The 57671-nt window shown below is 41.2% G+C and carries 54 protein-coding genes and 1 other annotated feature (1 of these 55 running past the window's edge); of the genes, 31 read left to right on the top strand and 23 right to left on the bottom strand.

The window, feature by feature from the left end; translation table 11 throughout:
- The first annotated feature begins 88 nt into the window (after nt 1-88).
- From JZO70_RS21155 to JZO70_RS21200, 10 genes are all read left to right on the top strand, one after another.
- On the top strand, nt 89-1045 hold the full coding sequence (locus JZO70_RS21155) for a glycosyltransferase family 2 protein (protein ID WP_207675687.1): 957 nt from the start codon (nt 89-91) through the stop codon (nt 1043-1045).
- A gap of 91 nt (nt 1046-1136) precedes the next feature.
- Nucleotides 1137-2600, top strand: coding sequence for an endolytic transglycosylase MltG (mltG, locus tag JZO70_RS21160; RefSeq protein WP_242704067.1), 1464 nt, complete (start codon nt 1137-1139; stop codon nt 2598-2600).
- A gap of 104 nt (nt 2601-2704) precedes the next feature.
- Complete coding sequence (gene greA / locus JZO70_RS21165; RefSeq protein WP_207675688.1) at nt 2705-3178, top strand: transcription elongation factor GreA; 474 nt, start codon at nt 2705-2707, stop codon at nt 3176-3178.
- 142 nt (nt 3179-3320) lie between these two features.
- The gene (liaF, locus tag JZO70_RS21170) at nt 3321-4043 is read left to right on the top strand and encodes a cell wall-active antibiotics response protein LiaF (protein ID WP_207675689.1); all 723 of its coding nucleotides are present in this window, start codon (nt 3321-3323) and stop codon (nt 4041-4043) included.
- Complete coding sequence (locus JZO70_RS21175) at nt 4040-5125, top strand: sensor histidine kinase (RefSeq protein WP_207675690.1); 1086 nt, start codon at nt 4040-4042, stop codon at nt 5123-5125. Before liaF ends, JZO70_RS21175 begins: the two co-directional genes overlap by 4 nt.
- Complete coding sequence (locus JZO70_RS21180) at nt 5100-5732, top strand: response regulator transcription factor (RefSeq protein WP_207675691.1); 633 nt, start codon at nt 5100-5102, stop codon at nt 5730-5732. The genes JZO70_RS21175 and JZO70_RS21180 overlap by 26 nt, the downstream gene beginning before the upstream one ends.
- Nucleotides 5733-5835: 103 nt before the next feature.
- A complete protein-coding gene (locus JZO70_RS21185; RefSeq protein WP_207675692.1) occupies nt 5836-6501 on the top strand; it encodes a potassium channel family protein in 666 nt (221 codons plus the stop codon).
- Nucleotides 6502-6512: 11 nt separating this feature from the next.
- Nucleotides 6513-6806 (top strand): HesB/YadR/YfhF family protein, encoded by a 294-nt coding sequence (locus JZO70_RS21190; RefSeq protein ID WP_207675693.1) that lies wholly within the window; start codon nt 6513-6515, stop codon nt 6804-6806.
- 11 nt (nt 6807-6817) lie between these two features.
- Complete coding sequence (locus tag JZO70_RS21195) at nt 6818-7747, top strand: glycosyltransferase family 2 protein (RefSeq protein WP_207675694.1); 930 nt, start codon at nt 6818-6820, stop codon at nt 7745-7747.
- An 11-nt stretch (nt 7748-7758) separates the two neighbouring features.
- Nucleotides 7759-9300, top strand: coding sequence for a glycosyltransferase family protein (locus JZO70_RS21200; RefSeq protein ID WP_207675695.1), 1542 nt, complete (start codon nt 7759-7761; stop codon nt 9298-9300).
- Between the two features lie 331 nt (nt 9301-9631).
- On the opposite strand, the gene JZO70_RS21205 is transcribed toward JZO70_RS21200, so the two are convergent.
- Together JZO70_RS21205 and JZO70_RS21210 are read right to left on the bottom strand one after the other, a co-directional pair.
- Nucleotides 9632-10579 carry a phosphoglycerate dehydrogenase gene (locus tag JZO70_RS21205; RefSeq protein WP_207675696.1) on the bottom strand — a complete coding sequence of 316 codons (948 nt, stop codon included), beginning with the start codon at nt 10577-10579 and terminating at the stop codon, nt 9632-9634.
- A gap of 67 nt (nt 10580-10646) precedes the next feature.
- Nucleotides 10647-11462 (bottom strand): DUF1189 domain-containing protein, encoded by an 816-nt coding sequence (locus JZO70_RS21210; protein WP_207675697.1) that lies wholly within the window; start codon nt 11460-11462, stop codon nt 10647-10649.
- Nucleotides 11463-11615: 153 nt separating this feature from the next.
- Here JZO70_RS21210 and JZO70_RS21215 point away from each other — a divergent pair, with 153 nt between their 5' ends.
- The 4 genes from JZO70_RS21215 (at nt 11616) to JZO70_RS22500 (ending at nt 14941) form a co-directional block, all read left to right on the top strand.
- A complete protein-coding gene (locus tag JZO70_RS21215; RefSeq protein ID WP_207675698.1) occupies nt 11616-12083 on the top strand; it encodes a GtrA family protein in 468 nt (155 codons plus the stop codon).
- A 73-nt stretch (nt 12084-12156) separates the two neighbouring features.
- Entirely contained in the window at nt 12157-12765 is a 609-nt protein-coding gene (locus JZO70_RS21220) for a superoxide dismutase (RefSeq protein WP_207675699.1), read from the top strand.
- Between the two features lie 176 nt (nt 12766-12941).
- Nucleotides 12942-14165 (top strand): LCP family glycopolymer transferase, encoded by a 1224-nt coding sequence (locus JZO70_RS21225; protein WP_207675700.1) that lies wholly within the window; start codon nt 12942-12944, stop codon nt 14163-14165.
- 185 nt (nt 14166-14350) lie between these two features.
- Nucleotides 14351-14941, top strand: coding sequence for a hypothetical protein (locus tag JZO70_RS22500; RefSeq protein ID WP_242704068.1), 591 nt, complete (start codon nt 14351-14353; stop codon nt 14939-14941).
- Between the two features lie 71 nt (nt 14942-15012).
- On the opposite strand, the gene rlmD is transcribed toward JZO70_RS22500, so the two are convergent.
- Nucleotides 15013-16386 (bottom strand): 23S rRNA (uracil(1939)-C(5))-methyltransferase RlmD, encoded by a 1374-nt coding sequence (rlmD, locus tag JZO70_RS21240; protein ID WP_207675701.1) that lies wholly within the window; start codon nt 16384-16386, stop codon nt 15013-15015.
- A gap of 91 nt (nt 16387-16477) precedes the next feature.
- Here rlmD and recX point away from each other — a divergent pair, with 91 nt between their 5' ends.
- The 3 genes from recX (at nt 16478) to ntdP (ending at nt 19052) form a co-directional block, all read left to right on the top strand.
- Entirely contained in the window at nt 16478-17278 is an 801-nt protein-coding gene (gene recX / locus JZO70_RS21245) for a recombination regulator RecX (protein WP_207675702.1), read from the top strand.
- Nucleotides 17271-18422: an A/G-specific adenine glycosylase gene (mutY, locus tag JZO70_RS21250; RefSeq protein ID WP_207675703.1), complete on the top strand. Its 1152-nt coding sequence runs from the start codon at nt 17271-17273 to the stop codon at nt 18420-18422. The genes recX and mutY overlap by 8 nt, the downstream gene beginning before the upstream one ends.
- 96 nt (nt 18423-18518) lie before the next feature.
- A complete protein-coding gene (gene ntdP / locus JZO70_RS21255; protein WP_207675704.1) occupies nt 18519-19052 on the top strand; it encodes a nucleoside tri-diphosphate phosphatase in 534 nt (177 codons plus the stop codon).
- A 31-nt stretch (nt 19053-19083) separates the two neighbouring features.
- On the opposite strand, the gene JZO70_RS21260 is transcribed toward ntdP, so the two are convergent.
- Nucleotides 19084-19518, bottom strand: a complete 435-nt coding sequence (locus JZO70_RS21260) for a GNAT family N-acetyltransferase (protein ID WP_207675705.1) — start codon at nt 19516-19518, stop codon at nt 19084-19086.
- Nucleotides 19519-19605: 87 nt separating this feature from the next.
- On the opposite strand from JZO70_RS21260, the gene JZO70_RS21265 reads away from it, so the two are divergent.
- Together JZO70_RS21265 and JZO70_RS21270 are read left to right on the top strand one after the other, a co-directional pair.
- Complete coding sequence (locus JZO70_RS21265) at nt 19606-20730, top strand: AI-2E family transporter (protein ID WP_207675706.1); 1125 nt, start codon at nt 19606-19608, stop codon at nt 20728-20730.
- A 105-nt stretch (nt 20731-20835) separates the two neighbouring features.
- Nucleotides 20836-22212, top strand: coding sequence for a hemolysin family protein (locus tag JZO70_RS21270; protein ID WP_207675707.1), 1377 nt, complete (start codon nt 20836-20838; stop codon nt 22210-22212).
- 53 nt (nt 22213-22265) lie between these two features.
- On the opposite strand, the gene JZO70_RS21275 is transcribed toward JZO70_RS21270, so the two are convergent.
- The 9 genes from JZO70_RS21275 to JZO70_RS21315 all read right to left on the bottom strand — a co-directional run bounded on the left by JZO70_RS21275 (nt 22266) and on the right by JZO70_RS21315 (nt 30221).
- Nucleotides 22266-24056, bottom strand: a complete 1791-nt coding sequence (locus JZO70_RS21275) for an ISL3 family transposase (protein ID WP_207675708.1) — start codon at nt 24054-24056, stop codon at nt 22266-22268.
- Between the two features lie 223 nt (nt 24057-24279).
- Nucleotides 24280-25092 carry a MerR family transcriptional regulator gene (locus JZO70_RS21280; RefSeq protein ID WP_207675709.1) on the bottom strand — a complete coding sequence of 271 codons (813 nt, stop codon included), beginning with the start codon at nt 25090-25092 and terminating at the stop codon, nt 24280-24282.
- Nucleotides 25093-25244: 152 nt separating this feature from the next.
- A complete protein-coding gene (locus JZO70_RS21285; RefSeq protein ID WP_207675710.1) occupies nt 25245-25817 on the bottom strand; it encodes a TetR/AcrR family transcriptional regulator in 573 nt (190 codons plus the stop codon).
- A 14-nt stretch (nt 25818-25831) separates the two neighbouring features.
- A complete protein-coding gene (gene ilvN / locus JZO70_RS21290; protein WP_347565223.1) occupies nt 25832-26323 on the bottom strand; it encodes an acetolactate synthase small subunit in 492 nt (163 codons plus the stop codon).
- Nucleotide 26324: 1 nt separating this feature from the next.
- Nucleotides 26325-28010 (bottom strand): biosynthetic-type acetolactate synthase large subunit, encoded by a 1686-nt coding sequence (gene ilvB / locus JZO70_RS21295; RefSeq protein WP_207675712.1) that lies wholly within the window; start codon nt 28008-28010, stop codon nt 26325-26327.
- Between the two features lie 151 nt (nt 28011-28161).
- The gene (locus JZO70_RS21300; protein WP_207675713.1) at nt 28162-28893 is read right to left on the bottom strand and encodes a TraX family protein; all 732 of its coding nucleotides are present in this window, start codon (nt 28891-28893) and stop codon (nt 28162-28164) included.
- Nucleotides 28894-28974: 81 nt separating this feature from the next.
- Nucleotides 28975-29424, bottom strand: a complete 450-nt coding sequence (locus tag JZO70_RS21305) for a hypothetical protein (protein ID WP_207675714.1) — start codon at nt 29422-29424, stop codon at nt 28975-28977.
- A 72-nt stretch (nt 29425-29496) separates the two neighbouring features.
- The gene (locus JZO70_RS21310; RefSeq protein ID WP_207675715.1) at nt 29497-30012 is read right to left on the bottom strand and encodes a hypothetical protein; all 516 of its coding nucleotides are present in this window, start codon (nt 30010-30012) and stop codon (nt 29497-29499) included.
- On the bottom strand, nt 30012-30221 hold the full coding sequence (locus JZO70_RS21315; protein ID WP_207675716.1) for a helix-turn-helix transcriptional regulator: 210 nt from the start codon (nt 30219-30221) through the stop codon (nt 30012-30014). The genes JZO70_RS21310 and JZO70_RS21315 overlap by 1 nt, the downstream gene beginning before the upstream one ends.
- 195 nt (nt 30222-30416) lie before the next feature.
- On the opposite strand from JZO70_RS21315, the gene aguA reads away from it, so the two are divergent.
- A complete protein-coding gene (gene aguA, locus JZO70_RS21320) occupies nt 30417-31520 on the top strand; it encodes an agmatine deiminase (protein WP_207675717.1) in 1104 nt (367 codons plus the stop codon).
- 198 nt (nt 31521-31718) lie between these two features.
- Here the strand turns inward: aguA and JZO70_RS21325 are convergent, their stop codons facing one another.
- Nucleotides 31719-32492 carry a helix-turn-helix transcriptional regulator gene (locus JZO70_RS21325; RefSeq protein ID WP_207675718.1) on the bottom strand — a complete coding sequence of 258 codons (774 nt, stop codon included), beginning with the start codon at nt 32490-32492 and terminating at the stop codon, nt 31719-31721.
- Nucleotides 32493-32494: 2 nt separating this feature from the next.
- Here JZO70_RS21325 and JZO70_RS21330 point away from each other — a divergent pair, with 2 nt between their 5' ends.
- From JZO70_RS21330 to JZO70_RS21345, 4 genes are all read left to right on the top strand, one after another.
- Nucleotides 32495-34024, top strand: coding sequence for an APC family permease (locus JZO70_RS21330; RefSeq protein ID WP_242704069.1), 1530 nt, complete (start codon nt 32495-32497; stop codon nt 34022-34024).
- A gap of 681 nt (nt 34025-34705) precedes the next feature.
- Nucleotides 34706-36982: a formate C-acetyltransferase gene (gene pflB, locus JZO70_RS21335; protein WP_207675719.1), complete on the top strand. Its 2277-nt coding sequence runs from the start codon at nt 34706-34708 to the stop codon at nt 36980-36982.
- A gap of 282 nt (nt 36983-37264) precedes the next feature.
- Nucleotides 37265-38140, top strand: coding sequence for a DMT family transporter (locus JZO70_RS21340; RefSeq protein WP_207675720.1), 876 nt, complete (start codon nt 37265-37267; stop codon nt 38138-38140).
- Nucleotides 38141-38229: 89 nt separating this feature from the next.
- Nucleotides 38230-39096, top strand: a complete 867-nt coding sequence (locus JZO70_RS21345) for an aldo/keto reductase (protein WP_207675721.1) — start codon at nt 38230-38232, stop codon at nt 39094-39096.
- A gap of 137 nt (nt 39097-39233) precedes the next feature.
- Here JZO70_RS21345 and JZO70_RS21350 read toward each other — a convergent pair whose 3' ends face one another.
- The 3 genes from JZO70_RS21350 to JZO70_RS21360 all read right to left on the bottom strand — a co-directional run bounded on the left by JZO70_RS21350 (nt 39234) and on the right by JZO70_RS21360 (nt 42677).
- Entirely contained in the window at nt 39234-39965 is a 732-nt protein-coding gene (locus JZO70_RS21350) for an HIRAN domain-containing protein (RefSeq protein WP_207675722.1), read from the bottom strand.
- A gap of 115 nt (nt 39966-40080) precedes the next feature.
- Nucleotides 40081-40422, bottom strand: a complete 342-nt coding sequence (locus tag JZO70_RS21355; RefSeq protein WP_207675723.1) for a YlbF/YmcA family competence regulator — start codon at nt 40420-40422, stop codon at nt 40081-40083.
- Nucleotides 40423-40490: 68 nt separating this feature from the next.
- Nucleotides 40491-42677 carry a PBP1A family penicillin-binding protein gene (locus JZO70_RS21360; protein WP_207675724.1) on the bottom strand — a complete coding sequence of 729 codons (2187 nt, stop codon included), beginning with the start codon at nt 42675-42677 and terminating at the stop codon, nt 40491-40493.
- A 271-nt stretch (nt 42678-42948) separates the two neighbouring features.
- Here JZO70_RS21360 and JZO70_RS21365 point away from each other — a divergent pair, with 271 nt between their 5' ends.
- The 3 genes from JZO70_RS21365 (at nt 42949) to JZO70_RS21375 (ending at nt 44830) form a co-directional block, all read left to right on the top strand.
- On the top strand, nt 42949-43800 hold the full coding sequence (locus JZO70_RS21365; protein WP_207675725.1) for an RluA family pseudouridine synthase: 852 nt from the start codon (nt 42949-42951) through the stop codon (nt 43798-43800).
- Between the two features lie 93 nt (nt 43801-43893).
- Nucleotides 43894-44505 (top strand): helix-turn-helix domain-containing protein, encoded by a 612-nt coding sequence (locus JZO70_RS21370; protein WP_207675726.1) that lies wholly within the window; start codon nt 43894-43896, stop codon nt 44503-44505.
- Between the two features lie 16 nt (nt 44506-44521).
- Nucleotides 44522-44830: a hypothetical protein gene (locus tag JZO70_RS21375; RefSeq protein ID WP_207675727.1), complete on the top strand. Its 309-nt coding sequence runs from the start codon at nt 44522-44524 to the stop codon at nt 44828-44830.
- A 501-nt stretch (nt 44831-45331) separates the two neighbouring features.
- On the opposite strand, the gene apf is transcribed toward JZO70_RS21375, so the two are convergent.
- Both apf and JZO70_RS21385 read right to left on the bottom strand, forming a co-directional pair.
- The gene (gene apf, locus JZO70_RS21380) at nt 45332-45982 is read right to left on the bottom strand and encodes an aggregation-promoting factor (RefSeq protein ID WP_207675728.1); all 651 of its coding nucleotides are present in this window, start codon (nt 45980-45982) and stop codon (nt 45332-45334) included.
- 471 nt (nt 45983-46453) lie between these two features.
- Nucleotides 46454-48100, bottom strand: coding sequence for an oligosaccharide flippase family protein (locus JZO70_RS21385; RefSeq protein WP_207675729.1), 1647 nt, complete (start codon nt 48098-48100; stop codon nt 46454-46456).
- Between the two features lie 311 nt (nt 48101-48411).
- Here JZO70_RS21385 and JZO70_RS21390 point away from each other — a divergent pair, with 311 nt between their 5' ends.
- A complete protein-coding gene (locus JZO70_RS21390; protein ID WP_207675730.1) occupies nt 48412-49908 on the top strand; it encodes a UDP-N-acetylmuramoyl-L-alanyl-D-glutamate--L-lysine ligase in 1497 nt (498 codons plus the stop codon).
- Between the two features lie 74 nt (nt 49909-49982).
- Here the strand turns inward: JZO70_RS21390 and JZO70_RS21395 are convergent, their stop codons facing one another.
- The 3 genes from JZO70_RS21395 to JZO70_RS21405 are packed head-to-tail and all read right to left on the bottom strand — an operon-like array spanning nt 49983 to nt 52484.
- Nucleotides 49983-50921: a metal ABC transporter substrate-binding protein gene (locus JZO70_RS21395; protein WP_207675731.1), complete on the bottom strand. Its 939-nt coding sequence runs from the start codon at nt 50919-50921 to the stop codon at nt 49983-49985.
- Nucleotides 50918-51760, bottom strand: a complete 843-nt coding sequence (locus JZO70_RS21400; protein ID WP_207675732.1) for a metal ABC transporter permease — start codon at nt 51758-51760, stop codon at nt 50918-50920. Before JZO70_RS21400 ends, JZO70_RS21395 begins: the two co-directional genes overlap by 4 nt.
- Nucleotides 51750-52484, bottom strand: coding sequence for a metal ABC transporter ATP-binding protein (locus tag JZO70_RS21405; protein WP_207675733.1), 735 nt, complete (start codon nt 52482-52484; stop codon nt 51750-51752). The genes JZO70_RS21400 and JZO70_RS21405 overlap by 11 nt, the downstream gene beginning before the upstream one ends.
- Before the next feature lie 226 nt (nt 52485-52710).
- Between JZO70_RS21405 and JZO70_RS21410 the strand changes: the two genes are divergently transcribed.
- Complete coding sequence (locus JZO70_RS21410; protein WP_207675734.1) at nt 52711-53814, top strand: glycerol dehydrogenase; 1104 nt, start codon at nt 52711-52713, stop codon at nt 53812-53814.
- A 179-nt stretch (nt 53815-53993) separates the two neighbouring features.
- Here JZO70_RS21410 and leuS read toward each other — a convergent pair whose 3' ends face one another.
- A complete protein-coding gene (gene leuS / locus JZO70_RS21415) occupies nt 53994-56507 on the bottom strand; it encodes a leucine--tRNA ligase (protein ID WP_207675735.1) in 2514 nt (837 codons plus the stop codon).
- 53 nt (nt 56508-56560) lie between these two features.
- Nucleotides 56561-56752, bottom strand: a binding site (T-box leader).
- Nucleotides 56753-56885: 133 nt separating this feature from the next.
- Between leuS and JZO70_RS21420 the strand changes: the two genes are divergently transcribed.
- Both JZO70_RS21420 and mnmL read left to right on the top strand, forming a co-directional pair.
- The gene (locus tag JZO70_RS21420; RefSeq protein WP_207675736.1) at nt 56886-57542 is read left to right on the top strand and encodes a phosphatase PAP2 family protein; all 657 of its coding nucleotides are present in this window, start codon (nt 56886-56888) and stop codon (nt 57540-57542) included.
- 2 nt (nt 57543-57544) lie between these two features.
- Nucleotides 57545-57671, top strand: partial view of a tRNA modification radical SAM protein MnmL/YtqA gene (gene mnmL / locus JZO70_RS21425; protein ID WP_207675737.1) — the beginning only. The gene runs 851 nt beyond the window's last position; the window shows 127 of its 978 coding nt (coding positions 1-127); the start codon lies at nt 57545-57547; the stop codon falls past the right edge of the window.

Below are 57671 nucleotides of genomic sequence, written 5' to 3' on the forward strand. Positions count from 1 at the left end.
TTCCCCTCTACCCTATTTTTATATGGATATTTTTTGTTCTTTCCTGTATTCTAGATAGAGCGTAATGTGAGTTAAAGGAGATAACAAAATGACTGAAAAAATAGCAATTCTAATTCCTTGCTACAACGAAGGATTGACCATAAAAAAGGTAATCAACGACTTCCAAAAAGAACTCCCGGAAGCGGATATTTATGTGTATGACAATAATTCTACTGACAATACTTATGAAATAGCCTTGGATGAAGGAGTAATTGTTCGCAAGGAACCGCGTCAAGGGAAAGGCAATGTTATTCGTCAAATGTTTTTTGATATTGACGCCGACTATTATTTGATGGTGGATGGTGATGATACTTACCCAGCCGAATTTGCCCATGATATGTTAAAGGCCTTAAGAGAGAATCGAGCAGATATGGTAATTGGTGATCGGTTGTCTAATGGTACTTATTTTGAAGAAAATAAACGAGCTTTCCATGATTTTGGGAATAATTTGGTGAAAAATACGATTAACCGTCTTTATAATGCAAACATTAAAGACGTAATGACGGGTTATCGGGGATTTAACAAGTTGTTTGTGAAGAGTTTTCCGGTAATGAGCTCTGGATTTCAGATTGAAACCGAGTTTACTATTCATGCTTTGGACAAGCGCTTTAAATTAGTTGAGATTCCGGTGGATTATCGCGATCGTCCGGAAGGCAGCGAATCGAAGCTAGACACTGTTTCTGATGGGATTAAAGTGTTGTTAACTATTGTTAAGATGTGTAAAGACTACAAACCAATGCTGTTCTTCTCGATTTTTACGGTGTTTTTCTTTTTATTGGGATTAATTACGGGTATTCCAGTGATTACTGAGTTTGTTCGGACTGGATTTATTACGAAGCTGCCATCGTCGGTCTTAGCAACTGGTCTGATGACATTGGCTTTATTGTTACTTATTACGGGCTTAATCTTAGATACAGTAGTAACCAATGCTAAGAAAGACTATGAATTGAACCTTTACCATGTTTATAATGAGATTTCCGACAAGAAGGATACTACAAAAGTGTAAAAATTATTACGAAACATCGAATACCGTTTCACTCTCCTTTACTTTCATGTATAATATACAAAGTTATGACATGAAGTAAGGGGGAGTTGTTTTGTCTGACGTGCAGAACACACACTCAGAAGAAGGTTCTTTTAAAGAACAGATTATGCGTGCGTTAGAAGAAAATCGGCAAAAGCGTGAGACTGAACAGGATGACGGATCAATTCAAAAGGCCGAACGTCCTTATGCTCCAAAACAAGACCCGATTATTAAGGAAAAGATAAAGCCAACCGCTAAGAAGGTGAGTGTACCTCAATCGAAAAAAATTGAGGAGGCAGCACAGACCACAGCGATTGCATTGACTGAGGAATCGGAAGTAGATGAACCGACTATTTTTGAAAAACTTAGTGAGAAAATAGAAGAGATTCGTCAGATCGATTACGATGAATATGAAGAAAAGTTAAGTGAGGAGAGCAATTTGAAGCGAGCAGAACGTAGAAAAGAGGATCGAGTCGTTCGAAAGATCGTCTATGTTTTGACTGTTGCGATATTGATTATTGCTGGAATTTCAGCTATTTCAGGGTATAATTATGTCAGTGCAGGACTAAAACCTTTAGATACAAATGATGAAAAACTGGTTCAAGTAGAGATACCTAGTGGTTCATCTAATCGTCAGATTGGCGAAATTTTAGAAAGTGACGATATTATCCGTGATGGATTAGTTTTTAATTTCTATACGAAGTTTAAAAACCTAACCAATTTTCAGGCGGGTTATTATCAGTTTTCTCCTAATATGACTTTAGATCAGATTGGAAAAGAGTTGCAGCAAGGCGGCAGTGCAGTACCGTTAGATGACGCATCTAAACTGACGATTCCTGAAGGCTATGATGTGGATCAAATTGGTACATTAATAGCTAAGAAAACTGAGTTCAGCAAGGAAGATTTCCTTAACTTAGTGAATGATGAAACGTTCTTTAATCAGCTGAAGGAACAGTATCCAGATTTATTGACGGATGCAGGGAATGCTGAAGGTGTGAGATATCGCTTAGAAGGCTATTTATTCCCAGCAACATATAATGTACTGAAGAGTAATAGTTTGGAAGAACTGGTTACTCAGATGGTGGATGCCACGAGTCAAGTAATGGCGCCTTATTATAGTACGATCAGAGAAAAGGGAATGACGGTTCAAGAAGTCATGACCCTAGCTTCGTTGGTTGAAAAAGAAGGGGTAACTACTGACGATCGTAAGAAAATAGCCCAAGTCTTCTTCAATCGGATTGAAGCGGAAATGCCATTGCAATCAGATATTTCAATTTTGTACGCGTTAGGTGAGCACAAAGAGTTAGTTACTTATAAGGATACAGAGATCGATTCTCCGTATAACTTGTACATTAATACCGGCTATGGGCCAGGGCCGTTTGACAGCCCGAGCCAGGATGCTATAATGGCGGTATTGGAACCAACGGCTAACGATTTTTATTACTTTGTAGCGGACGTTTCTACTGGTGAAGTCTTTTATGCGAAGACTTACGATGAGCATATGGAGTTAGTTGAAAAATATGTAAATAATAATTAGTTTTACTAATTTACAAATACTGAATTACGTGGTAATCTTTTGTGGATCAACTCTACAAAGGATTACCTTTCGTAATTTATTAGAATGAAGGAGCAAATAGAATTATGGTAGAAAAAGTTTATCCAATGACACATGAAGGAAAAGAAAAATTAGAACAAGAGTTAGAGGAATTGAAAACGGTAAAACGCGGGGAAATTATTGAGCGGATCAAAATAGCTCGTAGTTTTGGGGACCTGTCGGAAAACTCTGAGTACGAATCAGCTAAAGATGAACAAGCTTTTGTTGAAGGTCGGATTAGTACGCTAGAAAACATGATCCGTTTTGCTGAAATCATTGATAATGATAATGTTAATTCCGGTGAGATTTCAATCGGAAAAACCTTTACTTTTGTTGAACAGCCAAATGGTGATGAAGAAGAGTATACAATTGTAGGTAAGGCAGAGGCCGATCCATTCTCTGGCAAAATCTCTAACGATTCTCCAATCGCACAAGCGGTTATCGGGAAAAAAGTTGGCGATGTGGTTGCTATTGCAACGCCAGGTGGCGATATGCAAGTGAAAATTACTAAGGTGGATTAATTTTTGGTTATTACCAGGATTAAGATATTAAGCTTCACGAACTAATCTTCGTGAAGCTTTTCTTATGTCCTACTAAAGTCCGATAGTATTCAAAATGAAAAACAAGTAGAATAAGGTATAAACAATTCAGGGGGAGAATGTTGTGAGAAGTCCTTGGCGTTTTTTTATCATTATTGAACTATTGCTCGCAGTTTTTCTGCTGTGGCAAGTTTCATCCAATCCGCCGGTATTAATTATGGTGGTATTTGGGATTTTAAATATTTATTGGGGATTACGAAAAAATCGCCGACGGAAATTTCAGTTGATTTTAGGTTCATTGATTTTAGTAATTTGCTTAGTGAACAGCCCAGCCACTTGGCTAATGCTGATTTTCGCTATTTTATTCCTTGGCTTAAAAGGAGTAGAAATTGCTGGAGTATCTTTCCCTAGTTATTCTTTAAGGAATAAAAAGCAAATGATCATCGTTGAGGCAGAAAATCCAACGGAGCATCAGGGTGAGAGAAAGAAACAATCCTGGTTTGGTAATGAGCGAATTGGCAATCAAGTTTTTGAGTGGGACGATATCAATGTGGATCTGATTGCTGGAGACACGATTGTTGATTTGGGGAATACGTTGCTGCCCAAAGAGGATAGTGTTGTAATTATCCGTAAGGTTTTTGGCAGAACGAGAGTTTTGGTTCCTTATGGTGTCGGAATACTCTTTGAGCATGCGACGTTTTATGGGAAAGTGCGTTTTGAAGAAGAGGAGATTGCTCTCAAAAACGAATCATTAAAGATGTACAGTGAAGACTATGATGATAGTCCTAGACGTTTAAAGCTAATCACGAATTCTTTACTGGGTGACGTTGAGGTGATTCGCGTATGATTGGTAAATTTTCTCGCGTTCACTTGTCGCTTTATTCGGGCTTAACGACTTTCTTGCTACTGATTTCTACTATTTATATGTACATGTATGCGATTGGGAAGAAAAATTTGATTGGTCAGCTGATTGCTGCTAAAATTTTCTATATCCCTTTGATTATTCATCTGTTAATGATTGCGCTGACTGTAGGTATTGTAGTCTATCTATTAATTGCCTTTCTTCAGAAGCAGCAATTTGATAAAATTGAAGAAAAATTGCAGCGTCTTTCTTCTGGTGACTACGATCATCCTAGTTTGGATGCGGGAATGTCACAGACAAGAAATTTGCTGTTAATTAATGATGACATTAAAAAAATCCAGCAGAAGCTGGTAAGCATGTCTAGGGAGCTTCAGCAGTTAAGCAGCCAGCCTCAACTGGTTGATGGAACAACCAAGGAAAAGATTTTAGAAGAAGAGCGGCATCGCTTGGCTAGGGAATTGCATGATTCGGTCTCTCAGCAGCTCTTTGCGGCAATGATGATGATGTCTGCCCTTAATGAGCAATCGCAGCACTCAGAAGAACTGGAGCCGTATAAGAAGCAATTGGCAATGGTAGCGGATATTATTAATGCTGCTCAATCTGAGATGCGTGCGTTGCTGCTTCATTTGCGACCAGTTAGTCTGGAAGGGAAAAGCTTGCGGCAAGGGATTGAACAATTATTGAAGGAATTGCAAACCAAGATTCAAATTCGCTTGAAATGGGATGTGGAAGATATTCAAGTATCCTCTTCTATTGAGGATCAGTTGTTTCGCGTGGTCCAGGAGTTGCTTTCAAATACGTTGCGTCATGCGAAAGCGACTGAGCTTGAGGTTTATTTGAAAATTATTGGTCAGAGTATCAGCTTACGAGTCATTGATGATGGTGTTGGTTTTGAGGCCAATGATGAGCACGCTGGCAGTTATGGATTAAGAAATATTCGCGAAAGAATTGCAGGTATAGGCGGCACGACTAAAATAATTAGTTTTAAAGGACAGGGAACTAGTGTAGAAATTAAAGTTCCTTTAGTGAAGGAGGCAGAACATGATACGAGTGTTGTTGGTAGATGATCATGAAATGGTTCGGTTAGGTGTATCTTCTTATCTATCGATTCAAAGTGATATCGAAGTAGTTGGGGAAGCAGAAAATGGTGAAGAGGGTTACGACAAGGCCCTTGAATTGAGACCGGATGTCATTTTGATGGATTTGGTGATGGAAGTAATGGATGGCATTGAGTCCACGAAAAAAATTCTAGGCGATTGGCCGGAAGCGAAGATTTTAATTGTGACGAGCTTTATAGATGATGAGAAGGTTTATCCGGCAATTGAGGCAGGTGCTTCAGGATATTTGCTGAAGACATCGACAGCTCATGAAATTGCGGATGCAATCAGAGCTACTTATAAGGGCGAACGAGTACTAGAACCTGAAGTTACTACTAAGATGATGGAGCAGCTGTCAAATCGCAATCGTCATGTCTTGCATGAGGAATTGACGAATAGAGAACAAGAAATCTTAATGCTGATCGCTCAAGGAATGAGCAACCAAGAAATTGCTGATGAACTTTTTATTACATTAAAAACAGTCAAAACACATGTATCAAATATTTTAGCCAAGTTGGAAGTAGAAGACCGAACCCAAGCGGCTATTTATGCCTTCAAACACGGATTAATAAAATAGAGGAATTCCTCTGTTTTATTAATCCGCTCTTTGTTATACTGGGAAAAGCAGATATTAGTTCAACTATTGAATCTAGAAATTTTAAAGCTTAAGGAGATAGCGCATGAAGCAAAGTTTTGTAATTGTCGGCCTTGGTCGTTTTGGTGGTAGTATTTGTCGAACTTTAGTAGAATCAGGACAAGAGGTATTGGCAATTGACAGCAATGAAGATCGCGTAAATGAGTATATGAACATTGCGACTCATGCCGTGGTTGCTAACGCTCAAGATGAGATGACGCTACGTTCGTTAGGCATTCGTAATTTTGACCACGTGATCGTGGCAATTGGTGAAGATATTCAGGCGAGTATTCTAGTAACGCTTATGTGTAAAGAGATGGGCGTACCGAATATTCTGGCAAAAGCTCAAAACGAATACCATGCAAGAGTGTTAGAGAAAATCGGCGCGGACCGGGTAGTCCATCCGGAACGAGATATGGGCTATCGTATCGCTCATAATTTAGTCTCTAAAAACATTTTGGATTATTTAGAGCTTTCGGCAGAATATTCTCTGGCTGAAGTCGTAGTGACGAATAAGAAGTTTTATGGGAAGACGCTGCAAGAGCTAGACTTCCGCCAAAAATTTGGCTTGAATGTTGTTGCTATTCGCCGAAACAATGATGAGCCAATTGTTTCTCCGCCAGCTGAAGAAATCGTTCAGCAAAATGATCACTTAGTCGTGATTGGCCTAAACGAAGACGTAGATTATCTTGATGAGAAAATGAATGGATAGGAGTCTTACTAATGAAATTAACAGTCACACCTGCTGCACAAAAATGGTTTAAAGAAGAAATTGTCGTTAATGAAGGTCAAGGAATAAAATTTTATGGTAAAGTTTATGGGAAAACTCAGGTACATGATGGGTTTTCTGTAGGGATGTCAGTGGATACGCCAGAAAAACCATTGATTACTGAAAATGTTGGTGATATGCTTTTCTTTGTTGAAGAAGCAGACGAATGGTTTTTTAAAAGATATGATTTGGTCGTGGATTATGATGATAATCTGGACGAGCCAAAATACGAATTTAGTGAAGCCTAGAGGTGAATAGAATGTTGTCAATTATTGTTCCTTGCTTTAATGAAGAGGAAGCGATTCCTCTTTTTTTTGCGGAGATGGAAAAGATTCAGCCGCTTACTGGAAAAACTTTTGAATATATTTTTGTTGATGATGGTTCAAAGGATGGGACATTGAAAGCTATCAAGCAGTTACCTTCTAGTGAAGGATCTAAAGTACGCTTTATTTCGTTTTCACGTAACTTTGGTAAAGAGGCCGCCTTGTATGCAGGTCTACAAGCATCCACGGGAGATTTAGTTACGGTGATGGATGTTGATTTGCAGGATCCGCCGGAATTATTACCGCAAATGGTTCAAATGATCGAGAACTCAGACATCGATTGTGTTGGTACTAGACGTGCAGACCGTGCAGGTGAACCACCTATTCGCAGTTTTTTTGCGAAAATGTTTTATCATTTAATCAACAAAATCAGCGATACCTATATGGTGGATGGAGCTAGGGATTTTCGACTAATGACAAGACAAATGGTCGATTCAGTGTTAGAAGTTACAGAGTATAATCGTTTTTCTAAAGGGATTTTTAGCTGGGTTGGATACAAGACTAAATACATTTCTTTCGAGAACAGAGAACGCTCTGCAGGAGAAACATCATGGTCATTTTGGAAATTGTTCAATTACTCAATTGATGGAATTATCAATTTTTCGGATGCGCCTCTTAATATTGCTTCTTTTATAGGTGCATTATCTTGTGTAGGGTCTGGTATTGCTTTGATCTTTATCGTTTTTCGTGCTTTGATATTCGGTGATCCGACTTCCGGCTGGCCTTCTATAGTATCTATCTTACTGTTTATTGGTGGATTGCAGTTATTGTCTTTAGGGATTATTGGAAAGTATATAGGAAAAATATTTTTGGAGACGAAGAAAAGGCCAATTTACATCGCCAAAGAAAAAAGTTCTAAAGATTAAGGAGTTCTTAAATGTTAAAAAATGTTATTGAAAAAAGTGTTATATTGTTGTTTTGTTTTTCTATGATCATTACTCTTTTTGGAAGCTTCAGAAGTTCGATTCTTTTTAGTCCTGATATGAAGGCAGGCCCTCTTTTGGTTCTATTATTCGTGTTTTTTTTAGTAAGCTGCGTAATGGTTTACAAGGGATTTCGTTACAGACTTAATAATGCTTTCCTCTATTTAAAAGACCGATTCTGGGCGAATCGTAGAATCATAACTCTGTTATTATCTATCCTTGTTTTTATCGCTCAGCTAATTGTAATTAAAACTGTTTCAGCGCCTATAAGTTGGGATGTTGGTTCAATATATGGTGGTGTACAGGCCATGCCAGATAGTGAATACATTAGTAATTACTTGTCCATCAATCCCAATAATTCCTTCTTTTTTTTCATTATGTATCTTTGTAATAAGATAATGAATTTTTTAGTATCTGGTAATATTGGTTGGGTACATTGGCAACTCTTCAATGCTCTTGTCTTAGATATTAGTTTTGTTGTCTTATCAAAAGCAGCAAGTAATCTTTTTTCAGTGAAAATTGGATATACTGTTTTTTATTTTTCGCTTTTTTCACTTAGTTTATCACCATGGATATTAGTACCTTATACGGATACATTTTCATTTGGGTTAATCTCTTCAATTTTTTTAATTTATAGTATTTACCGTTGCTCAATAAAAAAATCTGCCAAGGTAGTCTTAAGAATACTATTAAGTGTTCTAATAGGTCTCGCTTTTCTTTTAAAACCGTCCTCAATTATTTTTTTTATTGCGTGGACTTTATTTAAAGCAGTTGAGTTAATTTATGAGGAAAAAAAGAGTGTTCAGGTGCACAAATTATTTGTTTTTATTCAATCTATTATCCTTTTTTTATCTGCAATAATTTTTTTTAATCTTTTTTTGAATCATCAAAAGTTAGTTAGCATTGATGATGAACAAGCAAAACCGTCCATTCATTTTATAATGATGGGTATGAAGAACGATGGAGGATACAATCAGGAAGACGTGGATACTGTCAATGCTATCAACGGGAAAGAGAACAAAAAGGCGTATATTAGTAAAGAAATACGAATGCGACTTAAAGATTTTGGTTTTTTGGGGTATATGAAATTTTTGATGAAAAAACACTTCAATAATACAAGTAATGGTGATTTTGGTTGGGGAAGAGATGGCAGACCTCAGGTTCCAGGTGAGGTGGCAACTTCCAAGTTTCAATCAATCTTGAGGGATTGGTACTATCAACAAGGTAATCGTGTAAATAATATTCGTTTTTTTATGCACATCATTTGGTTAGGTGTATTATCTAGCTCTTTGTTTACAGTATTCATAAAAACGAGTGACAAGAAAATGTCACAGTTAATTTATATCATGATGTTGTCTGTTATCGGAATATTTTTATATTTGTTGATTTTTGAAGGTGGCAGGTCTAGGTACTTAATACAGTACCTTCCGATATTTTTTATGTTAGCTGGAATTGGGGCGCAAACATTAATCCAAAGATTGAGTGCCAAAAAGTAAAGTTGGAAGAATTTTGGTTTGGAGAACTAATGTCAACTAATTTAAATCAATTTAGCATAGTGTAAAAAAATGATAAAATATTGACTTTGCTATAAAAAAAGGTTATGAAATTAGCCGCATCTGAAAGCAAGAAATTAGGAGAGAAAATTCTTCAAAAATCAGCCACAGCTTTTCTGGCTCTTCATCAATTAGAGTTGGTGGAATTGCAAAAGTAACTAGGCACTATCATAGCAGTACTTACCACAGCAATAGTGCCTAGTTATTTTTGTTTTATATCAGTTTTCTTGCACCTTGTTTGTATTTTTGTTTATTATCTGTAGTGTATCCCCAGCTAATACCCGCGCTTCAACCTAACTTGATTCTCAACCAACTCTCCATCTTCCACATAATTCTTCAAATTCTTCAAAAAGATATTCATAAACTTCAGCTGAAAATCAACGGTCATTCCTGAAATGTGGGGAGTGATCAATAGGTTTTCTAAATCCCACAATTGACTATCAACCGGTAATGGTTCTTCTTCAAAAACATCTAATGCAGCGAAAGCCAATTGCTGATCCTTTAGTGCAGTTGCTAATTCTTTTGTATGAACGGTATCACCGCGTCCGACATTTACAAACATAGCTGAAGCTTTCATATGATTGAAAATATCACTGTTAAAAATATGATAAGTAGCTTCAGTTCCAGGTAAAATCCCTACCACAATATCCATACCTTCCACAATTTTTGAAAGATTTTTAATCGAATAGGTTTCGATAAAACCATCTACAGGTCGACCTGTAGTATTTATTCCATAAACGTTGACACCAAGGCTTTCCAAGGAAGCAGATAGCTGTTTACCGATATGGCCAGTGCCAACGACCAGCAAATTTTTGCCTGAAAGCTGATCATAATGAATACCAGCTTGATCCCATTTTTTAGCCATTTGGTTTTTGGTGGACTGATTCAGTCCGCGATAATAGGCTAGCAATGTTCCGATGATGTGTTCGCTAATTGACACGGCGTGGATACCGCTACCATTGGACAATAAAATATCGTGTTTCTCAAACTCGGACAAAGGCAGATAATCGACTCCAGCTGACACCGCTTGCACCCATTTTAAGTTGGAATGATTCAACAGAGCCAGTTCTTTTTCCTTTTTCCAGCCGACTGTGATTTCGACATTTGCTAATTCTTCATCAGATAATTCAGTGTTTACTTGGTAGTCTGGTGCAATTTCTTTGATTTTTGCTATAAACTCTTCGCGAAATGGTCGTTGTAAATAAATAATTGGTTTTTGCATATTGTTCACCTCAATTTCTATTTTAACAAATCTTCAACAAAAAAACTGCTTACAGAGTCGCAAGCAGTTAAGCGTTCGGTAATTTCATTTGCGGATAGTGATTACTTACTTGGAAAAAGATAAAGACGCTGAGACTAGTAATCAATATGCTGTAATCGAAAGTAGCATCAAATAGCATAATGACCATCGACAAAATAGTTGGAATCGTTGCGCAAAAGATAATTGTCTTAAAAGTTTCAAAAAAAGTGACTTGGCGCAGACGAAGCTTCGCAAACAGGTGTCCTGCGATGGCCGTAAACAGCAAAGTAACAATTAAACTAATAATCGTCGGATAAAGTGCTGCCAGCAACATAACAACCGGCGCCCACATTGGCAACTGCAGATCTTCTAATTCTGCACGTAAGGTTTTACCGTTCAGATCATTAAAAGGCTCGTTGTCATAAGAAAAGCGCAAAACATTGTCTCCGAAAAGCGATGTGCTGACACCACCCATGTCAGGCAGTACCAAAACAGCTTCATTCTTCAATAAACCAACGCTAAAATAGTTTCCGACTAAATCATTGGCTACATCTTTCTCTGTTCGTTTGCCTTCAGGGTCGAAAGTTAAAATAATCGAATTTGTTTGGTAGATAAAGCCTTCTGCTGTTCCAGCTGTTTTTATCTCACCGTCTTCAATTTGAAAATCTGGAACCTTTTGCGCAATTTTTGTACTATCTGATTTTATTTCCTCAAGTACCTGCATCCCTTCGTAAACTATAGGAAGGGCTAAAAACACGCTCAAAACAATCAAGTAAATAATTGCTTTCCAGAAAGGAATAGTTTTTGCATCTTTTAAAGTAGAAAAGCGAAAGGTCGCTCCTTTAATTAATTGACTAAATGTCATATGATCGCTCCAATCTATCAATCATTGTAGCGAAGTACTCAGTCAATAACAAGCCAATGGGAAAAAAAGATAAAAGAATTTATGGTGTGAATTGACTATAGGTGGGGACTGCTGTAAGGTACATAGTGGAATTATGAGAAGGGTGAAAAGTGAATGGACTACTATCGAAAATTTGAAAGCTATCTGAAAGAGAAAAAGCTTTGGGAAATATTTATTTACTTGTTTTTTGGTGGATTGGCAACAGTTGTTAATATTGTAAGCTTCACTATTGCTTACCAGTTGTTCGACTTAAGCTGGCCGATATCCAACACAATCTCGTGGATTTGCTCGGTTTTATTTGCCTTTGTAACAAATAAGCTATGGGTATTCCAGTCAAAAACTGAAACTTTCGGAGCCTTGGCTTGGGAATTCAGCAAGTTTCTATTTGCTAGAATTATTTCCTTTGGTATGGATATGGCTTGCATGTATATTTTTATCGACCTTTTAAGTACTGGAAATTTAGTGGCGAAAATAATCACGCAAATCGTAGTAGTGGTGGCCAATTATGTATTCAGCAAGGTGTTTATCTTCAAAAAAGTCGAAATTATTGAAGAAACTTCATCAAATACTAAAGAAAAGTAAGCATATACTTTGTAATAGGTTAGATAATTTGGTATGATTCTAATGTACCTATTTTCTAAGGAGGAAATAAAAAATGGCTTATACTTTACCTGAATTACCTTACGGATACGACGCGTTGGAACCTTACATTGATGAAGAAACGATGCATTTGCATCACGAAAAACATCACAACACTTACGTGACTAACTTGAATGCAGCGATTGAAAAATACCCTGAACTTGGTGAACAATCAATTGAAGAATTGATGATTAATTTAAATGAAGTACCTGATGATATCAAAACAGCCGTTCGCAACAATGGCGGCGGTCATGCTAACCACAGCTTCTTCTGGAAAATCATGGCACCAAATGCCGGTGGCAAACCAACTGGTGCAATCAAAGATGCGATTGATGAAGCATTCGGCGATTTTGAGAAATTGAAAGAAGAATTCAAAGCTGCAGCAACTGGTCGCTTTGGTTCTGGCTGGGCTTGGCTAGTTGTCAATAATGGCAAACTAGAAGTTATGTCTACAGCAAACCAAGATAATCCTCTTTCAGAAGGTAAAACACCTGTTTTAGGCTTGGATGTTTGGGAACATGCGTATTACTTAAAATACAGAAACGTTCGTCCCGACTACGTTGCCGCTTTCTGGGATGTTGTAAATTGGGATCAAGTAAACAAAAACTTTGAAGCAGCTAAATAATTTTTTAACTACCTGACACTCATTTTATTGAGTGTCTTTTTTAGTGCCCGCAAGAGAATTAGGTTATTAGAAACTTAAAATTTGTTTTAGAGATTGTCGCTACTTTTTGAAAAAGATTGAAAACTGCTCTTCTATGTGAGAAAATGAACTGTAAAAATCGTAAATAGAGGTGTGCCATGAGTCGTTGGAAAAAAGTCATTGTTGCAATATTACTCCTGATAAATTGCCTTGTAGGAGGCGCAACAATTTATGCTGTTCAGGTAACGAAGGATGCTAGTCAGATGGTCAGTAATATACGTCAGACTGTCAATAGAAACAGCTCTAGAGAAGATAAAGATACACCAAATATCGACAATACGGAACCGTTCTCGATTCTTTTGCTAGGAGTAGATACTGGGGATTTAGGCCGGGACGAACAGGGTCGTTCGGATAGTATGATGGTAGTAACAGTTAATCCAGAACAAAAAAAATCAACTATTGTTAGTCTTGGACGAGACACGATGACTGAAATCGTGGGTTACGATACGAATGACAAATTGAATCACGCGTATGCTTACGGCGGCGAAGGTATGTCTATGGATACGATTGAAAAACTGCTGGATATTCCAATCGATCATTATGTAACGATTAATATGCGAGGTCTGAAAGACTTGATTGATGCAGTAGGTGGCATCGAAGTAGATAATCAATATGACTTCGAGCTTGACGGTATCGAGCTTTCAAAAGGCAAACAAACCTTGAATGGTGAAACAGGTTTAGCTTATGCTCGTATGCGTTATGAAGATCCTGATGGAGACGTTGGACGACAAAAACGGCAACGTGAAGTAGTAACTAAAATCTTAAATAAGGCTATGTCTATCAATGGCGTCAGCAATTATCGGAAAATTTTAAAAGCTGTTGAAAAGAATATGAAGACCGATTTATCCTGGGATGATATGCTTGATATAGGTACGAATTATTTGCCAGCATTTAAAAATATTGATCAGCAGCAATTAGATGGTGAAAGCCAACTTATTGATGAAATTTACTATCAAATTCTTGGTACCAACGAATTACTGACTGTTCAAAATAGTTTGAAAAAACAATTAGATTTGCCAACGGCTGATACACTGCCGAATTTGGCAGACGCTAATGCTGCTAATCTGTTTTACAATGATTCAGACGGCACAGCTTTAGAAGATAGCAGCCAGTCTTCAACTGGATATGATGAGACAGGAGTCTATGATCAGCAAGGAACCTACGATCAAGGAACGGGGTATGATTATGGAGCTGGCAACACTGGCGACACAACGGGACAAGAGCAGTATGTTGATCCCAATCAGCAACAATACGATCCAAACTACAACCAACAAGCGCCGGCAGATGATTACTTGCAGCCAGCGACGGGTTATGGATACTAAGTAATTAATATACAGCAGCGTATTTCGATTCCTTAGATAGAAATACGCTGTTTTTTAACATATGAAAGAAAGCGTTTTTTAAGGTGGTGACTGTAAGTAACTTTTAAGATTTCGCAAAATCATCTTTACAAAAAGGTATCTTTTGTTACAATTAGATTACGATAGATAGAAATGAGGACGAGCTTATGAAAAAAATTATTGGTTTAGGATTAGTCTTAGGTTGTTCATTAGTATTTGCTGGATGTAATAACGGTGGGGAAACAAGTTCTTCTGACAGCAGTACAGCTCCAGCAACTTCAGAAACGAAAAAATCAGAGTCAAAGGATTCAGATAAAGCTACGACAGATACTTCTAAAACGGCTAAGAGTGAAGGAACAGCTGAATCCACAGATGCAGCAGCGCAGGGAGTTGGCGCAGTATTAACAACACCTTGGGGCGAGCAAGTAAAAGTGCTTAGAATTTTACCAAATGGCGAACGGGTAATTAGCGAAGAGACTTCACAGGCAGACATCAACAACGACGGTGTATTGACATTTGAAGAGCTGTCGCAAACCGAAAATGATATGGATGCTCAAAACGCGCAAACCCAAAATCAAGTTGGCAAAACGTTGATCACGCCTTGGGGTGAAGTGGTAGAGGTTATAAGAATTTTACCAAATGGCGAACGAGTAATCAGTGAGGAAACTTCACAAGCAGATATAAACAATGATGGCGTATTAACCTATGAAGAACTAAGTCAAACGGAAAACGAGATGGATGCTCAGAATGCACAATAGTAACTAGAAAAGTAAAAGATGGCCTGTTGTTAAAGAAGACAGGCCATCTTTTTTGTATAGGATATCGTTTTTTATTTCTTCGTCATCTTGACAACTACTTCACAACGAGCGGTTTGTGGAAACATGTCAACCGACTGTAAATATTCCACGTTGTAAATTTTCGACAACGGCTTGAGATCTCGCGCCAAAGTTGAAACATTACAAGAAATATAAACTAGCTGCTGACTTGGCTGTTTAACGATCGCTTGCAGCAGCTTGTCATCTAAGCCAGTCCGGGGCGGATCGACAACAATCGCATCCGGAGTGAACCCTTCTGCGAACCATTTAGGCAATAGTTCTTCAGCAGAACCAACTTCGTAATGTGTATTCGTCAGTCCCATTTGTTCAGCATTTTTCTTAGCATCATCAATCGCTTGCGGAATAACATCCATTCCACGTACCTCTTTTGCTTGTTTAGCTAATGATAAGCCGATGGTTCCTACTCCGCAATAAGCATCAACTACTGTTTTGTCCTGCTTCAGTGCTAAGGCATCTAGCGCTTCTTGATACAATACTTTGGTTTGCTTTGGATTCAATTGGAAAAAGGCCCGGGCTGAAAGTTCAAAAGATACTTCATTGATTTTTTCGTCAATCGTTTCTTTTCCCCATAGGTGGATTGTTTCGTCCCCCATAACAATCGACGTTTTTTTGTCTTGAATATTTTGCATAATCGAAACAACCTCGGGACAACGTTGGTTCAGTTCCCGAATAAAAGCATTTATTTGTGGCAGCTTTTTGGTTCTTGAAATCAGAACCAGCTGCACTTCACCGGTTTCGATTCCTACTCGCACCATCAATGTTCGCAGAATGCCTGAATTTTTCCGTTCATCATAAATCGGAATGGCATATTTAGTTAACAGCTGAGTAGCCGTGTTCATGACTTTCTGGGTGGCAGGCTCTTGCACCAGACAATCAACAATCGGAACTAGTTGGTGGGACTCACTTTGATAAAGACCAGCTTCTACCTTCTGTGTCTTAAGGTTTTCCCGCAGTTGGAATTGAGCTTTATTACGGTAGTGCCAAGGCTCTTCCATGCCGATAGTTTTGCGTAATTCATATTGCTGATAGCCAGCTGGCTGATATTTTTCTAGAGCTTGCTTCAGCAGATCTTTTTTGAAAACCAGTTGTTGTTTGTAAGCCAAGTGTTGTAATTGGCAGCCGCCGCATTGATCGTAAACCGGACAAGGCGGAATAACCCGATCAGGACTGGCTTCCTTAATCTGAATTAATTGAGCCTCAGCATAACGAGGTGTTGCTTTAGTAATTTTTACGATAACCGTTTCTTTAGGCAAGGTACCTTTTACAAAAATAATTAAACGTTTGTAGTAAGCGATCCCTTCACCATTAATTCCAAGTCGTTTGATTTTTAAAGTTAGAGATTGATTGAGTTTTAATTGAACAGCCATAATCTGCCCCTTTCTGGCTACATTTTAGCATAAATTTTCCAAAGAAGCAGTTTTCTATGATAGAATTAATGTTTGCAAAGGAGGTCTATCCATGATTACCGTTAGTAAAGTAAATAAAGGCCGCAATGCCTTTTATAAAGTGGAATTGTCCAACGGAGAAGTACTGCGTGTTTCTGAAGATACATTAATTAGTTATCGTTTATTAAAGGATCGCGAGATCACTGAAAAAGAAATCGAAGAAATAAAAAATGCTGGAAACGAAGATGCTGGTTTTCAGTTGGCGTTAAACTATCTTGGCTATCAAATGCGTACCGAAAAAGAAATCCATACCTATTTAAAGGATAAAGAGATTGATCTTACTGACCGCAAGAAGATTATTGAGCGGTTAAGAGAAATGAATTTGTTGGATGATGTCGCTTTCGGGGAAAGCTTCGTCCGGACGCAAATGCGACTAAGCGACAAGGGACCGCGCGTAGTGAAGCAAAAGCTCAAGGAAAAGGGATTAAATGACCAAGACATTGAGAAGAGTCTGGCTTTGTACGAAGAAGATGATCAATACGATGTGGCTCTGCAGACTGCTGAAAAAGCTATGCGAAAATACCATGACAAGAGTGTGCGGGAAATCCAGCAAAAATTACATCAAACCATGATGAGTAAAGGTTTTTCCACTGACATCATCAAACGGGTCATTGCAGAAATGGACTTTGACGAGATCCAAGAACAAGAAGAGGATGCTTTGGAAATTCAGGGCGATCGATTGTGGCGTTCGAATCAGCGTTTTGCAAAGGCCAAGCGTAAACAAAAAGTGAAGCAAAGCTTGTATCAAAAAGGCTTTAACCTGGATGCAATCGATGCTTTTATCACCAAAAAAGAGGAAGAGGACGATGAGTAGCAAACCTTGGGAACAATGGTCACCAGAAAAAGTGCAGCAGTTCCAAGAAGAGTTCTTAACCTGGTACCAAAAAGAAAAACGAAATTTGCCGTGGCGTTACAATCAAGATCCTTACCGGGTCTGGATTTCAGAAATCATGCTGCAGCAGACACGTGTGGATACGGTGATTGATTATTATTATCGTTTTATGGAGGCATTTCCCACAATTGCCGATTTAGCTGCTGCACCTGAAGATAAGCTGCTGAAAATTTGGGAGGGTCTGGGCTATTATTCGCGGGCTCGAAATTTACAAGCAGCTGCCCAACAAATTTTAGCTGAGTTCAATGGCAAGATGCCGGATACAATTGATGAAATTCGTTCGCTAAAAGGAATCGGGCCCTACACAGCTGGAGCGATTGGCAGCATCTCCTTCAAACTGCCTGAACCAGCAATCGACGGGAACGTGATGCGTGTAGTCAGCCGCCTGTTTTGTATTGAAGAAGACATAGCCAAAGCTAGCAGCCGCAAAGTTTTCGATGAAGCGATGCGGAAAATCATCAGTCACGACGAACCCGGAGATTTTAATCAGGCAATGATGGATTTAGGCTCTTCGATTTGTACGCCTACCTCACCAAACTGTGAAGAATGTCCGATTCAGTCATTTTGCCTCGCTTATAAAGAGCAGCGTCAAACTGATTTTCCGGTAAAAAGCAAAAAAATGAAACCGAAAGATGTTTACTATGTTGCTGGTATAATTGAAAATCAGCAGCAGGAATTCTTACTGCAGCAGCGCCCGGATTCTGGATTGCTGGCTAGTATGTGGCTGTTTCCTTTAGAAGAAGTCTCTCAAGCACGTTTCAGCGAATTGAAAAGCAGCTATACAGAAGATTTGACCCTATTCTCCAGTGAACTGGTGGCAGAAGACAGTCCGATCATTTTTCCTGATTACCCTGTGGTTTGGCAGAAAAAAATTCTGGGCGAGGTTACCCATGTTTTTAGTCACTTGCGGTGGCACATTTTAGTTTTTTATGGCCGGACAAATAAAAATTTAGAAGATAGCGCTACATGGGTGAAAAGAAGGGATTTTTCGGACTTTGTCTTCCCGAAACCGCAGCAAAAAATGCTGGGAGTCTGGGAAAATAATCAAGCAACTGACAATCATTAGTAGGCAAGCGCCTATTTTATGCTATAATAATTCTGATGTCGGTGTGATAACACCCAAACAAATGCGAACAATGATTTCGCTGAGGGAAGGGTAGCTATGGGAGTTCCAAAAGAAGGAGAGTTTATAACTATCAAAAGTTATAAACACGACGGCAGCTTGCATCGAACGTGGCGGGATACCATGGTATTAAAAACAAGCGAGTGTTCAATTATCGGCTTAAATGACCATACACTGGTCACTGAATCAGACGGCCGACGATGGGTCACTCGTGAACCAGCAATTGTTTATTTTCACACGAAATACTGGTTCAATGTAATAGCAATGATTAGAGAGAAAGGAGTTTCCTACTATTGTAATCTAGCATCACCTTATGTATTGGATGATGAAGCTTTGAAGTATATTGACTACGATTTAGATGTCAAAGTCTTTCCTGATGGAGAGAAGCGTCTTTTAGATGTTGATGAATATGAAGCCCACAGCAAACAAATGCATTACTCCAAGGAAACTGATTTTATTCTAAAGGAAAACGTCAAGATTCTTGTTGATTGGATTAACAATGAAAAAGGTCCTTTTTCTCAAGGCTATATTGATATTTGGTATAACCGCTACAAGCAATTGTCGCGGAAATAAGAAAAAACTGCTGATTGAGGTCAGCAGTTTTTTATAGCTCTTTTTTCATATGAATGTGATCAATCCCCGCATCTTGGAAGACCTGCCCGTACGTCACATAGCCTTGATTCTCATAAAATGACTGAGCCGTTAATTGAGCATCCAGTCGAATTTCGCGAAATTCCTGCTGCTTAGCAAATAACTCGGCTTCTTTAATAATAGCTTCTCCTAAGTGCTGGCTGCGGAAATCCTTTAATACTGCCATCCGCTGCAGCTTTACTTCCTGAGAGTTCAAAGGCAGCAAACGAACAGTTGCAGCTGCTTGATGATCCTCAGGATACAGGACAAAGTGAATGGAATAGGCTTCGTTCTTATCGATTTCTCGGGCTAAAGGCACACCTTGTTCCTGAATGAATACCTTGTTGCGGATTTTAACGGCATCCAAGTAAATCTCACTCATTGTGTCTTTAGTAATTAAGATTTTCATTTTTTTCACCTTCCTAGTTCAAAAAAAGCGTCTCTTTTGACTCGCTGTTGTATACTATATAACAAATTAGATAAAAGAGGTATTGAAATGTTTGAAAAACTCAAGAATTCAAAATTGATGTTCTGGTCTTTAGAGCTATTAATTTTGGCAACCTTGATCTGGGTTTCGTCAAGAATTGATTTTGTCTTTCAACCGATTGGCACATTCTTTACGACTTTATTTGCTCCGGTCTTGATTGCTGGTTTTCTTTATTATTTACTTAATCCCTTGGTACGCTTGCTGACGCGTTTAGGGATGAAACGAATTATGGCGATAGCCCTTATTTTCCTGTTACTAATCGTGATGATCGTTTTGATGGTTATGAGTATTATTCCAAACCTAGTGCAGCAAATCGCTTCCTTGGCGGCCAATATTCCAAGCTTTATTGTGGAAATTCAAGATTGGCTGACGGAGCTCAGTGACCAAGCGACGCATTTTCCATTGTTCCAACAGCTGGACGTGGATCAATACATCAACAATTTGGATGTTTCGGCAGGAACTATTTTGCAGCGGTTCTTAAGCGGTGTTACGACTAGTCTAAGTTCCGTGATTGGAACCGTAGCTACAACTGCGATTCTATTAGTAACTGTTCCCTTCATTTTGTTCTACATGCTAAAGGACGGCGAAAAATTAGTTCCAAATATCGAACGTGTTTTTCCAGTTGAACAGCAGGAGAACATCAAAGACTTGTTGGGACAAATGAATAAAACATTGTCTGACTATATCAGCGGTCAAGCAATCGAGTGTTTATTCGTTGGAACCTTTACTTTCTTAGGTTATCTGCTGATTGGAGTCGACTACGCCTTCTTATTCGGCGTGATTGCCGGTCTAACCAACTTGATTCCCTATTTGGGACCATATCTTGGTTTAGCTCCAGCGCTGGTCTACAGCTTCTTTGACAGCCCAGTGAAGGCACTTCTTTGTATTGTGATAGTGGTGGTTGTTCAGCAGATCGATGGTAATGTGATTTATCCCAATGTCATTGGAAAATCCTTAAACATCCATCCTTTAACAATTATCCTGATTTTACTAGTTGCTGGGAATTTGGCCGGTGTTTTAGGCGTCTTTCTAGGTGTACCTGTTTATGCAATTGTTAGGACGCTAGTCGTTTTTATTGTAAAAATTGTCCGAGAAAGTAAAAAAGAAGAGCGGGAACAGGAGTTTCTTAGTTAAGTGAGAACAAAGATTGCATAAAAACAGCGGTTATGATACGATTTTAATGTGGCCCTGGGCCACTTTTTTTACAGTTTATGAAAATGATAAGGAGCGAATGCAATTATGAATGCTGACCCCGATAGTCAGTCGTTAGTCTTCCAACTATTATTACTAGTTGTGTTGACTTTGATCAACGGATTTCTTGCTGCGGCGGAAATTGCGGTTGTATCAGTTAATAAAAATCGTGTAGAACAAAAAGCTGAAGAGGGAAATCTTAAATCCCAAAAACTACTGGAGATTATTAGAGAGCCAAACAACTTTTTATCCACAATACAAGTTGGGATTACTTTAGTAAATATCTTGTCAGGGGCTTCCTTGGCGGATAGTCTCGCTGCTCGCTTAGCACCAGTATTAGGTGGAACTGCAGCAGCCAGAACAATCGCAAATGTATTGATCATGCTTTTATTAACCTATGTTTCAATTGTATTTGGTGAATTATATCCTAAGCGAATCGCAATGACCCACACGGAAAAGGTTGCACAGTTTACATCAAGTGTAGTCCGGAAATTAGGAGTAATTGCTAAGCCCTTTGTCTGGTTGTTGACAGCTTCAACCAACTTGCTGGCAAAACTAACACCAATGAAGTTTGATGATGAAGATACTAAAATGACTCGTGATGAAATGCGTTACATGCTGGAAACCGAGGGCGTGCTGGACACAGAGGAAATTGAAATGCTGCAAGGTGTTTTTTCTTTGGATACAAAAGTCGCTCGTGAAGTAATGGTTCCTCGGACTGACTCATTTATGATCGACATAAATGACCCTGTAACAGAAATCGTAGACGAAATTTTAAGCGAAAGCTACTCGCGGATTCCTGTCTATGATGAAGACAAAGACAAGATAGTCGGGATTGTTCATACGAAAAACTTGTTAAAGTCTGCCAGAGAGTGCGGCTTTGAAAACATTGATCTTCGTAAAATTATTCAAGAACCGCTTTTTGTTCCTGAAACAATTTTTATTGACGATCTATTGTATGAATTGAAAAAGACTCAAAACCAAATGTCGATTCTGCTGGACGAATACGGTGGAATGGTCGGCTTAGTTACTCTAGAGGATCTATTGGAAGAAATCGTCGGCGAAATCGATGACGAATCAGATGAAATCGAAAAGCTGTATGAAAAAGTTTCTGATACCGAATTTTTAATCAACGGGAAAATGCTGATTGATGAATTTAATGAAGAATTCTATACCAGCTTGCATATGAGTGACGTTGATACAATGGCCGGCTATCTGATTACCGCTTTGGGAACGATTCCTGATGAAGGTGAGAAGCTTTCCTTCGATGTAGACAACCTAACTTTAATTTCTGAAGAAATGGAAGGTTCGCGGGTCCTAACCGTACGGGCCATTTTCCATCCCGAAGAAAATGAAAATGTAGAACCGGAAGAAGAGCGTCGTTTGTTTACTAAAGATTTTGACGACAACGAACCAAGAAGATAAAAAAAGGACTAGTTTACTCAACGGTTCTTTCTCAAGTTTGGTTATAAGACAACTCAAAGAAGATCTCGTAAGGAGAAATCTTCTTGAGTTGCTGAAAAAGCCAATAGGCATTTTTTTGAAAGATTGACTAATCTAGAACGACCGTATACAATTCGTTTTATAAGCTTAAATTTGTTGTTATTACCTTCGACGAATCCAGAGCTTATGTTATGGGATATCGCATTCTTAACCGGGGCGATATCCTTTTTTATGCCCTGACAAAAAGGTGCAATAATTGAATCTTGATACTTTTGAAGAAACAGGTCCAGTTCCTCCAGAGAATCTCCCATTATTATCGTATGGAAGCTTTTAAAAATCGTCTCTATCTCGGAAACAATCGAGTATTTTTCCTGGATAATTGGCAAGTATTCTTCGATCTGGTGCTCCTTTTTTGTTTTAGGATTGACGGTCAGTATATATTTTAATAGTCGATTTCGTGTAATCATTATCACGTGTTTTGAATATTCTTGCCGAAATATTTGTCTACTGTGCATAGATTGACGGTTTGGGAAGTTATTTCTACTGATGTTGTGAATGTAGTTCCAAATAGTATTCTGATTCTTGTCACACCCTTTGTATAGTAGATAAAAATAAATTGTATCGTTAGGCAGACCGTCTTGCATCATTTTGAAAATGATGTTCAGGTAATCATCCATGACGGTTTTTCGTTTCTTATAGTTTTTTGGCTGATCCATCTGCCTTATTTCTTCTTCCGTCATTTGGAGATACTTTTTTAAAGTAACTGGATGAATAGTGAATTGTTGGGCACAAGCAAGAATATCTTTTTCTTCTAGCTCTTCCCAATAGCTTTGGATTCTACGAATCAACTGTTGCTTCATCTGACGGCTTTTCGCTTGTTTTTGGTATTGTACGCTGTTCAGATCCCGCTTCTTGTTATCAAAGAGCTTCTCCGAACCATCTGGATTTCTTGGGATAGAATTGTCATAAGACAAACTAGACAAATAGGCATAATCCGGTGTTCTTTCGACATAGATTTTTTCTGGTTCCTGATCTAGGAGTTTTCCATCGCGGAAAAAAAGCTTTTCGGGCAGCTCTGATTGAAAGATTTTCTTTAAATGCGTGATTAAGTTTTGAAGTAAATGAAAACGATCAGCTACTTGAATACAGTCGGGGAGTACTTCAGTGATTGCTTTAGCATAGGCACTCGCACGGTCACGTGCGACTATTTGAACTTTTTTATGTTGAAGCAACCATTCTTTTAAAACAGGAGCAGTTCGACCATCAAGAAGTGCGAGCAGCTGATGGTCTTGCATATCGTAAATAGCAGTCGCATAGGTCTGCCCTTTTCTTATAGAAACATCATCAATCCCGATTGCTTCAACTTCCGGACGATCAACGAATTCAAGTCGATCGTAAAGTCGCTGAATCGTATCATTACTCACAGAGACGCCCAAAAGCGATAAGACTTTACTTGCGCATTCATTGCTCAAAAAAATCGCCACACCTAAAATAAACGTATTGAGTGCATCGGTACGAACTTGGGAAGATCGGGCAAAGGGAATGATTTCAGTAAAAACATGACGGGAACAGCTTGGATTTGCACAACCGTATTTATAAAGATTGGCATGGATAAAGGTTTGTTTGCCATGAATGGGGGTATCTTGAAGGGTCCGTTGGTAAGTCGCTGTTAGCTTTCGACACAAAGTACCACAGGTGGGACAAGGACACTGATGTAACTTTGATTTGATAAACAAATGAACTGTTTCGGTATCTTCTGCGACATCGTAAATAAAATGGTTTTTATCCAACAGAAAAGAACAATGGCTTAGTTCAGTGTAGTTCATTTTAAAGATCTCCCTCCTATCTATAGTATAAGACGGGGAAGCCTTAAACAGTATAAATAGCTACAAAAAAAGCAAGTACATCTGTACCTGCTTTTTTGTGCTGTAACCAAACTTGAGAAAGAACCTCTCTCCACACATAGTCCCATCCCCTTTTTCTTTAAGCATACCATCAAACCACCAACCAAGACTAGCGCCCTCAATCAATTGAAGGCGCTCATCCAACTTATTTACTTACCACAAATGCTGCTTCCGTTACCCAGTTTTCCGGATTCGGGTCCTGTGCCGGCGAAACATGGCTGATATTAATCATCGGGCCAACGACTTTATAGCCATTGGCTTCGATCCATTCCCCAATTGCCTGAGTCACCAAAGGCATTTGATCAAAGCTGCCGCTGAAGGTAACTGATGCCATGGTAAATCCTGGTGCCTTCGTAAAGTTTGCGGCCTTCGCCTCCGGATATTCCCCGACCACCGCAGCTTGAACCTCAACATCGGGATTTTTTTCTACATATTCTTTATCGTGAAAGATCGTCATGTACAATGGCGGCTGAGCAATTTTGGCATTCACTTCCTGCATCCCCTGCTGCAGCTTTTGCCAAAGATCCCCTTCCAGCATATAGTCGGCAATCACGCCGCGGACGCTTAAGACATTTCTTTCGGCTACTTCTTTTACTACCACATTATATTTAGTCATTTCAATTCCTGCTTTCGTATTTTGTTTGAGTAAGGAGACCATCCGCTGCTTCTTCAAGAGATCGTCCAGATCCTCCTGCAGCTTCGCCTCCTGTAAGGCATAGTGTCGTTCCAAAAAGGCTAAATCATCCGTCTCAATGATTTCTTTAATCGTCTTTAACGGCAAGCCGGTTTGCTGCAGCAGCTTGATCTGGTTCAAGCGTGACAGCTGACTGGCTGAATAGTAACGATAATTCGATTGGGTATCGATTTTTTCTGGTATTAATAAACCTAATGACGCATAGTGATCCAGTGTTCGAACGGTGGTGTTAGATATTTTTGAGAATTCTCCAATTTTAAACATGTTTTTATCTCCTTAAACTTTTTTCGTCCTCGCTAGCTTACTTATAGTATAGAGTCACACGCAGCGTGGGAGTCAACTGAAAATAAAAACTTTTTTGCTGAACGCAAAAAAAGACGAAAATCAATCGGAATTGATCCTCGTCTACAGCTTCTTTATTCTAATCCATCTACAAATAATTCTACAGCTTCTTGGATAAACTGTGTTTTGTCTGCTTCAAATTGTTCCTTACTATCATAAGCATGCAAAAACGCAAAACCAATTAAACTGGAAAACAATACCTCCGCCGATTTATGGGGGTCCGTCAGCTGAACCTTTCCCCGCTGCTGCATCCCCTTCAAGTACTCCTCCAACAGTTGCGTAAAGGCTGTCGGGATTTTTTGAATATACGGCAGGGTTTCCTGATAAATTTCTTGCGCCCGCAAGCCTAAAGAGAAGCGCACAATGTCCGGAGAAACCTGCTGGAAATAATTCTCCATAATCAAGGTTAAATCGGCCTTCAACTCCCAGCGAAACGTATCGGCAATCCCCTCTTTTACAGCCGGGACCCATTCAGCTTCTTCTAAGGTAGCCATTAACAGCTCCTTTTTCGTACCGAATTGCCTGAATAAAGTCGTTTCGTTCACGTTAGCTTCTTGGGCAATTTCCTTGGTGGTCATGGCACTGTAGCCTTTTTCGATAATTATTTTTTTGGTGGCCTTCATAATATTTGCTCGGGTATTTTTCATGATAGTCTCCTAAGTTAAGTCTTGGCTAATTTGGCAATGGCGACACTTCCGCCGCGAACTACTTCAATTCCAGCAGGAAAAATCCGCTGCATTTCGCCAATAAGCGTGTCGGTCGTCGTTTCGTCGGCTAAGCTTTCCACTAGCAATTCTTCGGCACTGCGATCAATCACGGCAATCACAAATTTTTCTGCCAATTTCGCAAGTTCTCCCTCTGCTTGTGGATTGCTGGTCACCTTGATATACATCACTTCCTTTGAACAAAACGGCTTGTCTGTGTAATCCAGCACCTGAATAACTTCCACCATATTATTCAACTGATGCTTCACCTGTTCAAAGGTCCGATCGTCGCTGACCAAGCTGATGGTCATCCGGGAAGTGTCGGTCTGCTCCGTCTCACCGACAGTTAAGCTATTTAAATTATACAATTTTCCTGAGAACAATCCAGCCACTCTTGCCAATACACCAACTTCATTTTCAACGTAAACACTCAACCATCTTTTTTTCACGTTAGTTTTCTCCATCGATTATCATTTCCTTTAAGCTTTGACCTGGGGGCACAATCGGCATGACTTTTTGCTCACGTTCCAACATAAATTCAATTAAGAAGGGCTGGTTTTTGCTTTCTTTAGCTGCGGCAAAAGCTGGTTCAATTTGTTCTTCAGCAGTCACCCGAGTTCCTTTTATCCCGTAACTAGCGGCTAATGCCAGAAAGTTCGGCACATAAACTTCTGAAGATTGCATCAAATCCGTGTAAGAGTAGCGTTTGTCGTAAAACATTTCTTGCCACTGGCGAACATTTCCTAAGCAGCCATTGTTGAAAATGCAAATAATGACGGGGATTTTTTCCAGCATTGCTGTCGCAAGCTCCTGCAGATTCATTTGAAAGCCGCCGTCCCCGGTAATAACGATCACGTCTTTTTCTGGATTGCCTAATTTTGCTCCCAAAGCCGCCGGGAACCCAAAGCCCATTGTTCCCAACCCACCGGATGTCAACAGCTGAACTTGCTTGTCCACCTGTAAAAATTGAGTGGTCCACAGCTGATTTTGTCCCACATCGGTGACCACGATGGCATGAGTAAATATATTGTTGATTTTGTTGATAATTGTTTCCGGCGTTAATCCGGGCTCCAGCATTTGAAGGGGATTTTCCTGCTTCAAACTTTGCAGCTGTTGCAGCCAATCCTGATGGTTGCCGTCAGAGATCAAAGGAATCATCTGTGACAGAATACGTTTGGCTTCTCCCACCAAAGCTACATCAGCATCCACGTTTTTCCCGATTACCGCTGGATCAATGTCCAAATGAATGATTTTGGTTTCCAAACAGAAGGTATCGCTTTTTCCGGTCACCCGATCATTCAAGCGAGTCCCAATCGCAAAAAGGACATCGCTATTGGCAACTGCGTGATTAGCAGCCAGACTGCCGTGAATCCCGACATTTCCAATATACAGTTCATGACCGCTTGGCAGTGCCCCCTTCCCCATAATGGTGGTCACCACAGGAATCCGACTCTTTTCTGCAAACGCCATCAATTCGCTGTATGCATCACCTCGGTGGACCCCACCGCCAACCAATAAGACAGGTCGTTCGGCTGCGTTCAAATAGGTCGCAGCTTTTTTCACAACAGAAGACTCTTCATCAATTTGCGGCTGATACCCGCGAATACTTACTTCTTTAGGATAATCGGCTGAACCTAGCTCCTGTTGAATATTTTTCGGCAGATCCACTACCACCACCCCAGGCTTTCCTGTCTGAGCAATCACAAAGGCCTTCTTAATGATCGCCCCCAGTTCCTGACGATCCTTTACCGTCACCGCATATTTGGTAATCGAGCGGCTGATCCCCACCATGTCCACTTCTTGAAAAGCATCTTTTCCAATCAAATGAGTCGCCACCTGCCCGGTGAAACACACCAATGGCGCGGCATCAAAACCAGCCGTGGCAATTCCTGTGATCAAATTTGTGGCACCTGGTCCGCTGGTGACTAAACAGACCCCTACTTTCCCGGTCGAGCGGGCATAGCCATCTGCAGCATGGATCAAGCCCTGCTCATGTCTAGGCAGCACCACCCGAAATTCCTCTCTTTGATACAGCGCATCAAATAAATCAATCGCTTGCCCGCCTGGATAAGCAAAACACACCTCAACCGCTTCTTCAATTAACGCCTTGACTACCAACTCAGCTCCCGAAATCATCTCAATCAACCTCCAATTTCTAAAAACGCAAGTGTTTACTTGCATTTTAGCACATAAGGGATTTCTGTCAATGATCTATCAATTCTTCAACAAAAAAGCCTAGCCAAAATAATTCGACTAAGCTTCTTACTTCTCTTCTATTATACAAACGCTAATAAAGCAAAAAACGAATTCCTGCCAACACCAACAAATGAATCGGATAAAACCAATAAAAACCCCATTTCATCCAGGCTGGCGAATAGCCCCGCTGGCCGTTATAGGCAATCAACAAAGGAATCACTAGTAACAGCCCTAATCCTGAAAGCACCTCATACAAAGGAATTTGGCCGGGAAAGCTGGCATACATGAGTCCCGTCATCCCAACTAAAAAGGCTGTCGTGTAAACAACCGGAACGATCTTACCAATCTTTTTCCCTCGCCACTTGTAAAACCCGAAGATCAGCCACACGCCAATCAAATTCCAGTCAGACATAACCGTAGCTATCGAAAACAGAATCGCTAAACCGATCTGCAGGCCGGTACTTTCCACCTTTTCACAGGCCACCATCAGCATCAGCCCCATCAGCAAGGTGAAGAAAATGTTGTTCACTAACTCCCTAGCACCAAAGGAATGATTGGAATAAAACAGCAAATGAAACGGATAGATGGAAACGAGCCAGAAAATCGCTAATCGACCGGCATACTTCCTTCGATCTCTGGTGTAATAAAAACCTTCTACTAACAAGTAAGCCATAATCGGAAAGGTCAGCTTTCCGATGAACTCCGTGAAAAAGTACAACGCCTCTGAATACTGAGCGATCTCAAAGCCGCTGCCAATATGATTCAGGGTCATGGCAATAATTGCGATTACTTTCAGCTTGAAGCCGTCGATTGATTTGGTCATAAAGTACAACTCCTTCTACTTAAAAGTATGGCACAATTTTTTGCTCATGACCTCCAACCATAGTTGTAGAAGCTGAGATAATTAGCGGAAAGCATCCAACACTGTTAATACTAATGTCCGAATATCGCCTCTAAAGTTTAACTCTTCATAACGCAGACGATTAATGAACAGAATAATTCCGAACACGCCCAGATCAACCAAAAAGGATTCTAAATGGGTTTGAGGTTTATCAAAAGCATAGAGAAGCATCCCGGGTTTAACAAGTATATTAATATCTTGCCCAGTTATGTCGGAATAAATTCTCCGTACCAGCATTTGCACTAGATGAAGAACCATAATGAATACAAAGCTTGCAGCCAATGCATTCATAAATGTCTTCCTATCTAACTCGTCATTATCTTTGGCAAGTGTTTTGATAACAAATGCGACACTCGCAAATAATCCATATGTCATAAAAAAGCAGAAAATCATTAAAAGAATCGTAAATAGCCAATTTCCCCCAAAAATTCTGAAATATGCTCCTCCACTCATCACTTTACCTTCCCTTCCAAATAAACTATCTCCTCAAACTGTAGTGCAAAATACCCGGTAATTTCAACCAAACTAGGGTTGTGCTTTCCCCTTTTGATGGCCATCATCGTTTGTTGTGGGACCCCCACTGCTTTTTTTCTGTTGCTCTCTCTTTGGCATATCCATCCGCAAAGCTGCAATGCTCTCTTTCAAACTCCAAGTCCGATAACGCCAGCGGCTTATCAATAAGCAACTCGCAAATATTCCTAAATCTACCCCATAGGATTCTAAATGAGGACTATTTACATCCAAAGTACTGATATACAATCCCGGCCTTATAACAAAACTATAGTCATTGCCCGTTCTGACGGCAATGGTGTATCGAATAACCATCTGAGCAATATGCAGCAATAAAACCAAAACAAAACTCATTGCCATCGCATTGACGGTAATTTTTTTGACTAACTCGTCATTTTCGTTGCGTATTTGTTTGAATAAAAATATGAATGAAGACACAATAGCGTAAAGAGAAAATAGAGTAAAAACGTTAGCAATAATACTCATCGATTGACTCATCCCATTTGTATAAAAAGAACTAATTGTTCCCATCACTTTTCCTTCCCTTCCAAATAAAAAATTTCCTCAAACGGCAGTTCAAAATACCCGGCAATTTTCAACGACAGCTCCAAACTAGGGTTGTACTTCCCCTTTTCGATGGCCGTCATCGTTTGTCGTGAAACCCCCACAGCTTCTGCCATCACATTTTGCGGGATGCCTCTGGCCTCACGAATCTCTTTAATGTGATTGATAACCTTCATCGTCTTCTCCTTGGTAAAGATATCTTTACCATATTATACCGCATCTATCAAATAAGTAAAGATACTTTTACCTCGTTAGTCTAATTAATCCCTACTTCATTTCAATTATCTCTTTAAATACTTTCCTTAACTAATTTATTCAATTAGTTGATTAGCCGTACACTTAGGTCAACAAAGAACGAAGGAGTGGAAAAAATGGCAAAATCAATTAAAGACAGCACACCAAAAAAAGACGGCTTCCGCATGCCGGGAGAATTTGAAGAGCATGAATGTTCCTGGATTATCTGGCCGGAGCGGACTGATACTTGGCGTGATGGCGGGAAACCTGCTCAGAAAGTGTTTGTGGATGTTGTTGAAAAAATGATTCCTTACGAAGAAGTGCGGGTCATCTGTTCAGCTGGTCAATACGAAAATGCGCGAGCACGCTTACCAGAAGAGGTTCGTTTAATTGAAATGTCCACCGATGATTCTTGGGCACAGGACAAAGGTCCCTTCTACGTGATCAACGACAAAGGCGATATTCGCGGGGTTGACTGGGGCTTTAATGCTTACGGCGGCTTGGATGAAGGCTTGTACTTCCCATGGAAATTGGATTCCCAATTCGCCCAAAAACTATTAGAATTAGAAAATATCGATCGTTACGATGCTACGGTGAAAATGATTCTTGAAGGCGGCGCGACACAGGTGGATGGCGAAGGTACCTTAATCATCACCGAAAACAGCGTCTTTAACGACAACCGCAACCCCGGCATGACGCGGGATGAAATTGAAGAACTGTTAAAAGAATACATGAACTTAGAAAAAGTTATTTGGCTGAAAGATGGGATGGCCTTTGACGAAACCGATGGCCACATCGATGACGTTTGCTTCTTCATTAAACCAGGTGTCATTGCGCTATCTTGGACCGATGACGAAGAAAATCCGCAATACAAACCATTAAAAGAAGCCTATGACATTTTAAGCCAAGAAACCGATGCAAAAGGTCGCAAGTTGGAAATTCATAAAGTGCCAATTCCAGAAATTCTTTACATTTCGGAAGAAGAAAATGCCGGCATTGATATCAGCGATACCGCCGCAACGCGGGAAAGCGGCTTGCCTTTAGCGGTGACTTATATCAACAGCTACATGATCAACGGCGCGCTAGTGGTTCCGCAATTTGATGATCCAATGGATGAAGTAGCCTGCAAGATGTTTAAAGAATTAATGCCGGATCGGGAAATAGTCCGCATCTGGAGCCGCGAATGGTCACTATGCGGCGGGAATATTCACTGCATGACCTTGCAAAAACCAAAACCGTAAAGAGAAAGGCATTTCAAACTCGTCCAGCTTTGGAGCATTAAGACTAAAATTGGGATAAACTGCTCCTCAAGTTTCTCCCAATTTTCGCTTAATGCCGACAAAGCTAGTTTGAAAAGCCAGACACCCTTAGAAAAGCTTCGCAAGCAACTTCAAATAGAAATGGCCGCTGAGAATATCTAACTATTCTCAGCGACCTTCTTATGTGATTCGTTCTTTTGCCATCAAAGCAACTAACTGATTGCGATTTTTACAGTTGGTTTTGCGATAAATATTGGCGGCATGCTTTCTAACCGTATGAACACTGATAAACAATTGTTGGCCGATTTCCTCGATGTCAGCCGCCGTGCACAGCCAGCGGACAAGTTCTTGTTCCCGACTAGTCAGATGATATTTATCCATCGGCTCTTCAGCCGTTTGGTCAGATAAAATCGGCAGACCATGGGGATAAAGCTGGGTCAGTTTCAACGTAAAATGCGGCTCTAAAACACTCAGTATCTCCAAATCCTGCTGGGTGAAATCACCTCGTTTGCGGGAATTGAATAGATTGAGGGAACCATAGGGTACATTTTCGCAAACAAAATTAATCCCGCAGCTATAATACAAGTTCATCGGCTTTAACCACTGATTGTACAAGGGCGATTGTTCGCGAACTTCATCAGTGACAATTTTCGAATCGCAATAAACCACCGAATTTTGGTGAAGGGAGAACATCCAAGAAACATAATCGCCATAGATAAATGAATCAAAATATTCCGCCATTTTTTCTTGGCTGATGGTTAGAGACATTGGATTGAAATACCGGGTTTGATTTTTCTCCACCCGAGCCATATCAAAGAACGAGCAGTCTGATGCGACCAGTTCGGGAAGCTTCTCCAAGGTGGTACGGCGTAATTCGTCGATGGATTTCGCTTGATAAATTGCATAAATAAAAGAGTTAATCATTTGCCATAATTCACTAGGAAGCGTCATCATTTATGACCTCCTATTCGTTTTTTCTTGATTATACCATTCTGGCAGATCATTTTGAGCCAGTAATTCAAGAAAAGCGCAAAAAATACGAAGGCGAGAACCATTTTCCACATGGTATCGTGCCTTATTTAGAAAGGAATGAGCAGACCATGGAAGAGAAAAAAGTGAGCCTAGTAAAAAGTATTTTGTTCACGATTTGCAGTGTGTTGGTGTTGGATTCTTTTGTCGCTTCTTCAGCGATCGGGGTTTCTTCAATCACGATTTGGTTGATTACCACGGTGCTTTTCTTTCTGCCCTACGGCTTAGTTACCGCTGAACTTGGCAGTAATTATCCCGGCGATGGCGGAATTTACTTATGGATTAGACGGGCCTTTGGCGATAAGATTGGGGTTTTAAACGGCTGGTTCTACTGGGTCAATGTGGCCTTTTGGATGCCGGCGGTTTTTGTGGCTTTCTCCAGCTGGTTTTCTTACGCCTTTATGCCTAATGCCAGTCCGGTGTTTCTAGCTGGCTTGGCTTTAGTCATGTGCTGGTTGATTGTGTACATCGGAATTCGCGGAGTGGATTTGTCGGTGACGGTCACCAATATCGCGGCGATTTTCAAAGTAGGGGTTCTATTGATTTTTGGTTTTATGGGGATTGTGTATGCCATCCAGCATGGAACCGCCAATGATTTCTCGGCGTCATCCTTCATCCCGACACCAGGAAATACCGTGCGCTACATCTCCGTCATCATTTATAACCTGCTGGGCTTTGAGCTGATTGGTTCGATTGGCAGTCAAATCGACAATCCCGGCAAAACGATTCCCAAAATGACGGTGGTAGCCGGTGTGATTATCTCCGCACTATACATTTTCGGGACCTATGGAGTTTTAGTCGCTATTCCTGCTAATCAAATTGATACGGTAGATGGGTTCTATTATGCCTTGTTAGAGCTATGTAAAGTTTTTGGCAGCATGCAAATGCCGGTCTTTTACGTGATTATTCTAGTGTCCATGAGCACCTTGATTTCCAATATGGTGTCCTGGACTCTCGGGGCCAATGAAGTGTTTATCGCAGCGAAATTAGATCAGCGGAATCGTTTCTTGAAACACCGCAGTGCAAAATACGGCACACCGGACGGCTTGTATTACTTCATGGGCGTCGTGGCTACCTTGTTGATTATTATTAATTACGCAACAACCGGCGATGCTAATGCAATTTTTTGGACGATCTTCTCCTTCAGTGTCATCATCTTGATGATTCCTTATCTATTTATGTTCCCAGCAGCGATTATTCTGCGGAAGAAAGATCCCAACATGAAGCGGATTTATCAAGTTCCTGGAGGCATGACTGGTTTAATCATTTGTTCCGTTCTAGGAGAAGCCTGCTTGATCCTAAGTATTATCCTGATGTTTGTGACAGCCGAATCCAGCTTTGTTGTTGGAACGTACGTGGTTGGCACAATCATCACCTTGGCATTAGGCATTTTGCTTTATCGGTCGAAGGAACAGATTTCTGATGAAGATCCTCCCCATGTTCCCGATGAAACGTAAGACTACTATTGAAGAAAGACGATCAATAAAGATCGCCTTTCTTTTTTTGTCAGTCCTACTTTTCGTAGTTTATAAAGATAGAAGACAATCCACCAATTATTCCAACTACAAAATGATACGAAATGTCTAGTAGGATGGTATGCGTACGAAGAACAAACTCATTTTTCCGGTTTTTGGAAAATTATTCCCTTTATTATGAGTTAGCTGTTTCGATAAAAAGGAATTTCCGCTAAATAAAACGAATGAATCCCCTCCCCTTCTACTATACCCAGCCATCCCCAAAAAGGGAAATGCTTTTGCGTAAAACCTCACAGTCTTTCTTATGCTAATTTCACCGAAATACCTTTAAATTACAATCGTTATTATTAGAAAACTACCATAAACTGTTATACAGCATCAGAAACTGTTATATAAAATTGGCCGAAAAACGGCTTTTTTGCAACAAATCTCAAAAAACAGTAGCTAAACAGCACTATTATCTGTTATACTCTCGGTATCAAGAAGCGCTTTCTTTCAATCTCAATACGGGTACTTTTTTCACAATTATCCGGTCTAATTGATAATCCATTGAATGGATAATTGGCGGCTGGGTCTTTTTGTAAATGAGTAGACTGTATAGACACTAGACTAATTTTTTGAAAAAATAATTAGTCAGACAATGAACAAATAAGGAGAATATTGATGCAAAACAAATTACAATTTGAACAATGGGATGGCTTTGCTCCCGGTAAATGGCAAAAAGAAGTTAACACATTAGACTTCATCAAACGCAACTACACTGAGTACACTGGCGACGACAGCTTCCTAGAAGAAGCAGCACCAAGTACCAACAAACTATGGGACAAATTACAAGAACTATTTGAAGTTCAACACAAAAACAACGGCGTTTACGACATGGACAGCGACATTCCAGCGACGATCACTTCTCATGAACCTGGTTACTTGATCAAAGAAGAAGAAAAAATCGTTGGTTTACAAACTGATGTACCATTGAAGCAAGCCTTCATGCCTTTTGGCGGAATTAACATGGCTAACAAAGCCTTGGAATCAAACGGCTATGACGTGGACGACCAAATGTCATTCATCTTCAGCAAATGGCGCAAAACGCATAACCAAGGTGTTTTCGATGCTTACACTGACGAAATGCGTTTAGCTCGTAAAAACAAAATCATCACTGGTCTGCCAGATGCTTACGGCCGCGGCCGCATCATCGGTGACTACCGTCGTGTTGCTTTATACGGAATCGACTTCTTGATGGAACAAAAAATGAAAGACCACAAATTGGTCGGCAACAAAACAATGACTAACGATGTCATTCAATTACGTGAAGAAGTTGCGGAACAATACCGTGCGCTAAAAGACTTGAAAGAAATGGCTGCTTCATACGGCTTCGACATTTCTGTACCAGCTGCCAATGCTAGAGAAGCGATCCAATGGTTATACTTCGGTTACCTTGCAGCGATCAAATCACAAAATGGAGCAGCTATGTCTATCGGACGTATCTCTGCTTTCTTGGATATCTACATCCAACGCGATCTAGACCGTGGCTTGATCACTGAATTTGATGCACAAGAATTAATCGATCACTTGATCATGAAACTACGTATGGTGAAATTTGCTCGTACACCAGAATACAACCAATTGTTCTCTGGTTACCCAATCTGGGCTACTTTATCAATCGCTGGTATGAACATGGACGGTTCTTCATTAGTTACGAAGAACGACTTCCGTATCTTACACACATTGACAAACATGGGTCCTTCACCAGAACCAAACTTGACTGTCTTGTACTCTTCAAAATTACCAGAAGGCTTCCGTACTTACGCAGCGAAAGTTGCTAAACAAAGCTCTTCTATCCAATTGGAAAACGATGATCTATTACGGGAATACTGGGGTTCAGACGATGCAGCAATCGCTTGTTGTGTATCAGCAACAGTTATCGGTAAAGATATGCAGTTCTTCGGTGCCCGTGCGAACTTAGCGAAAGCAGTTCTTTACGCAATTAACGGCGGTGTGGACGAAATGACTCACATGCAAGTTGGACCAAGAATGCGCCCAATGGACGGCGAATCTTTGGATTACGATCAATTCATCCAAAACTACAAAGACATCATGGACTGGTTGGCTGAATTGTACGTAAATACATTGAACGTGATTCATTACATGCATGATAAATATGCTTATGAAGCACCTCAATTAGCTTTAATGGATACTGACTTGAAACGTACTTTTGCGACAGGTATCGCAGGTATCTCTCACGCGGCTGACTCATTAATGGCCATCAAACATGGTAACGTAAAAGTTATCCGTGACGAAAACGGACTAGCTGTGGACTACATTCCACAAAACGAGTTCCCAACTTACGGAAACGACAACGACGAAGCCGATGAAACAGCAAACTGGATCTTGGAATACTTCATGGCCCAAATCAAACGTCAACACACTTACCGCAACTCAACACCGACATTGTCTCTATTGACAATTACGTCAAACGTTGTTTACGGTAAAAACACTGGTAACACACCAGACGGACGTCGTGCTGGTAAACCATTGGCTCCAGGCGCTAACCCAAGTTACCAAGATGGTAAATTCTTAGGTGAGAAAAACGGCTTGTTGGCTTCATTGAACTCAACTGCTAAATTGAACTACTCTTGCGCGCAAGATGGTATTTCTGATACTCAAACCATCAACCCAGGTGCATTAGGACGTTCTGACGACGAAGAAATGCAAATCGACAACTTACGTAACGTCTTAGACGGTTACTTCGACCGTGGCGGTTACCACTTGAACGTCAACGTCTTCGGCCGTGAACTGTTGGAAGAAATGGACAAAGACATCGACAACCCTAAATACGCGAACTTCACGATCCGTGTATCAGGTTACGCTGTTAAATTCCGTGACTTAACACCAGAACAACGTCGCGACGTAATCTCAAGAACTGACCACCATTCATTGTAAGAATATGAGATCTAACGCTGGAAGAGAATTTTCTTCCAGCGTTTTTTGCCAGTTCCGCTTTTCGCAGTTTAATATGGTTCGAGAGAAATCTAAAAGCAAACGACCACTTTTAGGACGTGCTGTCTAGTGGAATGGTAAGCGTACGAAAATAGAACTGATTTTTCACGGGTTTGGAAAAATCAATTCATCTAAACTGAGTTAGCCGCCAGTATTTTCAAATCTTCCCTCCTCACACCAATCATTTCATGCTAAAGTATAGGTGATGAGAGGAAGGTTTATGTCATGAACAAAAAAAGCTACCATTTCTACGCCATGGCCACGATTTTATGCTGGTCAATTTCTTATGTGCTGTCCCGCTACATTATGGACGAATTTTCGGCCTATTCGATTTCTTTTTTGCGTTACATCGTCGCTTCTATCGCACTGATTGCGTTGGCACCAATTATCAAACTAAAGAAAATTGAGAAGCAGGACCTGGGTTGGATTCTGCTGACCGGGACGATCGGTTTCTTCCTATATATGATTGCCTTCAACAAAGGCCTAGAAACCGTCAATGCCACCACCGGCAGCGTGATTATCGCCATGGTGCCGATGATTTCTTCGATTCTGTCCAACTTCATTTACCAGGAAAAACTGACGAAGCCCCAATGGTTCGCCAGCTCCCTTTCTTTTGTTGGGGTGCTGTTGATTACGCTTTTGCCAGGCGGCTTTACCATCAATTACGGCTTAATCTGGTTTTTCGGCGCGGCTTTTTGCATGAGCTTTTATAACTTACTCTCAAGAAAACTAGTGAAAAAATACCAGGCCATCCAAGTAACAACTTTTAGTATTTTTGCCGGAACGATTTTATTGTCGATCTTTTCTGTCAGCTCCTTCCGACAAGTTCAGCAAGCTTCCGGGCTGGCGATTTTTTGCATTATCTTAATGGGCGTTTTCTCTAGCGCGGTGGCTTACGTCTGTTGGGCAAAAGCCTTCGAGCGCGCGGAAAATGTCGCTTCGGTGAGTAATTATATGTACTTAACGCCTTTCTTTACTTCCATCTTAGGCATCATCATCATTGATGAAGTGCCCGGCTGGTCAACCATTATCGGCGGGATTTTAGTGCTAACTGGACTGATGCTATTCAACAGCAAGCGGTTCAAAACAGCCAGAAATTGACTTTTCTCAAAAAACTGCAACTTATCCCTTGCCTTAAAGTCGAGGTTAAGGTTTATGATGGGCTTATAGATGAGAAAGAAGGAATTTACATGTTGAATGAAACATTTACTTTATGGAATGATGTAACCATCCCGAAAATCGGTTTTGGCACGTGGATGATCGATGATAATAAAGTCGCAAAAGATGTTCGGGATGCGATTAGCGTCGGTTACCGCCACATCGATACAGCGCAAGCTTATGCCAACGAAGCCGGTGTCGGTGAAGGAATCCGTACTTCTGGGGTGGATCGCAAAGACCTTTTCGTCACCACCAAACTGGCTGCGGAAATCAAAAACTACGAAGAAGCTGTGGCTGCTATCGATGAATCTTTAGCGAAAATGGATATCGACTACATTGATATGATGATTATTCACAGTCCGAAACCTTGGGCGGAATTTCAAAACGAGGACGATCACTTCTTTGAAGGAAACCTGGAAGCTTGGCGCGCTCTGGAAGAAGCCTATGAAGCTGGAAAACTTCGCGCCATCGGCGTATCGAATTTCGAACAAGTGGATTTGGAAAACCTGTTAACCAATGCCAAAGTAAAACCAATGGTTAACCAAATCTTGGCTCACATTGGTCATACGCCATTAGACGTGATTGAATTCTCTCAAAAGAACGATATTTTGGTTGAAGCTTATTCACCCATCGCTCACGGTGCCATAATCAGCAACAAAGATATCACCACTTTGGCAGATAAGTATGGCGTATCCATTCCGCAATTAGCGATTCGCTATTGCCTGCAGCTGGATTTACTACCTCTTCCAAAAACTGAAAATATCGACCACATGAAAAACAATGCCGACGTAGACTTCACGATTTCCGATGAAGATATGGAAACTTTGAAAAATATCGGCCGCGTTGATTACGGCGAACATGCTAAGTTCCCGGTTTTCAGTAAGGCAACGGATAAATAAATACTAAAAGGAGAGACTGAATTTTCCACATTCGGTCTCTCCTTCTTTAGCTCATTTTTATTCTCTCAGAACTAGCCTTCAAGATAAAAATGATCATAAGGCCCTTTACCTGTTCGATCATCCTTATAGAAAAATAATTATTGAGTGAATAGAACTTTTTGTTTCTTCAACTCAAAGATCAGTGCCCGGGGAATTTCTCCAGTCAATCGTAATCGAACTTTATATTGAAAATCTGCTTCTGGATAAAAGTCATAATCTACTCGAATGTCCACATGATGCTTCAAAACATTTTTTATGAAAAAAGTGTAAAAAGCAGGTACATAGCCGATCCGTTTATTATCCGGAAGCTTAACCACACCCACAGCATTTTGATCATATTGGTTCTCCTCATCAATCACCAATACTAACTCATCAGAATCCGTTAACTGCTCAATTTCATTATTGTAATATCTCCAGCCTCGCAAAAAACAATCAATTTCAAATAAACCATTATGCTCTTCAACAGGCTTAACAAATTCATATCCATCGGTATAAACACTGCCGCCTGTGAATTCTAATAAAGCAAAATCACTTTTATCTTCTTGAAGATCAAAAATCTCAAATAGAAAATCATAATCTTTTCTATTCCTACTTGGTAAACGTCGACTAAAGGCGTTAAATAATTTTTCGGAATGATACACCTTATTCAAATCGGGAAATGCTGGATGAGGAAAATATCCGTCTTGTAATGCTTCCTGCAGATCACCTTTATCCGTTTGTGTCGTATACTCGTACGTATAGGTTCCATCTTCATTTTGGTTTAAATTGCCAATATGGTACCATCTTCTATTTGTTTTATTTTGCCAAAGCAAACATAATTGTTTTAACATGCGAAATCACCTTCTATGCTAATTAATTTTAGATTAACATCTCGTGGCTTATATCGCTATAGCTTTTCAACAAAAAAATCCCAGCCGACTACAAAGTCTGCTGGGAATGAATGTCTTATCCTTCGTATAAATCACGAATTGGTGTCATGATGATGCGGTTTAAATCGTTGATGACCAAGCTGAATTTTTGCTCTTTGTCCATCAATTCATTAATACTTGGTTCTTCTTGAACTTTGGTTGCTAATTCTTGAGCATTTACTGCATCTTCATCAGAAAAATCTTCGCCGCGCATTTGTTTTTCTTGCAGCGTTTGTTGGAAAGCTTGGAATTCTTTGAAGGCTGTGTAAGCTTCATCGTTTTTCTTTAATTCCGCAAAGGCTTCTTCCAATGCTTTGAATTCTGGTAATTCTCGAATTTCGCGTTCTAAACCGTTAGCAGTGTCATAAATGTTTGTCATCGTTTTCCCTCATTTTCTATATAAAAGTTACTATTATATTATAACATGAATGGAAACGGGTTCAAAGCCTAATTTCCTTGTTCTTGCCACCATTGAATACCTTTGTCTTTTAACTGGCCTAATCCTTCTTTGGCTTTTTCCCCAAACTGCTGCAATCCTTGCTTGGCTTTCTCACCAAATCCGTTTAATCCTTCGGTCGCTTTTTCGCCAATATTTTTTAAATCTTCCTGCCATTGATTGTTTTCTTCAGGGGTTGCCACCTGATCAGCAGGAACTACTTGGCCACCGGTTGCATAGGCATCGGCAACATTAAAGGCTCCTTGTTTTGCATAAGGCAGAATGGACTCGGCTTCTGCCTTGAAGACTTGACCCACTTCATCACCGCTGGTTCCGCTCAAGTAATGGGTCTCACTGGTTTTCTCAAAACCTAACCAAGTAGAGATAACAACATGCGGAGTATAGCCGACAATCCATTGGTCGTTGACTTTAGTGGCATCAAAGTTGGTTTCCGTCGTTCCAGTTTTACCCGCCATCGTGTAGCCGGCCGGTGCTGCTTGAACCGCTGTCCCGTTAGAGAAGGTTCCCAGCAGCATGCTGGTCATGCTGTCGGCGACTTCTTTTGAGATCACTTGTTCATATTTCGGATCACTGTTGTCCTTAATTACTGCTCCGGTGGAGTCAATAATTTTAGTAATCAAATGCGGCGTATACACGCGGCCTTGGTTGGCAAACGCACCGTAAGCGGCCGCCATCTGCATCGGTGAGGTGCCTTTTTCCAAACCGCCTAAAGCCAGTCCGTAATATTTATCGGAATCCTCTAACGGAATACCAAACTCTTTCGCTTTGTTAAAGCCTCTATCCAAACCGATTTCATGCAAGGTCCAAACAGCCGGCAAGTTCAAGCTTTGAGCAACGGCTTGATACATCGGCACTTCCCCTTGATAGGTTCCGCTGTAGTTTTTCGCATCGTAATACTCCTGCGGTACATCCTGTAAAATGCTGTCTGGCGTGTAGCCTGCTTCTAACGCTGGTGCATACACACTCAGCGGCTTCATAGTGGACCCTGGCGAGCGCTGCATTTGCGTCGCAAAGTTATACCCGCGGAAGACATGCTCTCCCCTGCGTCCAACTAAGGCTTCCACACCACCAGTGGTAGGGTCTAAAGCAACTGAAGCCGATTGCGGCATCGTGCCATCCTCAGCATTGGCTGGGAAATTGTAGTTGTTGGCATAAACAGCTTCCATCTGCTGCTGATAATTTTGATCCAGAGCAGTATAAATCTTGTAGCCCTTATTCAGCAGATCTTTTTCATTCAAGCCGTAGCGATCCACCGCTTCATCAATCACCGCATCAAAGTAAAATGGGTATCTGTAGCCGGCATCGCTGGAGCTGTAAGTATCCTGCAGCAACGAACCTAAGTCCACTTGAGATTCCTGCTGTTGTTGCGCTGCATCCAACTTGCCGTTTTCCACCATCACACTCAATACGGTGTTACGGCGATTGGTGGCATTTTCCAAATTATCAATTGGGTTATAAATACTTGGTCCTTTTAACATCCCGGCAATAGTGGCTGCTTCCCCAATCGTCACTTGGCTGGCTTCTTTACCAAAATATTTCCGCGCCGCATCCTGAACGCCCCATACCCCGTTGCCGAAATACGCATTGTTCAAGTACATAGTTAAAATTTCATCTTTACTATAGTTCTTCTCAATCTCAATGGACATGAACAGCTCTTTGGCTTTCCGTTCCAAGGTTTGATCCAAGCTGAGATAGGCATTTTTCGCCAGCTGCTGAGTAATCGTACTCCCACCGCCGGTAATGCGGCCGCGAGTCAGTGAACCAAACGCTGCTCGAGCAATCCCGCGAATATCAAAGCCGTGATGCTCATAAAAACGGCGATCCTCAGTGGAAACCACTGCATCTTTTATGTAAGGCGAGATTTGTTCTCCCTCAACATAGGTGCCCTTTTGGCCATACAGCGTTCCCGCTTGTTCATTTTTCTGGTCATAGATTTCCGTCGATTGCTTTAAGCTGGACTCCAACGTCGAAACCTTAACCGATTTAGCCAAAGCAAATAAATAAATGCTGGCGATTAATACAACCACTAACGTAAGCAGCAATAAAATTTTATTCACATGATATTTTTTCCAAACACGTTTACGGGCATGATGAAATTGAATCAAATACGGTTTGATCCAGGTCCAAAATGTTTTCAACGCGTCTTTGACTTTACGCCAAATTTCCTTAAAGTCCATTTGTCGATCTCCAATCCTTCAAAATCAGACTTAGTGTAACACAATTCCACGCCTTGCGCGTGCGTCCTTAGACCGATACACGTTGGCATCATTCTAGCATTAGTTCTCAAGGAAATACTGATTTTTTTCTTAAATATCTGTTAATTTGCAGAAAACAGCCGCTTTCATTCAGGCCAAGAATCCCCGCAGCAAGCCCAATTGCTAAAAGTTTCAAGTTCCTTTTTCTTTTCCGTAAAAAGATTGATACAATAAAATCCAAGGAGTGGAATGTATGAAATTTATGATCACCTTACCGGTTGATTCACCGGATAAAACCATTAAAGAGCTGTTAGAAGTTGAGTGGCTGGTTCCCCGCAAAGTGCGGCATTTTATTCGCACCCGCAAAGGGATCTTAGTCAATGGAGAAACCCGTCACTTCCAGGAACTGGTTCACGGCGGAGATGAGATCACGCTGTTGATTGAAGACAGTGATTATCCAGCGCGAACTATTCATATAGGAAATAAAAATTTAGTGGAGGTTCTTTATGAGGATGAACACTTGATTGTAGTCAATAAACCAGCGGGGATGAAAACTCACCCCAACCAGCCGGAGGAAGCCGATACTTTGTTAAACCATGTGGCGGCCTACCTGGCGCCTGAAGTTGAGCCCCATGTCGTTCATCGTTTGGACAAAGAAACCAGCGGTGCGATTCTTTTCGCCAAAAATCCCTTTGTCCTGCCGATTTTAGGCCGGATGCTGGAACAGAAGGATATCTACCGCCGTTACCAAGCAGTCGTTCACGGAAAAATGACTAAGGATATCACGATTAATAAAAAAATCGGCCGGGATCGCCACGACCGTCGCAAACGTCGAATTGATCCGAAAAATGGCAAGCCTGCGGTGACCCATGTAACCATCGCCCAGCCGCAAGGACAAAATACCGCTGTTTTCTGTCAATTGGACACCGGCCGCACCCATCAAATCCGGGTGCATTTAGCCAGCCTAGGTCATCCCTTGGTTGGTGATCCATTATATAGTAAGAATCCCAAAGGTCGCTTGATGCTTCATGCGTATGAGCTGCATTTGGTTCATCCCTTTACAAAAGAGAAAATTGCCGTCACCGCAACGCCTGGATTGTGGTAAAACCCGGCGCAACGCCGCGTTGCATCAACATTTTTACCACAGCAACAAATTGGTTCGCTGCAAACACTAGCTATTTAGAAAGGATGAGGTAAAGTGAAGATAGAGCTAGGAAAGAACATCAAGGACGAACGGATCAAGAAAAACCTCACCCAGCAGGAGCTGGCAGATAAGCTGAATATCTCCCGGCAAACCATTTCTAAATGGGAGCTGGATAAAAGCTATCCTGATTTAGAGCTGCTGGTGAAAATGAGTCGGCTATTTGAAGTAAGTGTCGATCACTTGCTGGGAATAGAGGGTGCCTCAGAAAAAGAAAAACGTACGCTCCTTGATTACATCTTCCAGACGAATCCAGAGGGAATCTACGAGCCTTCGCAAAAGGAGTTAGATCGTATGAAGAAAATATGTATTGTTGCTTATGTTAGTCAGGGAATTCGTTATCAAAGTGTCGCTGCTTTTCCTTTTGGTATTTTTAGTCAACTCCGCTTCATTAATCGATTGAAGAAGGAGCTGTCGCCCTATTATGATGTTCACTTTGATCCCCTTACGATGGAGGAAGAACCAGATTTGTTAGTCATCCCGGAAACACAAAAGCTTTATGTTGAACATTCAGAAGAAAATACGCTGCTGCTTCCCGGTATCCTCTTCCTAAAAAAAGACGCCAAAGCCATCAAAGAACAGATCGACAACTATTTCGCTGCTAATTAAAAAGGAGCTGAATCAGATGAAGAAAATATGTTTTGTTGTCTATGTCAGTAATGGATTACACTATCAATCAATTACAGGAGCAGGCCACTTCAGTCAAATTGGGGTGATTAATGCATTGAAGAAGCAGCTTTCACCATATTATGACGTCTATTTTGATCCTGCTACTATGGAAGAAAAGCCAGACCTGTTAGTCGTTCCTGAACCCTTCAAGAACTACTTCGCTAATTCAGAAGAAAATATCTTGCTGCTTCCTGGCATCCTCTTCGTAGCAAAAGATGCTAAAGCCATCAAAGAACACATCGACGATTATTTCGCTGAAAAGTAAAAATGGCTGCCTGTTAAAAGCCGCCACTCATAGTTTGGGATTCATTTTTTCTAAAGTCGGGGAAAATGAGTCCTTTTTTCGTACGTTTGTTATCCAATTCTTTCTTACTTAATAGACTGGGAAAAGTGGAACTGGCAGCTAACTCCTTCTAAAGAATTAATTTTTCCAAGACCGAGAAAAATTAGTCTCATCGTCGTACGCATACCATCGTGCTAAACATGTTTACTTATTATTTATATGTAGGATCATTATTAGCTATTTTCACAATTCCAAACTGCGAAAAGCACGAGTGGCAGCTAACTCCTTTTAAAGAAATAATTTTTCCAAGATCGGGAAAAATTAGTCTCATCGTCGTACGCATACCATCGTGCTAAACAGGTTTGCTCATTGTTTATGTATAGACTTCTTAATTAGCTACTTTTACAATACCAACTGCGAAAAGCACGAATGGCAAAAAAAAGAGACTCCTTTGGAAAGGAATCTCGTGAATTTATCTTTATTTTAGTACCAGCCGTTTGCTAACCAGAAAGCTTGAGCGCCTTCCCATGAGCCGTAACGAGAAGTTACATATTGGTCTGCAACGCGTTCTTGGTTTTCTGCTGAGTAATCACCATTTAAGTAAGATGCGCTTAATTGGTAACGTCCGATGTATTGGCCGTTTGATGCAGAGTAAGAACCGCCTGATTCTTTTTGGGCAATCCATTCTTTTGCTGAAGATGATGCTGCAGGTACAGTTTCAGTAACAGGAGCTGCTGCTTCTTCTACTACAGGTGCTGGAGCTTCTTGAACTGGAGCTGCTGCTTCCTCTGCTACAGGTGCTGGAGCTTCTTGAACTGGAGCCGCTGCTTCTTCTGCTGCAGGTGCTGCTTCTTGAACAGGTGCTTCAGCTTCAGCAACAGGAGCTGCTGCTTCTTCTGAACCAATTGTCAATTCTTGACCAGCAAAGATCATATTAACGTTTGTAATTTTGTTTGCTTTTGCAATTGCATCAACTAAGCTGTTGTCGCCAGCAAATTTGTGTGAGATTTTTGATAAAGTATCGCCAGTTTCAACAGTGTATTTTTCTGCTGCGTGAGCATCTTGTCCACCAAAAGCCATACCAGTTCCTGCTGCTAATAAAGATCCAAATAAGAATGTTTTTCCTAATTTCATTATGTTAAGTTCCTCCAAATTGATTTCTACGTCTTCTTGACTACGAGAGTAACTTTACCATCCTTTCGTATTTCATGGGTGAAAATCTTATGACATTTGGTTACAATCTTGTGTAAAAATGTAACAAAAAGTCCAAATACCTCTTTTTTGAAATAGTTGTTTAATTGCCTCTTTCAAGGAAAAACAGCTTGTCTTCAACGTTTCTTCACACAAATGCATAAATATTTGCTTATCCGCTTGAAACATTGCAATCTTTCTGTAAAACTCTGAAACAATTTTTTTGGCTTTCAAAAAGGTCTTTTGGTGCATTATTCTTAAGAACCTTAGCTTGTTCTTGCAGCAAAGATTCATTTGTTGGATTGATTGTATTGAAGAAGACCTAAAATTACCTTGCTATAAGTTTTGACCGATTTACTCCAGCCATCAGCCCAGACAAAATTTAAGCCCGAGCATCCGCTCGGGCTTTTCCTACTATTTAATACGTAATGTTTTGCGCCAGCTTTTAGCCTTTGCTCCCAGCAATTTTTCAGCTAGGCGAATCTTCAGCGTCACATAGACATACAATCCACTATTAAACAGACCGGTAATTAAACAGATCAACAGCGCATGCAAGCGGCTGTCCGGGTTCAGCCAGCGATAACTCAACTGCTGAACACCTAGCGTAAGCAGCCAACCAGCTAATACTAACCCCAGAATTAGTAAAAAGCGGCGAAAAGCTAGCTGGTAATTACTTTTGGTGGTTTTTTTAATCTTACGATAAGACAAGGCACTGGTTAAAACCAAGCCTAAAATCGTCGCAAGATAGGGACCGTACACTTCTAAAAGCTCAATCAAAGGCAGTTGGAGCAGGCCTTTCAGCACGAATCCCCCCAGCCAATAATACAAAGCCGGTTTCGCCTGCTGCAGGCTTTGCAGCAGAAAAGCCATTACCAAGGCAAAGCCAGCCACAAAGCTGGTGATCAATGCGACGATCAGCACCCGAGTACCTAAAGCATTCGCTCCGTAAAGCAGCGTATAAAGCGAGCGAGCATTCAGCAGCAGCCAAAAAATTACCGGCAGCATCACAAAGGAAAAACGCTGCAGATGAATACTGATGAAGCGCACCACTTCCCGTTTTTGCTGCTTGGCCACTCGTTCCATTAATGAAGGCAGATAACGCAGCAGCAAGGCCCCCGCCGCCGCAACCACGATTATCGCAACGCGATCGGGATTCGCCCGAAACAAGGCATAAAGGTTCAGCAGCTGAGTCTCGCTGTAATTCGTATTCGCGGCCATGACCGGAATAAACGTCAGTTGATCCATCAGTTTGTAGACAAAAAGCCCCGCACCTACCAGAACATAGGGCATAGCCCCTAAAAAGCCTTCCCACAAAATCACTTGGATCGAGGACTCGACCTTATCCAGACTACGCGTCGCAAGACTTTCCAAATGCTGCTGTTCCTTCTGCCAGAACAGCAGCAGCATAATCAGCGCACCCGCCACTCCAATAAACGTGGCAAAGACACTTTGAATAACCGCTGTTCGAAAGTTCGCTTGAAACACCAGCAGGATGAAAAAGCTGCTGACTAATAAATAGATTCCCTGCAACACCTGCCACACCAGCTGGGATAAGCCGATCGGAAATAAATCCTGGCTCCCTTGATAATAGCCCTGCAGCCCGCGCATAACCGGAAAAACAATCAGTGCTGCACTCATATAGCGAAGGATAACTGCTAAATCTTCCCCACCTCCGGAAATACTAGCCAAAAACGGTGCCAATAAGAACATCGCTCCCGCCGTCAGCAATCCCAAGCCTAAATTTATCTGCAAGCTGCGAGCAAACAATCGCTGACTGGTTTTATATTCGCTCATGGCATTGTATTTTTCTACCTGCTGAGCCAACGCACTAGGAAGCCCCGCGGTTGCCACCAGGCCAAAGATAGCAAACCAAGTGCCGCTCATATCTAAATAACTATTCGCAATGTTTCCCTGATCGCCCATCCAGGCATACCAAGGAATGATGATGACCGCTCCTAACAAGCAGGCATAAAAAGTGCCGCTGGTTAACCAGGAAGACTGCTGGATCACCTTTTCCTGGGGATGATAAACCGGTCGATAAGCTGCTTTGCGCTCCTCCATAATAACCTGCTTTCTTAATTGGCTCTAAAATAGAACGTTCCCTACTCGAAGCAACGCTGTTTCCCAAAATTAAAAATGATAGTCGAACGCTTGATTCATTAAAGTTTTCTCATTTTAAAATTGATACTAATATTCTCCAAAATTGCACGCCCACAATTTTCTTCTTAAATTGATTATAATGATAAGAAAATATGTGGTCAACTAGCAAAAGCCGTCAAAGCGCTATTTTATCATAAAAGCTCACCGGAATTTTCTGCTTTTAGAGCCGCTGTGCTATAATAACCTAGACAAAATGGTAACGGAGGTCACTGATGACACTGACACTTACACAAATTCAACGCATTTTAGAAGAAGAAAACTTATTACGGGAATTTATTACCCCGGCTAAATGGGGTTTGACTGCACCTTTTGAAAAAACCTTCCAGCAGCTTTCTTACGATTCCCGCAAAGCTGATGCCGATACGCTGTTTTTCTGCAAAGGCAATAACTTTAAAGCCGAATATCTGCAGCAGGCACTGGATCAAGGCTTATCCGTCTATATTGCTGAGCAGCCTTTTGAGGTGGAAGCTGATTTAGCGATTATTGTTCATGATATTCGCAAGGCTTTAGCGGTTTTAAGCATGGCCTTTTACGGTTATCCCCAAGAAAAGCTGACGATTATCGGCATTACCGGCACCAAAGGTAAAACCACGACGGCATATTTTGCCAAAAAAATCTTGGATCGGGCCAACGGTGAGAAGACCGCGTTGTTTTCGACTTTAAGCACTACCCTAGATGGCGTCACTTTTTTCAAATCGCAATTAACTACGCCAGAATCCTTGGAGCTGTACCAAATGATGCAGGAAGCCGTAACCAACGGCATGACGCATTTGGTGATGGAGGTTTCCTCCCAAGCCTACAAGGTCGCTCGCGTGCATGGCTTAACCTTTGATGTGGGAATTTTCCTAAATATCTCGCCGGATCACATCGGCCCGATTGAACATCCCACATTTGAAGATTATTTTTACTGCAAACGTCAATTAATCAGCCATTCCAAACAGATTGTTCTGCAAAACGAAACCGATCATGTGGACTTGCTGTTGGAAATGGCCCAAAAACAAAGCACGCCGGTAATCACCTATGGCGACATGGAAGCTGATTACCACGTAGAACCGCTGAAGCATCCTTTGTCCTTTGCTTTGATTGCTGAAAATGACGAGCTGGGTTTAAATGGCGAATACGATTTGCGCTTAGCTGGTGATTTTAACAAAGAAAATGCCGCGGCCGCCTTAATTGCCAGCCGTTTAGCCGGCGCCGATCAAGCCAACGCTAAAAAAGGATTGGCCGAAGCCTTAGTTCCCGGTCGGATGAATCTGCTGCTGAAAGAAAATGGCGCCCATATTTATGTGGATTATGCCCATAACTATTTGAGCATGAAATCAATCTTAGCCTTTGCCAAGGAAAAACATCCCAAAGGAACTATCACTGTCCTTACCGGTTCTACCGGCGGCAAAGCTGAATCACGGCGGGAAGGAATCGGACAAGCGATCGGTGAATACGCCGACGTTGCCATTCTAACCATGGATGATTCTAACTTTGAAGACCCTAAAGCAATCGCGGAAGAAATTCAAGCCGCGATCCAAAACGATCACGTCACCGTTCACTACATTGAAGACCGCAAACAGGCGATCCTTCAGGCCATTGACGCTGCCGGCCCTAACGATGCCTTGGTTTTAGCCGGTAAAGGTACCGATAAATACATGACCTTAAACGGCGAAGACCAACCTTACGAAGGTGACTATGTAATAGTAGAAAATTATTTAGCGTAACCATAAAAAATGCCCGAACTTTGAGATCGTACTTCTCAAGGTTCGGGTATTCTTGTTAAAAAGTCTTAAGCTAGTTATTGCGACAAACCTTCCGCAATCTTATCCAAATTCCATTTCATCATGGCGTAATAGCTGTCGCCGTCTTCGCCCTTTTCAGCCACTGAATCGGTAAAGACCTTCGAATAAATCGGGATATCGGTATCCTGGGAAACGGTTTGTATCGGTTTCTCATTCACGCTGCTTTCCACAAACAAAGCCGGAACATTGCTCTCCCGCAAATTTCGAACCAACTGTTTGATTTGGTCAGGGGTGCCTTCTTCTTCGGTATTGATTTCCCAAATGTATTCACTTGGAATATCGTAGACCTTGGAGAAATATTTAAAACAGCCTTCACTGGTAACAATCATCTTATTGTCTTCAGGGATCGCCGCAAATTTTTCTTTGGCCTCGGTATCCAAGGCACTTAATTTCTCAACATACTCGTTAAGATTCTTTTCGTAAAACTCCTTGTTATCGGGATCTTTCGCCGACAGTTGCTTTTCAATGTTTTGCGCGTAGATAATCCCGTTTTCCAAATTCAACCAAGCATGAGGGTCTTCTTTACCGGCTTCATTTTGCCCTTCAAGATAAATCACTTCTACCCCATCACTTGCGGCAAAATAATCTTTATCCTTTTCTTTATCAGCATTTTCTACCAGTTTAGTAAACCACGCGTTGCCACCGGTTTCCAGATTAATGCCATTATAGAAAATCACATCGGCTCGGGAAGTTGTTTGGATGTCCTCCGGCAGCGGTTCGTATTCGTGGGGATTTTTACCAACCGGTACAATACTGTGCAAGTTAATGCGATCCTGCCCGATGGTTTCCGTCATATCCGCCAAAATTGAGTTAGTCACCACCACATTCAATTTCCCATTGTCCTCTTCCTTCGAGGAGGCCGAATTAGATGAACAGGCAGCAAATAAAGTCAAACTCAATGCCGCTAACAAACTGCCTTTTAAGATTTTTTTCATTCGCTGATTACCTTCCTTCTGAAAAAGTTTTGTTTGGGTGAAATAAAGAAGCTGATGACAAAGAACGTCGTTGCGGTTAAAACAATACATGAACCCACCGCAATATTAAACGTGTAGCCGATGAACAGGCCGAGCAACGAGGACAACGCCCCTAAGCAAGCCGAAATCAGCATCATGGTTTTTAAACTGTTGGAATACAAGTAGGCCGTTGCCGCTGGCGTAATCAGCATCGCCACAATTAAAATCGTGCCGACACTTTGCATCGCCGTCACCGCCACCAACGTCAATAAAATCATCAGCAAATAGTGATAAAAACTCACTTTCATGCCTAACGCCTTGGCCATCAATGGATCAAAAGAGGTGATCAGCAATTCTTTGAAGAACAGTGCAATCACCGCTAACACTAGAATCGATACCCCGATGGTAATCCACTTATCAATATCCTGCACCGCCAAAATATTCCCAAACAAAATGTGGAACAAATCAGTAGAGCTGTTGGCAATCCCGATCAGGATAACCCCCAGCGCCAAAAATGAACTAAAGGTAATCCCAATCGCCGTGTCCCCCTTCACCACACTATTATTCTTAACGAAAGTGATAATCACCGAAGCCAAAATCCCAAAGGTGATTGCTCCGATAAAAAAGTTAATCCCTAAAATATAGGAAATCGCCACCCCTGGCAGAACCGCATGGGAAATCGCATCCCCCATCAACGACATCCCCCGTAAAATGATGAAGCAGCCGACAACGCCGGAAACCACGCCAATGACTAAAGCGGTAATTAAAGCATTTTGCAGAAAATGAAATTCCTGCAGCCCTTGAATAAAATTAGCTAGCATGGCGAACTTCCTCCCCGATGAAGATGGTGTCGCCATAAGCGCGAATCAGATTGGCTTTGCGGAAAGTTTCTGGCGTTTTGCCGACAGCGATCAGTTTTTTGTTCAAGATCATAACTTGGTCAAAATAGGTTTCCACTTTGCTTAAGTCATGATGGACAATCAAAATCGTCTTGCCTTGCTGTTTCAGCTGTTGCAACGTCTGCATGATGATCCCTTCACTAACGGAATCGATACCCACAAAAGGTTCGTCCAAGAAAATATAATCGGCTTGCTGCACTAAACAGCGCGCCACTAACACTCGTTGGAATTGTCCACCGGATAGTTCGCTGATTTGCCGATCCGCATATTCTTCCATACCGACTTCCGCCAAGGCTGCTTTGACATCTTGCCACTGCTTAGCCTTCAGTCGTTTAAACAAACCGACTGCGGGATACGTGCCTAAAGAAACACATTCCTTTACCGTAATCGGGAAAGTGAAATCAATCCCACTCTTTTGTTCTACATAAGCAATTGAGCTTAAACGTTTCGTCGCAGCTTGACCGTCAATTACCGCATTGCCGTTATGAGGAACAATATTCAAAATGGCTTTCAGCAGCGTTGACTTGCCGGCGCCATTTGGTCCGATAATTCCAGTAATCGTCGGCCCCTCCAAAGAGAAATTGATGTCTTCCAAGGCCTTTGCTTGATTGTTGTAGCTGACATTGATATTTTCACAGGTAATCATTTCTACTCACCTCATTTCATTAGATTGATAATTCTTCTCGTTTCTACAGTTTTAGGTTAACCTAATTTTATAGACAAGTCAACTCTAATAAATATTTTCTGCTCAACTTACTTTTCCTGGAAATTTTCATCCAGTCTTTTCAACAGACCAATTGAAAGCATTTTTTTTGCCGTCTAAATGATTCTATGACAAACTATTTATATTCATTTAAATGGAGGGAAGAACGATGGAAAAAATTTTTGCAAGTCCGTCCCGCTATGTCCAAGGTAAAGGGATGCTGAAAAACGGTATGAAATACATCAAAGCCTTGGGATCAAATGTACTAATTATTACAGACGAAGATGTTTGGGAAATTGTCGGTGAAGAATTATTTGAAACGATGAAAAACGAAGACATGAAGCCAGTCAAAGAAATTTTTGGCGGCGAAGCCTCTGAAGACGAAATTGAACGAATTGGTAAAAAAGCCGAAGATGAAGATGTTGAAGTGATTGTCGCACTAGGTGGCGGTAAAGCGATTGATACTGGTAAAGCCGTGGCGGATGATTTCAAACTGCCGATTGCGGTGCTGCCAACTGTGGCCTCCACCGATGCGCCGACCTCATCCTTATCAGTAATCTATTCTGACGAAGGAAAATTTGAAGGCTACCGCTTCTACGGTAAAAACCCAGATCTAGTCATGGTGGATACCGAAGTGGTCGCCAACGCGCCAGCCGAATTATTAGCTGCCGGCATTGCCGATGCGTTAGCTACCTTGATCGAAGCCCGCTCAGTGGCGCAAAGTCACGGGGAAACGATGGCCGGCGGTGCACAAACAGCCGCAGCCATGGCGATTGCCGAAAAATGTGAGGAAGTCATTTTTGAAAATGCCTTTAAAGCCATGGAAGCCAACCGAGCAAATGTCGTAACCGAAGCCTTTGAACAAATTGTTGAAGCCAATACTTTATTGAGTGGTTTAGGCTTTGAAAGTGCCGGCTTGGCCGCTGCCCATGCGATCCACAATGGATTCTCGGTTTTAGACGGGGATATCCACGAACTTTCTCATGGTGAAAAAGTCGCTTACGGTACTTTAACCCAAATGATTTTGGAAAACGCGCCGCAGGAAGAATTAGACAAGTACATTGATTTGTATCAAACCCTGGATCTGCCAACAACTTTAGAAGATATGCATTTAGGCGATGCTTCGGATGAAGACCTGCTGAAGATCGGGGAACAAGCTACAATTGATGACGAAACCATTCACGAAATGGCCATCAAAGTCTCGGCAAAAGACGTAGCCGATGCGCTTAAAGCAGTAGATGCGTATGTAAATATGTATCATCCGACTAAATAGTAAATAAAGGCTTCGCAAACTCGTTCAGCTTTGGAGCAATAAGTCTAAAATTTTGATAAACTGCTCCTCAAGTTTCTCAAAATTTTCACTTATTGTCGACAAAGCTAGTTTGTGAAGCCAGACCTCATCAAAAAAGATGAAGCTGCCCTTAAACAGGCGGCTTCATCTTTTTGTATTTTTTAGTTAGCCACAATATTGACTAATTTATTCGGTACCACAATCACTTTACGGATGGTTTTACCTTCGATATTACGGATAATATTTTCATCCGCCATCGCAATTTTTTCCAATTCGTCTTTTGCTAGATCAACGGCTACCGTTACTTTGGCACGAACCTTGCCGTTCACCTGCAGAATCACTTCGATTTCATTTTCCACCAACGCTTCTTCATCATAAGTTGGCCAAGGAACGTAGCTGATGGTTTCTTTGTTTCCAAGAATCTGCCACAGCTCTTCACCAATATGCGGTGCAAATGGTGCCAGCAGCTGAACAAAGCCTTCCACGTATTCATACGTTAGAGCTTCCGCTTTATAGGCTTCGTTGACAAAAACCATCAATTGCGAAATCGCCGTATTAAAGTGCAGGTTCTCAATATCTTCCGTCACTTTTTTAACGGTTTGATGATAAACCTTAGTCAGGCTGCCATCATTAATTTTGGTAATATGATCCCGCATTTTTCCTTGATCGTCCACAAGTAAACGCCATACACGATCCAAGAATTTCCGGCTGCCTTCTAGGCCATTTTCGCTCCAAGGAATCGCAGCATCCAATGGTCCCATGAACATTTCGTATACCCGTAAAGTATCGGCCCCAAATTTTTGAATTACGTCATCTGGATTCACCACATTTTTCAGTGATTTACTCATTTTCGCTGGTGATTCTTCCAGTTCTTCACCAGTTTCCACGTTGAACCAGCCGCCATCGCGTTTTTCAACTAAGTTGGTTGGTACTAATGCGCCACGTTCATCACGGAAGCTTTGTCCTAGAATCATGCCTTGATTGTATAATTTTTGGAATGGTTCCTTGGTTGGCACCACACCGATATCATACAAGAATTTATGCCAGAAACGAGCATACAACAAGTGCAATACTGCGTGTTCTGCCCCACCGATATAAAGATCTACCGGCATCCAGTTTTCCAATTTTTCAAAATCAGCTAACGTTTCTTTGTTGTGAGGATCGATAAACCGCAAGAAATACCAAGAGCTTCCTGCCCATTGCGGCATGGTGTTGGTTTCACGACGGCCCTTCATCCCAGTTACCGGATCAACGACATTTACCCACTCTTCGATGTTCGCCAATGGTGACTCACCGGTACCGCTTGGTTGGATGTTGTCGGTTTTCGGCAAAATCAATGGCAATTCATAATCTGGTACTAAACCAGTGGTGCCATCTTCCCAGTGAATGACTGGAATTGGTTCACCCCAATAACGTTGGCGAGAGAACAACCAGTCTCTCAAACGATAGCTGGTTTCCTTCTTGCCGCAGCCGTTTTCTTCCAGCCACGCCACCATTTTGTCGATGGCTTCTTGTTTGTCCAAGCCATTCAAGAAGTCAGAGTTAATATGCTCACCGTCGCCAGTGTAGGCTTCTTCTTCGATATTGCCGCCAGCTAATACTGGTACAATTTCCAAGCCAAAGGTTTTCGCGAATTCGTAATCTCGTTCGTCATGAGCTGGTACCGCCATGATGGCGCCAGTTCCGTAAGAAGACAAGACATAATCAGCAATCCAAATTGGAATTTCTTTGCCGTTTACTGGGTTAATCGCAAAAGCACCAGTGAAGACGCCGGTTTTTTCTTTGGCAAGATCCGTCCGGTTCAGTTCAGATTTTTTGGCTGCTTCTTCTTTATAAGCATCTACCGCTGCTTGATGTTCAGCCGTGGTAATTTTGCCCACCAAATCCAATTCTGGTGCCAATACCGCATAGGTTGCCCCGAACAAAGTATCCGGACGCGTAGTAAAGACGGTGAATTCTTCGTCAGAACCCGCCACTTTAAAGGTCACATTGGCTCCGATTGAACGGCCGATCCAGTTGCGCTGCATTTCTTTGATGTTGTCTGGCCAGTCCACTAAATCCAGATCATCCAATAAACGATCCGCATAAGCAGTGATTTTCAGCATCCATTGACGCATCGGTTTGCGAACGACATCATAACCGCCCCGTTCACTCTTGCCGTCGATGACTTCTTCATTGGAAATAACCGTTCCAAGTTCAGGAACCCAGTTCACCGGTACTTCCGCTTCATAAGCCAAGCCCTTTTCGTACATTTGTTCAAAAATCCATTGGGTCCATTTGTAGTATTCTGGATCAGTAGTATTGATTTCCCGATTCCAGTCATAACTGAAGCCTAGTGAATTAATTTGACGTTTAAAGGTTTCGATATTTTTCTTAGTAAATTCCGCCGGATCATTCCCAGTGTCTAAGGCATATTGCTCCGCCGGTAAACCAAAAGCATCCCAACCCATTGGGTGCAGCACGTTGAAGCCTTGCGCCCGTTTCGTGCGGGAAATAATATCGGTTGCCGTGTAACCTTCTGGATGTCCTACGTGAAGTCCTTGCCCAGATGGATACGGAAACATATCTAAGGCATAAAAATTAGGACTTTCTGGATCATCATGGGTATTAAACACATTATGCTTGGCCCAATATTTCTGCCATTTCTTTTCAATCTCTTTATGACTGTAACTCACTGTCGTTCCTCCTAATATAAATTAATCAAAAAAATCCTATAGAAGACGTGCTTCTATAGGACGTTAAAAACGTGGTACCACCTATCTTTATCCGGCACAGGCCAGACCTCAAAGAGATAACGGTTCTCACCGGATCACAACGATCATACTCAAAGGTAAGTTCAAAGTCCGACATATACACTTCCAGCAAACGTGTACTCTCTAAAAATGCCCAAACTCCTACTGCTCCTTGTCAACGTATCAGTATTCAAGTAGTTTCATCTTAGCAGATTCCCTTGATAAATTCAATTTAATTCCTTTTTAAGAATCGGAAAAATCAATTGAGCCCTTTGTACCCCGTGGTATAATTAATGGCGTTTAGTATAGAAAGGAAATGTTATGAAAAATAAACCCTATTACCATTTAGCCGGCAGCTTTACTTTGCTGCTGTTTGCCGCACTGTGTTACATCGTGCGCTTTTATCCAACTACTTTGCAAGGCTTTGATACGACGATCATCAAAACGGTTCATCGCCTGTCGCCTGCCATGGATAATTTTTTCCTATGGATTACCAAATTTGCCGATCCCTTGACGATCGTCATTTTGACCGTGGTCTTCTTAGGCCTGTTTTGGTTCAACAAAGAAAAACCAACCGCAATCTGGCTGGCGGCCAACTTAGTCATTATCAGCGGCGGCGTCAATCAATTACTGAAATTATTCTTCCAACGGGAACGGCCAACGATTTTAACTCATATGGTGACCGAACACAGTTATAGTTTTCCCAGCGGTCACTCGGTTACCAGCATGATCCTGTACGGAACCTTAATTTTTGCCGCTGGTGTGATTATCAGCAACAAAACGCTCCAATACGTGATCCAAGTTCTATTAGGCTTACTGATTTTCGGTATCGGCCTAAGCCGAATTTATGTAGGCGTCCATTTTCCTACTGATGTACTTGGCGGCTTTTTACTAGGTATCAGCTGGCTGCTGTTCACCTATCCTTACTACCGCCACCAAAAATTTGTTTATGACATGAAAATGATTGGGAGGAAATAAAGATGTTTGTTTACTCTGATGACCCTACCAAACGCTATCATTCATGGAATTATGCCCTGCGGCAGCAATTTGGCGGAAAAATTTTTAAAGTCCCGGTAGACGGCGGCTTCGACTGCCCCAACCGGGATG

The sequence above is a fragment of the Candidatus Enterococcus moelleringii genome, assembly GCF_017377575.1.
Taxonomy (GTDB): domain Bacteria; phylum Bacillota; class Bacilli; order Lactobacillales; family Enterococcaceae; genus Enterococcus_A; species Enterococcus_A moelleringii.

Excerpts from the sequence above, each read along its gene's own strand:
- JZO70_RS21390 (WP_207675730.1), top strand. The coding sequence starts at position 48,412 with ATGACACTGACACTTACACAAATTCAACGCATTTTAGAAGAAGAAAAC.
- JZO70_RS21400 (WP_207675732.1), bottom strand. The coding sequence starts at position 51,760 with ATGCTAGCTAATTTTATTCAAGGGCTGCAGGAATTTCATTTTCTGCAA.
- mutY (WP_207675703.1), top strand. The coding sequence starts at position 17,271 with ATGAGTAGCAAACCTTGGGAACAATGGTCACCAGAAAAAGTGCAGCAG.
- JZO70_RS21420 (WP_207675736.1), top strand. The coding sequence starts at position 56,886 with ATGAAAAATAAACCCTATTACCATTTAGCCGGCAGCTTTACTTTGCTG.
- recX (WP_207675702.1), top strand. The coding sequence starts at position 16,478 with ATGATTACCGTTAGTAAAGTAAATAAAGGCCGCAATGCCTTTTATAAA.
- JZO70_RS21310 (WP_207675715.1), bottom strand. The coding sequence starts at position 30,012 with ATGGGAACAATTAGTTCTTTTTATACAAATGGGATGAGTCAATCGATG.
- JZO70_RS21260 (WP_207675705.1), bottom strand. The coding sequence starts at position 19,518 with ATGAAAATCTTAATTACTAAAGACACAATGAGTGAGATTTACTTGGAT.
- JZO70_RS21385 (WP_207675729.1), bottom strand. The coding sequence starts at position 48,100 with ATGGAGGAGCGCAAAGCAGCTTATCGACCGGTTTATCATCCCCAGGAA.
- JZO70_RS21405 (WP_207675733.1), bottom strand. The coding sequence starts at position 52,484 with ATGATTACCTGTGAAAATATCAATGTCAGCTACAACAATCAAGCAAAG.
- rlmD (WP_207675701.1), bottom strand. The coding sequence starts at position 16,386 with ATGGCTGTTCAATTAAAACTCAATCAATCTCTAACTTTAAAAATCAAA.
- JZO70_RS21155 (WP_207675687.1), top strand. The coding sequence starts at position 89 with ATGACTGAAAAAATAGCAATTCTAATTCCTTGCTACAACGAAGGATTG.
- JZO70_RS21305 (WP_207675714.1), bottom strand. The coding sequence starts at position 29,424 with ATGAGTGGAGGAGCATATTTCAGAATTTTTGGGGGAAATTGGCTATTT.
- JZO70_RS21315 (WP_207675716.1), bottom strand. The coding sequence starts at position 30,221 with ATGAAGGTTATCAATCACATTAAAGAGATTCGTGAGGCCAGAGGCATC.
- JZO70_RS21210 (WP_207675697.1), bottom strand. The coding sequence starts at position 11,462 with ATGACATTTAGTCAATTAATTAAAGGAGCGACCTTTCGCTTTTCTACT.
- JZO70_RS21175 (WP_207675690.1), top strand. The coding sequence starts at position 4,040 with ATGATTGGTAAATTTTCTCGCGTTCACTTGTCGCTTTATTCGGGCTTA.
- JZO70_RS21285 (WP_207675710.1), bottom strand. The coding sequence starts at position 25,817 with ATGAAAAATACCCGAGCAAATATTATGAAGGCCACCAAAAAAATAATT.
- JZO70_RS21330 (WP_242704069.1), top strand. The coding sequence starts at position 32,495 with ATGACCTCCTATTCGTTTTTTCTTGATTATACCATTCTGGCAGATCAT.
- JZO70_RS21355 (WP_207675723.1), bottom strand. The coding sequence starts at position 40,422 with ATGACAAACATTTATGACACTGCTAACGGTTTAGAACGCGAAATTCGA.
- JZO70_RS21365 (WP_207675725.1), top strand. The coding sequence starts at position 42,949 with ATGAAATTTATGATCACCTTACCGGTTGATTCACCGGATAAAACCATT.
- JZO70_RS21410 (WP_207675734.1), top strand. The coding sequence starts at position 52,711 with ATGGAAAAAATTTTTGCAAGTCCGTCCCGCTATGTCCAAGGTAAAGGG.
- JZO70_RS21180 (WP_207675691.1), top strand. The coding sequence starts at position 5,100 with ATGATACGAGTGTTGTTGGTAGATGATCATGAAATGGTTCGGTTAGGT.
- JZO70_RS21395 (WP_207675731.1), bottom strand. The coding sequence starts at position 50,921 with ATGAAAAAAATCTTAAAAGGCAGTTTGTTAGCGGCATTGAGTTTGACT.
- JZO70_RS21200 (WP_207675695.1), top strand. The coding sequence starts at position 7,759 with ATGTTAAAAAATGTTATTGAAAAAAGTGTTATATTGTTGTTTTGTTTT.
- greA (WP_207675688.1), top strand. The coding sequence starts at position 2,705 with ATGGTAGAAAAAGTTTATCCAATGACACATGAAGGAAAAGAAAAATTA.
- JZO70_RS21185 (WP_207675692.1), top strand. The coding sequence starts at position 5,836 with ATGAAGCAAAGTTTTGTAATTGTCGGCCTTGGTCGTTTTGGTGGTAGT.
- JZO70_RS21265 (WP_207675706.1), top strand. The coding sequence starts at position 19,606 with ATGTTTGAAAAACTCAAGAATTCAAAATTGATGTTCTGGTCTTTAGAG.
- pflB (WP_207675719.1), top strand. The coding sequence starts at position 34,706 with ATGCAAAACAAATTACAATTTGAACAATGGGATGGCTTTGCTCCCGGT.
- JZO70_RS21375 (WP_207675727.1), top strand. The coding sequence starts at position 44,522 with ATGAAGAAAATATGTTTTGTTGTCTATGTCAGTAATGGATTACACTAT.
- JZO70_RS21300 (WP_207675713.1), bottom strand. The coding sequence starts at position 28,893 with ATGACCAAATCAATCGACGGCTTCAAGCTGAAAGTAATCGCAATTATT.
- JZO70_RS21325 (WP_207675718.1), bottom strand. The coding sequence starts at position 32,492 with ATGATGACGCTTCCTAGTGAATTATGGCAAATGATTAACTCTTTTATT.
- ilvB (WP_207675712.1), bottom strand. The coding sequence starts at position 28,010 with ATGATTTCGGGAGCTGAGTTGGTAGTCAAGGCGTTAATTGAAGAAGCG.
- JZO70_RS21345 (WP_207675721.1), top strand. The coding sequence starts at position 38,230 with ATGTTGAATGAAACATTTACTTTATGGAATGATGTAACCATCCCGAAA.
- JZO70_RS22500 (WP_242704068.1), top strand. The coding sequence starts at position 14,351 with ATGAAAAAAATTATTGGTTTAGGATTAGTCTTAGGTTGTTCATTAGTA.
- JZO70_RS21190 (WP_207675693.1), top strand. The coding sequence starts at position 6,513 with ATGAAATTAACAGTCACACCTGCTGCACAAAAATGGTTTAAAGAAGAA.
- JZO70_RS21275 (WP_207675708.1), bottom strand. The coding sequence starts at position 24,056 with ATGAACTACACTGAACTAAGCCATTGTTCTTTTCTGTTGGATAAAAAC.
- JZO70_RS21195 (WP_207675694.1), top strand. The coding sequence starts at position 6,818 with ATGTTGTCAATTATTGTTCCTTGCTTTAATGAAGAGGAAGCGATTCCT.
- JZO70_RS21270 (WP_207675707.1), top strand. The coding sequence starts at position 20,836 with ATGAATGCTGACCCCGATAGTCAGTCGTTAGTCTTCCAACTATTATTA.
- JZO70_RS21350 (WP_207675722.1), bottom strand. The coding sequence starts at position 39,965 with ATGTTAAAACAATTATGTTTGCTTTGGCAAAATAAAACAAATAGAAGA.
- JZO70_RS21340 (WP_207675720.1), top strand. The coding sequence starts at position 37,265 with ATGAACAAAAAAAGCTACCATTTCTACGCCATGGCCACGATTTTATGC.
- ntdP (WP_207675704.1), top strand. The coding sequence starts at position 18,519 with ATGGGAGTTCCAAAAGAAGGAGAGTTTATAACTATCAAAAGTTATAAA.
- JZO70_RS21220 (WP_207675699.1), top strand. The coding sequence starts at position 12,157 with ATGGCTTATACTTTACCTGAATTACCTTACGGATACGACGCGTTGGAA.
- JZO70_RS21225 (WP_207675700.1), top strand. The coding sequence starts at position 12,942 with ATGAGTCGTTGGAAAAAAGTCATTGTTGCAATATTACTCCTGATAAAT.
- apf (WP_207675728.1), bottom strand. The coding sequence starts at position 45,982 with ATGAAATTAGGAAAAACATTCTTATTTGGATCTTTATTAGCAGCAGGA.
- JZO70_RS21360 (WP_207675724.1), bottom strand. The coding sequence starts at position 42,677 with ATGGACTTTAAGGAAATTTGGCGTAAAGTCAAAGACGCGTTGAAAACA.
- aguA (WP_207675717.1), top strand. The coding sequence starts at position 30,417 with ATGGCAAAATCAATTAAAGACAGCACACCAAAAAAAGACGGCTTCCGC.
- JZO70_RS21215 (WP_207675698.1), top strand. The coding sequence starts at position 11,616 with ATGGACTACTATCGAAAATTTGAAAGCTATCTGAAAGAGAAAAAGCTT.
- JZO70_RS21280 (WP_207675709.1), bottom strand. The coding sequence starts at position 25,092 with ATGTTTAAAATTGGAGAATTCTCAAAAATATCTAACACCACCGTTCGA.
- JZO70_RS21205 (WP_207675696.1), bottom strand. The coding sequence starts at position 10,579 with ATGCAAAAACCAATTATTTATTTACAACGACCATTTCGCGAAGAGTTT.